General features: G+C 70.4%; 53 protein-coding genes and 1 pseudogene (2 of these 54 only partly in view). 22 read left to right on the plus strand and 32 right to left on the minus strand.

The genetic code is table 11. The features are described 5' to 3' along the window. From AB0K60_RS25725 to AB0K60_RS25740, 4 genes and pseudogenes are all read right to left on the minus strand, one after another. Nucleotides 1-561, minus strand: the 5' portion of a protein-coding gene (locus AB0K60_RS25725) for a hypothetical protein (protein ID WP_364060025.1). It extends 261 nt beyond the left edge of the window; 561 of the gene's 822 nt are visible here — the first part of the coding sequence; its start codon is at nt 559-561; the stop codon falls past the left edge of the window. A gap of 87 nt (nt 562-648) precedes the next feature. Continuing rightward, nucleotides 649-1206 (minus strand): GNAT family N-acetyltransferase, encoded by a 558-nt coding sequence (locus AB0K60_RS25730; RefSeq protein ID WP_364060028.1) that lies wholly within the window; start codon nt 1204-1206, stop codon nt 649-651. A gap of 17 nt (nt 1207-1223) precedes the next feature. Beyond that, nucleotides 1224-2336, minus strand: coding sequence for a hypothetical protein (locus tag AB0K60_RS25735; RefSeq protein WP_364060312.1), 1113 nt, complete (start codon nt 2334-2336; stop codon nt 1224-1226). Between the two features lie 135 nt (nt 2337-2471). Continuing rightward, nucleotides 2472-2555 (minus strand): annotated as a pseudogene (locus tag AB0K60_RS25740) (hypothetical protein); the annotation flags it as partial. Between AB0K60_RS25740 and AB0K60_RS25745 the strand changes: the two are divergent. Beyond that, the gene (locus AB0K60_RS25745; protein WP_364060031.1) at nt 2530-3114 is read left to right on the plus strand and encodes a hypothetical protein; all 585 of its coding nucleotides are present in this window, start codon (nt 2530-2532) and stop codon (nt 3112-3114) included. The pseudogene AB0K60_RS25740 and the gene AB0K60_RS25745 sit on opposite strands and share 26 nt — an antisense overlap. Further along, nucleotides 3111-3362 (plus strand): hypothetical protein, encoded by a 252-nt coding sequence (locus AB0K60_RS25750; protein ID WP_364060034.1) that lies wholly within the window; start codon nt 3111-3113, stop codon nt 3360-3362. Before AB0K60_RS25745 ends, AB0K60_RS25750 begins: the two co-directional genes overlap by 4 nt. A 114-nt stretch (nt 3363-3476) precedes the next feature. On the opposite strand, the gene AB0K60_RS25755 is transcribed toward AB0K60_RS25750, so the two are convergent. The 6 genes from AB0K60_RS25755 to AB0K60_RS25780 form a co-directional block, all read right to left on the minus strand. Further along, on the minus strand, nt 3477-4856 hold the full coding sequence (locus tag AB0K60_RS25755; protein ID WP_364060037.1) for a hypothetical protein: 1380 nt from the start codon (nt 4854-4856) through the stop codon (nt 3477-3479). A 43-nt stretch (nt 4857-4899) separates the two neighbouring features. After that, the gene (locus tag AB0K60_RS25760) at nt 4900-5067 is read right to left on the minus strand and encodes a hypothetical protein (protein ID WP_364060040.1); all 168 of its coding nucleotides are present in this window, start codon (nt 5065-5067) and stop codon (nt 4900-4902) included. A gap of 29 nt (nt 5068-5096) precedes the next feature. Continuing rightward, nucleotides 5097-5324, minus strand: coding sequence for a hypothetical protein (locus AB0K60_RS25765; RefSeq protein WP_364060043.1), 228 nt, complete (start codon nt 5322-5324; stop codon nt 5097-5099). 44 nt (nt 5325-5368) lie between these two features. Then, nucleotides 5369-6751, minus strand: coding sequence for a hypothetical protein (locus tag AB0K60_RS25770; protein WP_364060046.1), 1383 nt, complete (start codon nt 6749-6751; stop codon nt 5369-5371). A gap of 167 nt (nt 6752-6918) precedes the next feature. Then, nucleotides 6919-8712, minus strand: a complete 1794-nt coding sequence (locus AB0K60_RS25775) for a sugar ABC transporter ATP-binding protein (RefSeq protein ID WP_364060049.1) — start codon at nt 8710-8712, stop codon at nt 6919-6921. Nucleotides 8713-8824: 112 nt separating this feature from the next. Beyond that, nucleotides 8825-9634 carry a DeoR/GlpR family DNA-binding transcription regulator gene (locus AB0K60_RS25780; protein WP_364060306.1) on the minus strand — a complete coding sequence of 270 codons (810 nt, stop codon included), beginning with the start codon at nt 9632-9634 and terminating at the stop codon, nt 8825-8827. Between the two features lie 301 nt (nt 9635-9935). Here AB0K60_RS25780 and AB0K60_RS25785 point away from each other — a divergent pair, with 301 nt between their 5' ends. From AB0K60_RS25785 to AB0K60_RS25805, 5 genes are all read left to right on the plus strand, one after another. Next, on the plus strand, nt 9936-12521 hold the full coding sequence (locus tag AB0K60_RS25785; protein ID WP_364060052.1) for a PA14 domain-containing protein: 2586 nt from the start codon (nt 9936-9938) through the stop codon (nt 12519-12521). A 20-nt stretch (nt 12522-12541) separates the two neighbouring features. Then, complete coding sequence (locus tag AB0K60_RS25790) at nt 12542-13660, plus strand: ABC transporter substrate-binding protein (protein WP_364060055.1); 1119 nt, start codon at nt 12542-12544, stop codon at nt 13658-13660. A gap of 177 nt (nt 13661-13837) precedes the next feature. Then, complete coding sequence (locus AB0K60_RS25795) at nt 13838-15583, plus strand: sugar ABC transporter ATP-binding protein (protein WP_364060058.1); 1746 nt, start codon at nt 13838-13840, stop codon at nt 15581-15583. 117 nt (nt 15584-15700) lie between these two features. Beyond that, complete coding sequence (locus tag AB0K60_RS25800; RefSeq protein ID WP_364060061.1) at nt 15701-16666, plus strand: ABC transporter permease; 966 nt, start codon at nt 15701-15703, stop codon at nt 16664-16666. Continuing rightward, nucleotides 16663-17760, plus strand: a complete 1098-nt coding sequence (locus tag AB0K60_RS25805; protein ID WP_364060064.1) for an ABC transporter permease — start codon at nt 16663-16665, stop codon at nt 17758-17760. The genes AB0K60_RS25800 and AB0K60_RS25805 overlap by 4 nt, the downstream gene beginning before the upstream one ends. Before the next feature lie 32 nt (nt 17761-17792). Here AB0K60_RS25805 and AB0K60_RS25810 read toward each other — a convergent pair whose 3' ends face one another. The 3 genes from AB0K60_RS25810 to AB0K60_RS25820 form a co-directional block, all read right to left on the minus strand. Continuing rightward, nucleotides 17793-18284, minus strand: coding sequence for a hypothetical protein (locus AB0K60_RS25810; protein ID WP_364060067.1), 492 nt, complete (start codon nt 18282-18284; stop codon nt 17793-17795). A 118-nt stretch (nt 18285-18402) separates the two neighbouring features. Next, nucleotides 18403-19917, minus strand: coding sequence for a nitronate monooxygenase (locus AB0K60_RS25815; protein WP_364060070.1), 1515 nt, complete (start codon nt 19915-19917; stop codon nt 18403-18405). A gap of 840 nt (nt 19918-20757) precedes the next feature. Then, a complete protein-coding gene (locus tag AB0K60_RS25820; RefSeq protein WP_364060073.1) occupies nt 20758-21621 on the minus strand; it encodes a DUF2249 domain-containing protein in 864 nt (287 codons plus the stop codon). Between the two features lie 100 nt (nt 21622-21721). Here AB0K60_RS25820 and AB0K60_RS25825 point away from each other — a divergent pair, with 100 nt between their 5' ends. From AB0K60_RS25825 to AB0K60_RS25835, 3 genes are read left to right on the plus strand one after another with little or no spacing between them, the layout of a single operon-like run. After that, nucleotides 21722-22648, plus strand: a complete 927-nt coding sequence (locus AB0K60_RS25825; RefSeq protein ID WP_364060076.1) for a helix-turn-helix domain-containing protein — start codon at nt 21722-21724, stop codon at nt 22646-22648. Then, nucleotides 22645-23952, plus strand: coding sequence for a hypothetical protein (locus AB0K60_RS25830; RefSeq protein WP_364060079.1), 1308 nt, complete (start codon nt 22645-22647; stop codon nt 23950-23952). Before AB0K60_RS25825 ends, AB0K60_RS25830 begins: the two co-directional genes overlap by 4 nt. Next, nucleotides 23949-26537 carry a multicopper oxidase domain-containing protein gene (locus AB0K60_RS25835; protein WP_364060082.1) on the plus strand — a complete coding sequence of 863 codons (2589 nt, stop codon included), beginning with the start codon at nt 23949-23951 and terminating at the stop codon, nt 26535-26537. The genes AB0K60_RS25830 and AB0K60_RS25835 overlap by 4 nt, the downstream gene beginning before the upstream one ends. Here AB0K60_RS25835 and AB0K60_RS25840 read toward each other — a convergent pair. Then, a complete protein-coding gene (locus tag AB0K60_RS25840) occupies nt 26527-26910 on the minus strand; it encodes a MerR family transcriptional regulator (RefSeq protein ID WP_364060085.1) in 384 nt (127 codons plus the stop codon). The two genes, AB0K60_RS25835 and AB0K60_RS25840, sit on opposite strands and share 11 nt — an antisense overlap. Before the next feature lie 175 nt (nt 26911-27085). Here AB0K60_RS25840 and AB0K60_RS25845 point away from each other — a divergent pair, with 175 nt between their 5' ends. The 3 genes from AB0K60_RS25845 to AB0K60_RS25855 are packed head-to-tail and all read left to right on the plus strand — an operon-like array spanning nt 27086 to nt 30164. After that, nucleotides 27086-28240, plus strand: a complete 1155-nt coding sequence (locus tag AB0K60_RS25845; protein ID WP_364060088.1) for an NEW3 domain-containing protein — start codon at nt 27086-27088, stop codon at nt 28238-28240. Between the two features lie 18 nt (nt 28241-28258). After that, nucleotides 28259-29230: an ABC transporter ATP-binding protein gene (locus AB0K60_RS25850; RefSeq protein ID WP_364060091.1), complete on the plus strand. Its 972-nt coding sequence runs from the start codon at nt 28259-28261 to the stop codon at nt 29228-29230. Then, nucleotides 29214-30164 (plus strand): ABC transporter permease, encoded by a 951-nt coding sequence (locus AB0K60_RS25855; RefSeq protein WP_364060094.1) that lies wholly within the window; start codon nt 29214-29216, stop codon nt 30162-30164. Before AB0K60_RS25850 ends, AB0K60_RS25855 begins: the two co-directional genes overlap by 17 nt. Before the next feature lie 3 nt (nt 30165-30167). Here AB0K60_RS25855 and AB0K60_RS25860 read toward each other — a convergent pair whose 3' ends face one another. Then, on the minus strand, nt 30168-30827 hold the full coding sequence (locus AB0K60_RS25860; RefSeq protein WP_364060097.1) for a helix-turn-helix domain-containing protein: 660 nt from the start codon (nt 30825-30827) through the stop codon (nt 30168-30170). Nucleotides 30828-31196: 369 nt separating this feature from the next. On the opposite strand from AB0K60_RS25860, the gene AB0K60_RS25865 reads away from it, so the two are divergent. Genes AB0K60_RS25865 through AB0K60_RS25895 form a run of 7 tightly spaced genes read left to right on the plus strand, consistent with a single transcriptional unit; the run spans nt 31197 to nt 38813 of the window. Then, nucleotides 31197-32111 (plus strand): isocitrate lyase/PEP mutase family protein, encoded by a 915-nt coding sequence (locus AB0K60_RS25865; RefSeq protein ID WP_364060100.1) that lies wholly within the window; start codon nt 31197-31199, stop codon nt 32109-32111. After that, on the plus strand, nt 32104-33474 hold the full coding sequence (locus tag AB0K60_RS25870) for an FAD-dependent oxidoreductase (RefSeq protein ID WP_364060103.1): 1371 nt from the start codon (nt 32104-32106) through the stop codon (nt 33472-33474). Before AB0K60_RS25865 ends, AB0K60_RS25870 begins: the two co-directional genes overlap by 8 nt. Further along, nucleotides 33471-34250: an SDR family oxidoreductase gene (locus tag AB0K60_RS25875; protein ID WP_364060106.1), complete on the plus strand. Its 780-nt coding sequence runs from the start codon at nt 33471-33473 to the stop codon at nt 34248-34250. The genes AB0K60_RS25870 and AB0K60_RS25875 overlap by 4 nt, the downstream gene beginning before the upstream one ends. A gap of 59 nt (nt 34251-34309) precedes the next feature. Beyond that, nucleotides 34310-35737: an FAD-dependent oxidoreductase gene (locus tag AB0K60_RS25880; protein WP_364060109.1), complete on the plus strand. Its 1428-nt coding sequence runs from the start codon at nt 34310-34312 to the stop codon at nt 35735-35737. A gap of 46 nt (nt 35738-35783) precedes the next feature. Next, the gene (locus AB0K60_RS25885; protein WP_364060112.1) at nt 35784-36581 is read left to right on the plus strand and encodes an aspartate/glutamate racemase family protein; all 798 of its coding nucleotides are present in this window, start codon (nt 35784-35786) and stop codon (nt 36579-36581) included. After that, nucleotides 36578-37951 (plus strand): FAD-dependent oxidoreductase, encoded by a 1374-nt coding sequence (locus AB0K60_RS25890; RefSeq protein ID WP_364060115.1) that lies wholly within the window; start codon nt 36578-36580, stop codon nt 37949-37951. The genes AB0K60_RS25885 and AB0K60_RS25890 overlap by 4 nt, the downstream gene beginning before the upstream one ends. A gap of 43 nt (nt 37952-37994) precedes the next feature. Then, the gene (locus AB0K60_RS25895; protein ID WP_364060118.1) at nt 37995-38813 is read left to right on the plus strand and encodes an SDR family oxidoreductase; all 819 of its coding nucleotides are present in this window, start codon (nt 37995-37997) and stop codon (nt 38811-38813) included. A gap of 61 nt (nt 38814-38874) precedes the next feature. On the opposite strand, the gene AB0K60_RS25900 is transcribed toward AB0K60_RS25895, so the two are convergent. The 12 genes from AB0K60_RS25900 to AB0K60_RS25955 form a co-directional block, all read right to left on the minus strand. Next, on the minus strand, nt 38875-39720 hold the full coding sequence (locus AB0K60_RS25900) for an enoyl-CoA hydratase (protein WP_364060121.1): 846 nt from the start codon (nt 39718-39720) through the stop codon (nt 38875-38877). Beyond that, entirely contained in the window at nt 39713-41209 is a 1497-nt protein-coding gene (locus tag AB0K60_RS25905; protein ID WP_364060124.1) for an AMP-binding protein, read from the minus strand. The genes AB0K60_RS25900 and AB0K60_RS25905 overlap by 8 nt, the downstream gene beginning before the upstream one ends. A gap of 136 nt (nt 41210-41345) precedes the next feature. Then, nucleotides 41346-42014, minus strand: a complete 669-nt coding sequence (locus AB0K60_RS25910; protein ID WP_364060127.1) for a TetR/AcrR family transcriptional regulator — start codon at nt 42012-42014, stop codon at nt 41346-41348. Between the two features lie 22 nt (nt 42015-42036). Beyond that, entirely contained in the window at nt 42037-42921 is an 885-nt protein-coding gene (locus tag AB0K60_RS25915) for an SDR family NAD(P)-dependent oxidoreductase (RefSeq protein WP_364060130.1), read from the minus strand. A gap of 18 nt (nt 42922-42939) precedes the next feature. Then, nucleotides 42940-43758: an SDR family NAD(P)-dependent oxidoreductase gene (locus AB0K60_RS25920; RefSeq protein ID WP_364060133.1), complete on the minus strand. Its 819-nt coding sequence runs from the start codon at nt 43756-43758 to the stop codon at nt 42940-42942. 2 nt (nt 43759-43760) lie between these two features. Beyond that, entirely contained in the window at nt 43761-44948 is a 1188-nt protein-coding gene (locus AB0K60_RS25925) for a lipid-transfer protein (protein WP_364060136.1), read from the minus strand. Between the two features lie 224 nt (nt 44949-45172). Beyond that, entirely contained in the window at nt 45173-45991 is an 819-nt protein-coding gene (locus AB0K60_RS25930) for an enoyl-CoA hydratase-related protein (RefSeq protein ID WP_364060139.1), read from the minus strand. 16 nt (nt 45992-46007) lie between these two features. After that, entirely contained in the window at nt 46008-47045 is a 1038-nt protein-coding gene (locus AB0K60_RS25935) for a TIGR03617 family F420-dependent LLM class oxidoreductase (protein WP_364060142.1), read from the minus strand. Between the two features lie 251 nt (nt 47046-47296). Beyond that, entirely contained in the window at nt 47297-47476 is a 180-nt protein-coding gene (locus AB0K60_RS25940) for a hypothetical protein (protein WP_364060145.1), read from the minus strand. Nucleotides 47477-47642: 166 nt separating this feature from the next. Then, complete coding sequence (locus tag AB0K60_RS25945; protein WP_364060148.1) at nt 47643-48623, minus strand: ferritin family protein; 981 nt, start codon at nt 48621-48623, stop codon at nt 47643-47645. A gap of 251 nt (nt 48624-48874) precedes the next feature. Beyond that, entirely contained in the window at nt 48875-49408 is a 534-nt protein-coding gene (locus tag AB0K60_RS25950) for an isoprenylcysteine carboxylmethyltransferase family protein (RefSeq protein ID WP_364060151.1), read from the minus strand. Continuing rightward, nucleotides 49402-50484: a 3-oxoacyl-[acyl-carrier-protein] synthase III C-terminal domain-containing protein gene (locus tag AB0K60_RS25955; RefSeq protein WP_364060154.1), complete on the minus strand. Its 1083-nt coding sequence runs from the start codon at nt 50482-50484 to the stop codon at nt 49402-49404. Before AB0K60_RS25955 ends, AB0K60_RS25950 begins: the two co-directional genes overlap by 7 nt. Before the next feature lie 597 nt (nt 50485-51081). On the opposite strand from AB0K60_RS25955, the gene AB0K60_RS25960 reads away from it, so the two are divergent. Further along, on the plus strand, nt 51082-51438 hold the full coding sequence (locus AB0K60_RS25960) for a hypothetical protein (protein ID WP_364060157.1): 357 nt from the start codon (nt 51082-51084) through the stop codon (nt 51436-51438). 159 nt (nt 51439-51597) lie between these two features. Here AB0K60_RS25960 and dmpG read toward each other — a convergent pair whose 3' ends face one another. Genes dmpG through AB0K60_RS25975 form a run of 3 tightly spaced genes read right to left on the minus strand, consistent with a single transcriptional unit; the run spans nt 51598 to nt 54343 of the window. Next, nucleotides 51598-52632, minus strand: coding sequence for a 4-hydroxy-2-oxovalerate aldolase (dmpG, locus tag AB0K60_RS25965; protein ID WP_364060160.1), 1035 nt, complete (start codon nt 52630-52632; stop codon nt 51598-51600). After that, nucleotides 52629-53522, minus strand: coding sequence for an acetaldehyde dehydrogenase (acetylating) (locus AB0K60_RS25970; RefSeq protein WP_364060163.1), 894 nt, complete (start codon nt 53520-53522; stop codon nt 52629-52631). The genes dmpG and AB0K60_RS25970 overlap by 4 nt, the downstream gene beginning before the upstream one ends. Beyond that, nucleotides 53519-54343 carry a 2-keto-4-pentenoate hydratase gene (locus tag AB0K60_RS25975; RefSeq protein ID WP_364060166.1) on the minus strand — a complete coding sequence of 275 codons (825 nt, stop codon included), beginning with the start codon at nt 54341-54343 and terminating at the stop codon, nt 53519-53521. Before AB0K60_RS25975 ends, AB0K60_RS25970 begins: the two co-directional genes overlap by 4 nt. Nucleotides 54344-54446: 103 nt before the next feature. Between AB0K60_RS25975 and AB0K60_RS25980 the strand changes: the two genes are divergently transcribed. After that, nucleotides 54447-55211, plus strand: a complete 765-nt coding sequence (locus AB0K60_RS25980) for an IclR family transcriptional regulator (RefSeq protein ID WP_364060169.1) — start codon at nt 54447-54449, stop codon at nt 55209-55211. A gap of 6 nt (nt 55212-55217) precedes the next feature. Here AB0K60_RS25980 and AB0K60_RS25985 read toward each other — a convergent pair whose 3' ends face one another. Both AB0K60_RS25985 and AB0K60_RS25990 read right to left on the minus strand, forming a co-directional pair. Further along, entirely contained in the window at nt 55218-55811 is a 594-nt protein-coding gene (locus tag AB0K60_RS25985) for a cupin domain-containing protein (RefSeq protein WP_364060172.1), read from the minus strand. Between the two features lie 108 nt (nt 55812-55919). Beyond that, nucleotides 55920-56014, minus strand: the end of a protein-coding gene (locus tag AB0K60_RS25990) for an MBL fold metallo-hydrolase (protein WP_364060175.1). It continues 1093 nt past the right edge of the window; the window shows 95 of its 1188 coding nt (coding positions 1094-1188); the start codon falls outside the window, past its right edge; its stop codon occupies nt 55920-55922.

Consider the following 56014-nt stretch of genomic DNA (forward strand, 5'->3'; position numbering starts at 1 on the left):
CTCCCGCAATGCTTCGATGCCCTGGGAGTGAAGCCGCCGGAGATTCTCACCGCCGGGCTCGGTCTGCGGTGGCAGATAGCGGCCGTGCTCGCCGAGGCTCACGCCCGGCGTCAGCGTCAGCTTGCCCTCGCCTCTGAAGTGGCCCGCTTCAAGGGCCTCATCCCGCGCGATGAGCAGGTGAAAGCGGTCGGAGGTGGCCTTGTCCAAGCGAAACTCCCCTGCCTTCACCACGGTGATCAGATCCTTGGCGGCCTCAGCGAGGTTGAGCACTTGGCGTTCGTCGCTGATCTTGTGCCCCCCGACGGTGATGCCCTCCATAAGGGTCTGCACCTCTGGGTAGGTAAAAGGGTTGCCTTCGAGGACCGCGGCGTCCCACACGAACTCGGGCAGGGACCGCTGGTATCGCCAAACCGCACGAGCGACGTCGTGAACGGGAATGTCGTGACTGACAGATGAGCGATCCCACCTGAAGCCCAAGGCGTCGAAGAGGCGCGAGTCAGCGCCCATTGCCCCTCCCCTTTCCTTCAAGTGCCTCTGATCGAGGTAAGGCACTTCGCTCACCTCGATCAGGTTACTCGGCCGTCCCAACAGCAGTTCGCTGATCCACCGCCTAACCGGCGATTGGTGAGCCGGTCGGCTCGTGGGGGATCAAGGGTGGAGTGGCAGCGGCAGTATCAGTACGTCCATCAGGGGGGCGTGTTCTACTCCGGGGCGGAGTTCGGCGGCTTTGCGCCAGCCCCAGCGGCGGTAGGCACGGTAGGCACGGGTGTTTTCCGGGCGTACCAGCAGCGTCGCGCGGGTTTCCGGGCGGCCTTTGAGTAGTTCGTCGTGGAGGGCGTGGCCGACGCCCGCGCCGCTCCACCGCTTGCGGACCATGAGCTCGCTGAACGCGAAGGTTCTTGTGCCGTTCTCGTCGGTGAAGCCGGGTTCGACGTCGGTCAGCAGGCCGCGCCACCATGCGGTGTCGCGGTCGAGCGGCCAGCCCCACGCCTGACCGAGCGGTTCGTCACCCTGGAAGGCCACGACGAGGTCGTAGCCGGGGCGTCTGGTGTAGGCGTCGAAGCGGCGCATTGGCACGTCGCCGGTTTCGAACGGGTCGCCGCGTTCGATGGCGTCGGCGTAGGCCTCGCGTTGAATGAGCTCGACCGTGGCCCGGATGGTCTGTGCGCCTTCGCCGTCGTAATGCCGGAACTGAAGTTCGGGCACGGGCGGAATCCTTTCGGTCAGGCGGACAGGGAGCGTACGGCCGCGTCATAGCGCGCGCAGAATTCTTCGGCGGCGGGAATTCGTCCGACCGCGGTGCGCATTGAGAGCAACTCCCGGAGCGTTCGGCCCGATTTCACGTTGGAGTTTTCCGGGAGTACGGCGGTGGCCTCGCTGATCGCCTGTTCCGTGTCTCCCTGCTCCAGGAGTGCGATAGCCAGCGTGGCACGGTAGGCGACATGGTCACGTGCGGAACGGGCCGGGTCTTCGATAGCCGCGCGGTACAGGTCCGGCACGTGATCGATACGGTCACCCTGGATACGGGCGAGCGCGTGATAGCCGAGCCCTTCGTAGCCGGTGATCTCGGAATGGGTTACGAAATCGGTCCATGCCGGATCTGTTGGATGCGGACCGCGATCGAGTTCACGCCGAGCCGTGGCGATGGCGGATCGGAAGCTGGATTTATCACCGAGTGCGGCATGTGCGTAGGCCTGTCGTATCGCGGTTAGCGCGTGCATGCGCGGCGAGGGCTCGTGCCGGGCGAGGGCGGCGGCATGGTTCGCGAACCGCAACGCCTCTCTGACCAGACCTGGCCGACCTGTGCTTTCCGCCAGGTGCATGGACTGTTGGGACAGGTGCGCGTAGAGGTACACGCTGACGTCGATGTTTTCCGCGCTGCCTGCCAGCAACTCGGCCTCGCCGTACAGGCGCCTGGCGAGTTCCTGTCTGCCCCCGTCGTACGCCGCCCACCCGGCCACCGCCCCGAGTTCAGCGGTCGCCGCGAGCAGTTGCCTGCCGTTGGCGTCGCTGTAGTCGGAATCCTCCAGCAGCAGTCGCGCCCATGCGAAGTCCTTGACGGCGGCGGCCAGAACGGAGTTTCCGCCCGTCGACTTATAGCCGCTGGAGATCTGCTGCACGCGGGACCGCAGATAGTTGACATGAGCCATGTCGACGCGGTCCGGCACCTGGGGTATCGCCCCCAAAGCGGCCAATCCGACCGCCATCTCGTTGAAAGTCCGCCGATCCATTCCCCGCAACCACTCCTCCATATCGAACGCGGCACCGGTCAGGGTGTCATTGTCACGATCAAATACGAGAGGAGGGCGTTCCTTGCCGCGGCTCTCACCGTCCACCCGCGCCCCGGCAGCCCCACAATCAACCGCAGTCGAAACGACCGCGGCCAAGCCCTGGAGGGCCACCTCATAGTGGCGGATGATGGACGGGGTGACATCGCGTTCCCCTCGCTCTATGCGCGAGAGATGACCTCGGGATAATCCGGTTCTCTCAGCGATCCATCCCAGACTAACACCCGCTTTCTTCCGCGCAATGCGCAAATCGTTCCCCGTCGTCATGTCGCCTCCGCCGTCGCGGCAACACCCGGCGGTTGCGGCAATGGCCGATGCCGCAACAGAGACCGCCGACTTTGCCGTTCCTGAAGCCGATGCTGGTTTCGCCTTAACCAAGCGTAGCCCACGCAGAGTAATCAAGCCATCACAACATGAACGGACCGCGGGAAGCCCCGGCATCACCGGCTCCGGCCAGAGACAGGAGGACGCCAACGTGATCATCAGAATGCGCGAATGGTGGAACGATCCACCAGCGCGCGGACGGCACCGCCAGGGCCTGCCGCTCGTACCGAGTGAGGACTGCCGTCGCGAGTGGGACGCGGCGCAGCGCTCGGCCGCCGCGCGGCTGGACCGGATCGAACGAGCCTGGACGATTCTGTACGGCCTGGGCCGCCGCCGCTTCTACGCCATCGCCCACTGGCCGTCCGACGAGCCCCTGATCGTCGAGGCACCCACTCCCGAAAGCCTGCGCGAGCAGATGCGCGAGGCCGAGGTGCTCCCTTCGGCCGCCTCGGCGCCATCGTGGATCCCCCCGCGCCACGCGTACGCGGTGAGGGCGGCGTGAGCGTAGCCGACAACGAACTCCTGGCGCTGCACCAGCTCGGCGTCGACTACGGCCGCGATTGGCACATCTGGCGATCGGCCCCCACCCCCGCCGGCAACAGCGGCTGGTACGCCACCCGGCGACGCCACTCGGCCCGCGACACCGACCGCGGCCTCTGGCCGACGCTGGCCGCCGACACCGCCGACGACCTCCGCCGCGAGCTGGAGGCCCAGGCACGGGCGGCCGCGATCCCCGCCGACGCGCCCTGATCGGAGAAGCGGGCGAAGGCCGCCGGGACAGCCGTTGCCAAGAGCCTGCCCGGCGTTTCCTTCGCCCGCATCCGTCCGCCGGCTTCTGGCCGAGTTCGGCCGTGGGGTGAAGGGTCAGAGGCTCTTGAGATAGGCCAGGGACGGCATGAAGAAGAATTCGCCGCCCTTCATCGTCACGGTCTGGGGTGCCTGCTGCTGCGGCGGGCTGAGCTTGCCGCCGTCCCAGGTCTCGGGGTATTGCACCTTCATGGTGCGCTTGCCCTGACCGATCAGCGGATCCTGGCCGGTCTTGTCCTGCGGGAAGTCAGGGTTGTTGGCCCAATCCTGAATGGTGAGGAACTGCCCCAGGGCGCCGTTGAAGGCCATGAACAGCAGGCCCACCCCGCCGGTCGGCCGGGTCTCCGGCGGCGCGTCGTCCCACGGGTTGTCGGTGCGCGTGCCGTACGTCTGCCCGCGCCGGGGCATCATCACGCCTTGGAAGTGCTCGGAGCCGGTGTCCCTCGCCTGACGGGGGCTCATCTTGCGGATGTGGGCGAAGGCGGGGCACTTGTTGCCGGGGTCTTTGGCGTAGTTGAAGTCGTTTTGCGTCGGCCAGTCGTCCGAGCTGGGCTTGCCGTGCAGCCGTAGCGGCGTGCCGTTGCGGAACCGGCCGACGAGCATCGCCCCGGCGCGTGCCCGGTCCGCTCCGGTGAGCCCGAGGGCGTCGGCGAGCTCCTCCTCGGCCTGGCGGAACGCCCGCACGTTCTGCTCCAGCTTGCGGAAGACCAGGTAGGAGCCGAAGTGCCGGGTCGGGTTCGGCGCCAGCGGGTCGGCGGCCAGGACGTGATTGAGCGGGAAGAACGGGCTCCAGTTGACGCTGCGCTCCTCCGCCACCTGATCGGCGAGGAACAGCGGCTGGCTGCGCCCGTCCACGTACCCGAAGTGCTCGATGCCCTTGCCTTCGGGATTGCGCATCCCGAGACCGGTCTCCTCGCCGAGGAGCCTGACCGTCGAGCCCATCAGTTCGAGCACCTTGGCGCGGGTGGCCTCGACCGGCTCCGCGGTGGCGTCGCCGATCAGCACGACGGCGTGAATTTCCCCCTGATAGTGCTCCTCCCACTCGCTGGCCGGCGGGTCGTTGAGGAAGTCCCGGCTCCGTTTCATGCCTCCCGTGAATTGGGCGTCATCGAACTTCTTCGGGTCGAAGCCAAGCTCGCGATATCCGTCCTTGCTGATCCCGACGCCGACGTATACGGTGCCGGGGGCCTTCGACTCACGGTGCCCGCGCACCTCCTCCAGGTGCGTCCTTGCCGACTTCATCAGCGGGACCAGGCTCCGCAGGAAGCGTCTGCCGCCATCGGCGTCGCCGAATCGTACGAACAGGATCGACATATGGTCCCGTACGTGCGCCTGCAGGATGTTGGGCTGCAGATTATCGAGCATCGCCTTGGTGTCCTCATCCAGGTCAGGCGAATCCCAGGCAAGCGGCTCGGTGTTCTCCAAATCAACCGGCATGGCCGTCCTCTCTCGTCGGAGGTCTCCTCCCGTAAGTCGCCATTTATGCCGAAAAAGTTCGATCGCCACATGACCGAATTCGGCGGCCGTGCTCGCCGAGGCTCACGCCCGGCATCAGCGTCAGCTTGCCCTCGCCTCTGAAGTGGCCCGCTTCAAGGGCCTCATCCCGCGCGATGAGCAGGTGAAAGCGGTCGGAGGTGGCCTTGTCCAAGCGAAACTCCCCCGCCTTTACCACGGTAATCAGATGCGGCGGCGGCCGAGGTCGAGGCGCTCGAACGGGAAGAACGTCTCGCGAGCTACCACTATCTGCCTGCGGTCAAGGCTGACCTGCTGCGACGACTTTTCACGGTGCTGGACCAGATGGTGCGCGGCCCCGGGCTTCATCTGATGGACGAGCCCGAGGCCGCCTTGTTCACTGGCGGCGGTACCTTGCGGACCCTGCCCTCCATTTGCGGTGGTCTTCTTCACCCTGGCCCATCAGCGCCTGGCCGAGTTCGGGTGTGGAGCAAACCTTAGAGGCTCTTGAGGTAGGCCAGGGACGGCATGAAGAAGTACTCGCCGCCCTTCATCGTCACCGTCTGGGGAATTTGCTTCTGCGGTGGGCTGAGCTTTGTGCTGCCCCAGGATTCGGGGAACCGTACCTCCACGGTTCGCTTGCCTTGACCGATTATGGGGTCCTGGCCGGTGCCGGGCTCCGGAAAGTCGGGGTCATTCGCCCATGCCTGCTGCATGAACTCGAACTGGTCCTGCAGGCTGGAGTTGAAGGCCATGAACAGCAGGCCCACCCCACCGGTCGGCCGCGTCTCCGGCGGCGCGTCGTCCCAGGGGTTGTCGGTGCGCGTGCCGTAGGTCTGGCCGCGCCGGGCCATCATGACGCCGCCGCGTTCGAGCCCGCCGTCCCTCGTCTCCCGAGGGGTGGTCTTGCGGATGTGGGCGCTGACGGGGCATTTGCCGCCGGGGTCGTCGCGGTAGCTGAAGTCGTTCTGGGTCGGCCAGCCGTCCGAACTGGGCTTGCCGTGCAGCCGCAGCGGGGTGCCGTTGCGGAACCTGCCGACGAGCATGGCGCCGGCGCGTTCCCTGTCCTCCCCGGTGAGGCCGAGGCTGTCGGCGAGGTCCTTTTCGGCCTGGCGGAACGCCCGTACGTTCTGTTCCAGTTTCCGGAAGACCAGGTAGGTGCCGAAGTGCTGGTCCGGCTTGGGTGCCAGCGGGTCCGCGGCCAGGATGTGGCTGAGCGGGAAGAACGGATTCCAGTTGACGCCCTTCTCCTCGGCGACCTGGTCCGCGAGGAACAGCGGCTGGCTGCGTCCGTCGACGTACCCGAAGTGCTCGATGCCCTTGCCCTCGGGATTGCGCTGCGCGAGACCGGTCTCCTCGCCGAGGATTCCGGCCGTCGCGGGCAGCAGTTCGACGACCTTGGCGCGTGCCGCGGTGACCGGGGCCTTGGTGGCGTCGCCGATCAGGATGACGGCGTGGATCTCCTTCTGGTAGGGGATCTCCCAGTCCCCGACGGGTGGATCGCTGAGGGTGTCCTTGCGCCGCTTCATGCCTGATTTGAACGCGTTGTCGGTGAACTTGTTCGTGGCGTGACCGAGCGCGAGGTAGCCGGCCTTGCTGATGCCGACCCCGACGTACACGGTGCCGGGCGTCGCCGATTCACGGAACGCGCGCACCTCCTCCAAGTGCTTTCTGGCCGACTTCATGAGCGGAACCAGGCTGCGCAGGAAGCGCCTGCCGTCGGCGCCGTCGCCGAAGTGCACGAACAGCACCGACAGGTGCTCCCTGGTGTGCGGCTGCAGAATGTTGGGCTGCAGGTTGTCGAGCATCGCCCTGGTGTCCGCGTCCAGGTCCGCCGAGTCCCAGGCAAGTGGCTTGGTATTCCCCAGATCAACCGGCATGTCGGTCCTTACCCATCTGTTGAGTACGCTTGCTGCCTCCTTCCATAAGTCGATATTTCCGGTGAAAAGGTTCGGCGGATAGAGATTTCAGCTGCGGCCCTCGAAGCCGATGATGGTGATCGTGCCGGTGGAGACGCGCAGGCCGAAGCGAAATGCCGTGCGGCCTCTCACCCGGTCCCCGCCGCGCCGGCGGGAGCGGCCTCGGCGATGGTCTGGACGATGCCCTGCTCGGTGATGTCGAGCCCGGTGAGCTCGCCGACCACGGCGCCGTCGCGCAGCACCACGACACGGTCGCAGTTGTCGGCCAGTTCGCTCGGGTCGGACGAGATCAGCAGTACGGCGAGGCCGTCCACGGCGAGGTCGTCGATGAGGGAGCGCATCTCGGCCTTCGCGGCGACATCGACGCCGCGCGTGGGCTCGTCCAGCAGCAGGATCCGGGGGTGCATCGCCAGCCAGCGGGCGAGCAGCACCTTCTGCTGGTTCCCGCCGGACAATTCGGCCACCCGCTGCCGGGGCGAGGTCGCCTTGATGTGCAGTCGCGCCATCAGGTCGGAGACGACCTTGTCCACCCGGGCCTCGGACACGATCCCGGCCCGCGACAGCCGGGTCAGCGCGGCCAGCGCGATGTTGTCCCGCACCGAGAGCGTCGGCACGATGCCCTCGGTCCTGCGGTTCTCCGGCACCAGGCTGATCCCGGCGCGGATCGCGGCCCGGATCGACCACTTGCGCGGCGGCGTCCCGTCGACCGTGACCTGCCCGGCGTCCACCGGGAGCGCCCCGGCGATGGCGCGCGCCGTCTCGCTGCGGCCCGCGCCGAGCAGACCGCCGAGGCCGACGACCTCCCCGGGGCGCAGCACGATCGACACGCCCGACAACACGCGCCGACGCGTGAGCCCGGTCGCCCGCAGCACCGGCAGGTCGGCGAAATCGCCGCTGTCGGCGGATTCTCCGGAGGCCGCGAACGCGGACTCGTCACGACCGGAATCGACCGTGCCGACCGGGCCGACCGTGCCGACCGGGTCCAGGGTCGAGCCGGATCCGACGGCGGCAGGCTCGCTCGCGGCACGGGGGCCGTGCGCGGGCTCGCCGTAACCGGGAGCGCCGGATTCGATCAGGCCGTTCTTGAGCCCCGGCTCCCCTCCGCCGGACTCGGTCACGCCGAACTCCGCGAGGTCCAGCTCGTCGAAGTCCAGCTCGGCCAGCGCGGACCGGACCGGCGGGACGCGACCGGGCCGGTACGGCCGGCCCAGCATCAGCGAGACGAGCCTGACCTGGTCGATCTCGGCCAGCGGGCCGGTGCGCACCACCCGGCCGTCGCGCAGCACGGTCACCCTGTCCGCGGCCCGGTACAGCTCCTCCAGCCGGTGGCTGACGTAGACGATCGCCCGCCCCTCGTCCCGCAGCCGGTCGACGACCTGGAACAACGTCTCCATCTCGGCGGGCTCCAGCCCCGCGCCGGGCTCGTCCAGCAGGATCACCCGCGCCCCGCCCGCGGCGGCCCGCGCGATCGCGACCATCTGCCGCGCGCCGGGGCCGAGCGACCCGAGCGGGCGCCGCACGTCCACGCGCAGGCCGTAGGGGGCGAGGACCTGCGCGGCGGCATCGTTCATGCGCGAGAAGTCGATCAGCCCGAACCGCCGGGGCTCGCGGCCGAGGAAGAGGTTGCGCGCGATGCTCATCATCGGCACCAGGTTGATCTCCTGGTGTACGGCGCTGATGCCGGCCTTGCGCGCGTCGAGCGGGTTGGCGAGCCGGATCGGGCGGCCGTCGATGCGTAACTCGCCCCGGTCCGCGCGGTGGACGCCGGCCAGCACCTTCACCAGGGTCGATTTGCCGGCTCCGTTGCCGCCGACGAGGGCGTGCACCTCTCCCGCCCGCACCGCGAGGGAGACGTGGTCGAGCGCACGGACCTCCCCGAACGACTTCAGGATGCCCACGGCTTCGAGCAGGGTGGCGGCCACAGGCTCCCTCCTCACCCGAGGAGACGTTTCACTGTGATCGATCGTGTGCCTGACTGGAAACAATAACGTAACGAAATGACCCTGTTAAGGTAACAGATAAGGTCAGATTCGATCAGAGTCTGGCCACATGCAGTCGCACGCCGCGTCCGGCGAGCTCGTCGAGCACGTCGCCGGGCGCGGTCTCGTCGGTGACCAGGTGGTCGATGCGCTCGGTGGGGATCGTCTGCACCATCGTGTCCAGCCCGATCTTGGTGTGGTCGGCGAGCACGACGACCTCCTCGGCCGCCGCCGCCAGCGCCCGGTCCACGCTCGCGACCTGCATGTTCGGCGTGGACAGGCCGCGCTCGGCGGTGAGCCCGTTGCCGGAGAGGAACGCGCGCCGCACCCGCAGCCCGGCCAGGGACGCCTCGGCGGCGCTGCCGACCAGCGCGAGGATCGAGCCGCGCAGCGTGCCGCCGGTGAGCACCACCTCGATGCGCGGGAAGGCGGCCAGCGCCTGCGCGACCGGCAGCGAGTTGGTGACCACGGCGAGCTCGTTGTGCCGCCCGAGCCGGGTGGCGAACGCCTGGGTGGTGGTGCCGGGGCCGACCACGATCGCGTCGCCGTCCTCGACCAGGGAGGCGGCGAGGTCGGCGATCGCGAGCTTCTCGGCCCCCGCGACCTGCGCCTTCTGCGAGTGGGTCGGCTCGCGGGTCAGCTCGCCCGGCAGCGTCGCGCCGCCGTGGTGGCGGTTGAGCAGGCCCTCGGCGGCCAGGGCCTTGAGGTCGCGGCGTACGGTGACCTCCGAGGAGCGCACCGCCTGCGCCAGCTCACGCAGCGAGACGGCGCCGTTGGCGCGCAGCAGTTCCAGGATCCGCTGTCGCCGCTCCGCCGCGAAGACGGGACGGCGGCCGTCGCCCGGACCCTGCGCGTCGCTCACCATGTCCATCCCCGGTCCATCCGCGGTCACGCCGCGGTCCGTCTCCGGTCTGTCCGGTCTTTCGCCGGTTCATCACGTACGCCGTCGTCTCGCCACCTGCGGCGAAAGACCTGACCAGCACCGATCATAGTCAGTCGGCGGCGCGCCGTAGCGCCTCCGCTCCTCTGATCGTATCTGAACGAATGCGATCGAAACTGTTGACTGTTTCGATCAGGCGGTGCTTTCTTTAGGTCCACGGGCTCCTGAGAGAGGACGTCGTGGGATGAGAAGCAGTCGCGGGACGACTATCGGCAGACACCCCCTCGTGTTACTGTTCGCGGCTCTCGCCGCGCTCGTGGCGCAGGTCGCCATGGTGGCGCCGGCGTCCGCACAGTCGCCGGACCCTGACGCCTCGGCGGCGGCCACGGCCGCCCGGCCGGGGCTGAAGGGCGAGTACTACACGAGCACGGGACCGGGCAAGTTCGACTTCGGCACGCTCAAGGCGACGATCATCGACCCGAACATCGAGTTCGCCGACCTTGAGCCGACCTTCACCGCGCTCACCGGCCAGAACGACAACGTGACCGTGCGCTGGACCGGGCGGATCACACCTCAGCACTCCGAGACGTACACGTTCTCGATGATCGGCGACAACGGCTACCGGCTGTGGGTCGACAACCAGATCATCATCGACCACTGGGTGGACGACTGGGACATCGAGCAGGTCGGCACCCCGATCGCGCTCGAAGCCGGTCGCGCGTACGACTTCAAGATCGAGTACTTCGAGAACTGGGGCGGCTCCAACCTGCGGCTGCGCTGGGAGAGCCCGAGCACGCCCAAGGCGATCGTGCCCGCGAGCGCGTTCACCCTTCCCGAGGGCTACGAGCCGCCGGGGCCGAGCACGGCCCGGCTCACCGAGGCGGGCGACACCGCGGTGCTCACCTTCGACAAGCCGCTCGCCCGGCTCCCCCGTGACGCCGCGAACCACTTCGGCCTCACCGTCGCCGGTACGGCCTGGCCGGTGAAGTCGGTCGCCCTCGACCGGCGCAACCCCAAGGTGCTGCGCCTCGGCCTGGAGTACCCCGTCCCCCGGCAGGCCGGCAACAGCCTGCGCGCCTCCTACGACGGCCAGGGCGGCGTCGCCTACGCCGACGGCAGCGCCTTCGCGGCGTACGTGTACATCCTCGTGGAGAACGGATCGAAGTACACGATCAGCACCCAGTGGGCCAAGAAGGTGGACCCGAACCGGCCGCTGCAGGAGTACCCGCGCCCGCAGCTCACCCGGAACGAGTGGCTCAACCTCAACGGCCGCTGGGAGTTCGCCGCCGCGGCCGAGGGCGAGGCCCCGCCGTTCGGCCGCACGCTGCGCGAGCGCGTCACCGTTCCGTTCCCGATCGAATCCACCCTGTCGGGCCTGCAGCGGCACGAGGACCGCATGTGGTACCGCCGCACCTTCACCGTGCCGAACCGCTGGAAGGGCCGGGTGCTGCTGCACCTGGACGCCGTGGACTACGAGTCCAAGGTGTACGTGAACGGCACCGAGGTCGGCTCGCACAAGGGCGGCTACGACCGGCACACCGTGGACGTCACCGACGCGCTGCGCCCGTACGGCAAGCAGGAGCTGATCGTCTGGGTGTCCGACCCGAGCGACCGCGACCGCCAGGCCCTCGGCAAGCAGCACCTCACCCCGAACAGCATCTGGTACACCACCGTCTCCGGCATCTGGCAGACGGTCTGGCTGGAGCCCGTGCCCGACGCCCACGTCACCGGCCTGCGCACCACCCCCGACGTGCCGGGTAAGGCGCTGAAGGCCACCGTGAACGCCGAGGGCGACGGCGCCGCCAAGGTCACCCTCACCGCCCGCGCCGGCCACAAGGTCGTCGGCACCGTCACCGGAGCCCCCGGGACCGAGCTGACGCTGCCGGTGCGCGACCCGATCCTGTGGACCCCCGACCGGCCGTTCCTGTACGACCTGGACGTCACGCTCAAGGACGCCCGCGGCCGTACCCTCGACCGGGTCGGCAGCTACTTCGGGATGCGCTCGATCGCGGTCGCGCAGGTGGACGGGACCAACCGCATCCTGCTCAACGGCGAGCCGGTGTTCAACTTCGGCCCGCTCGACCAGGGCTTCTGGCCCGACGGCATCTACACCGCGCCCACCGACGAGGCGCTGCGCTACGACCTGGAGCAGACCAAGCGCTGGGGCTTCAACGCGGTACGCAAGCACGTGAAGGTCGAGCCCGACCGCTGGTATTACCACGCCGACCGCCTCGGCCTGCTGGTCTGGCAGGACATGCCCGCCCGGTTCGCCGCCGGGTCGGCCGAGGACAACGCCCAGTTCGAGGCCGAGCTGAAGCGCATCATGGACCAGCACCACAACAGCCCGTCGGTGATCATGTGGGTGCCGTTCAACGAGGGCTGGGGCCAGTACGACCAGGCCCGCATCGCCGACCAGGTCAAGGCGTGGGACCCGTCCCGCCTGGTCAACAACATGAGCGGCATCAACTGCTGCGGCGCCCGGGACGGCGGCAACGGCGACGTCGCCGACTACCACATCTACGTCGGCCCTGGCGACCCGCCGGCGCCGACCGGCAGCCGCGCCACGGTGCTCGGCGAGTACGGCGGGCTCGGCCTGCTCCTCGTCGGCCACACCTGGTCGGGCGGCGGCTGGGGTTACGTCGGCGAGCCCGACCGCAACGCGCTCACCGACCACTATGTGCGGCTCGACGAGGACCTGAAGCGGCTGCGCTCCTGCAAGGGCCTGTCCGCGGCGATCTACACCCAGACCACGGATGTGGAGATCGAGGTCAACGGAATCATGACGTACGACCGGGCGGTCACCAAGCCCGACGTCGCCAGGATCAGCGCCGCCAACCAGGCAGTGATCAAGGACGCGCCGGTCGCGTGCTGACCATTCGGAAAGGAAACACCATGATCACCCCCCTGCGCTCCACATCGACCTCCGGCTCGGGCAGACGGACGGGCGCCCGGCGTACCGGGGCGGCGCTCGCGCTGTGCACGGTGCTCGCGCTCGCCGGCTGCGCCCGGGGCGAGGAGAGCACCGCGCAGCCCGCCGCCTCCGGCACCCAGGGGCAGCAGCAGGTCGTGCAGTCCAGCCCGGCGGGGACGTCGGCGACCTGCACGCTCAGCCAGTTCGGCGGGGAGAAGTTCGACCTGAAGAGCGCGCCGGTGGGCTTCTCGCAGTCGGAGAAGGAGGCCAACCCGTTCCGGATCGCCGAAACCCAGTCGATCAAGGACGAGGCGGCCAAGCTGGGCATCACCGACCTCAAGGTGACCAACGCCCAGTCGCAGTTCTCCAAGCAGATCACCGACGTACAGCAGCTCATCGCCCAGGGCGTCAAGCTGCTGGTCATCGCCCCGCTCAACTCCGACGGCTGGGAGCCGGTGCTCCAGCAGGCCGCGGCGAAGAAGATCCCGATCATCACGGTGGACCGGAAGATCAACGCCACGGCGTGCAAGGACTACCTGACGTTCATCGGGTCGGACTTCTACGAGCAGGGCAAGCGCGCCGCCGACCGCATGATCGAGGCGCTCGGTGGCAAGGGCGAGGTGGCGATCCTGCTCGGCGCGCCCGGCAACAACGTCACCAACGAGCGCACCGCCGGGTTCAAGGACCGGATCAAGGAGAAGGCGCCGGAGATCACGATCTCCTTCGAGCAGACGGGCGAGTTCGCCCGCGAGAAGGGGCAGCAGGTCACCGAGCAGCTCATCCAGTCCAAGCCCGACATCAAGGGCATCTACGCGGAGAACGACGAGATGGCGCTGGGGGCGGTGACCGCGCTCAAGGGCGCGGGCAAGGAGCCCGGCGACATCAAGATCGTTTCGATCGACGGGACGCGCAGTGCCGTCCAGGGGATCGTGGACGGGTGGTTGCACTCGGTCATCGAGTCCAACCCCCGATTCGGGCCGCTCGCCTTCGAGACCGCGCAGAAGTTCCTCGACGGGCAGCCGATACCGGACAAGGTGATCATTTCCGACCGGGAGTATGACAAGTCCACCGCCGAGGGCGCGCTGGGCGACGCGTACTGATCGGCGCCTGATCGGCGCTTGATCGGCGCCTCATCGGCACACGGCCCGCCCGCCCGGACCGATCACGAGCCCGGGGTCCGGGCGGGCACGCCGCCCCGCGCCGCCGCGATCCGCGCGGGCGGGGCGGCGTCCCGCAACCGCATACGCCAGACGAGATCGTTACGGGGGAGGAAACCGTTGCCCGTATCCACCGAGACGGAACCGGTGCTTGAGGCCCACAAGGTCTCCAAGCGCTTCCCCGGGGTGCTCGCCCTGGATCAGGTGTCCTGCGCTCTTCTCCCCGGCGAGGTGCACGCGCTCGTCGGGGAGAACGGCGCCGGCAAGTCAACCCTCATCAAGGTGCTCACCGGCGTGTACCGGCCCGACGGCGGTGAGCTGCGCTACCGGGGCGAGCCGGTGTCCTTCGCCACGCCGCTGGAGGCGCAGCGCTCCGGCATCTCGACCATCTACCAGGAGGTCAACCTGGTGCCGATGATGAGCGTGGCCCGCAACCTGCTGCTCGGGCGCGAGCCGCGCACCCGGCTCGGCGTCATCGACGCCGCGCGGATGAACGCCGAGGCCGAGCGGGTGCTCGCCGGCTACGGCGTGCACACCGACGTACGGCGGCCGCTGCGCACGCTCGGCGTCGGGGCGCAGCAGATGGTCGCGCTGGCCAGGGCGGTCTCCGTGGACGCCCGGGTGATCATCATGGACGAGCCCACGTCGTCGCTCGAACCACGCGAGGTGGAGACGCTGTTCGGCGTGGTGCGGGAGCTGCGGCGGCGGGGGCTGGCGGTCGTGTACGTCAGCCACCGGCTGGAGGAGCTCTATCGCATCTGCGACCGGGTGACCGTGCTGCGGGACGGGCGGCTGGTGCACAGCGGGCCGCTCGCGGAGCTGGAGCGGTTGCGGCTCATCTCCCTCATGCTCGGCCGCGACCTCGCCGACGTTCCGGCGCCGCGGTCCCAGGGGGCGCGTTTCGCCGCCACCCTGCCCGCGCAGCGTGAGGCGGATGATGGGTTGGGCGACGTCAAGGCCGATTCGGGTACGGGCGCGCTCGCGCTGACCGCCGCCGAGGTGGACGACGCCCTGGTACGGCGCAACGGCGTACGCGCCGACGTTCCGGTGGTGGAGGCGCGCGGGCTGACCCGCCGTCATCAGTTGCACGAGGTGTCGGTGGCCGTGTGGCCGGGCGAGGTCGTCGGGCTGGGCGGGCTGCTCGGGGCGGGGCGCAGCGAGACCGCGAAGGCCATCGTGGGCGCGCTGCCCCTGGACGGCGGCGAGGTGCTCGTGGCGGGACGGCCGCTGCGGCATCGGACCACGGGGTCGGCCATCCGGGCCGGGGTGAGCCTGCTGCCGGAGGATCGCAAGGCCGAGGGCATCGTGCCCACCCTGTCGGTGCGGGAGAACATCGCGCTCGCCGCGCTTCCCCGGCTCTCCCGTGCCGGGATCGTCTCCGATGAGCGCATCGACCGGATCGTGGCGGCGTTCATGCGGCGGCTGCGCATCAAGGCGGCCTCGCCGAATCAGCGGGTGTCGGAGCTGTCGGGCGGCAACCAGCAGAAGGTGCTGCTCGCGCGGTGGCTCGCCGTACAACCGCGGGCGCTGCTGCTCGACGAGCCCACCCGGGGGATCGACATCGGCGCGAAGGCCGAGGTGCGGGCGCTCATCGACGAGCTCGCCGAGGAGGGGCTGGGGGTGCTGCTGATCTCCTCCGATCTGCAGGAGCTGGTGGACGGCTCCGACCGCGTGGTCGTGCTGCGCGAGGGGGCGGTCGTCGGCGAGCTGCGCGGCGAAGAGATCACCGAGCAGGCGATCATGGCGTCGATCGCCGCCCATTCGGCTGAGCCCCCCAATGAGCCCCCCAATGAGCCCCCGGATGAGCCTTCTGGCGAGTACCCGGACGGGCCCTCGGATGCGCCGGGAGAGGACGATTCGCAGTGAACGAGATGCCGGTAGGACAAGCCTTCGGGGTAAATGAGTGGATATCGCCGTCGGCGACGCGCGCCGGATGGCCGGCCGGGGCGCGGGCCGTACCGGGGAAGCGAGAGGCGGGGCTTGATGGCTGCTGAGACCGCTGCCGCGCCGGACCGGCTCGATCGCGAGCGGGTGCTGGCCTGGCTGCAGGAGTACGGCGTGTACGCGGCGGTGCTCGCGCTGCTCGCGTTCAACATCCTGTTCACGCCGAACTTCCTCGATGTGGGGAACTTCCGCACCCAGCTCGTCCAGGTCACCCCGATCGTGATCGTGTCGCTCGGGATGGCGTTGGTCATCGGCACCGAGGGCATCGATTTGTCGGTCGGCTCGGTGATGGCGCTCGCCGCCGCCGTGGTCGTGCTCTATCTCGGGTACGGCGCGCTGCCCGCGATCGCGATGGCGCTGCTCGCCGGGGCCGTGGCGGGCGCGGCCGGCGGGTCGCTCGTGGCGTACGTGGGGGTGCAGCCGATCGTGGCCACCCTCGCCCTGCTCGTCGGCATCCGCGGCCTCGCCAACGTGCTCGTGCCGCAGCTCGTCGAGTTCCGCAACCCCGACCTGATCGCCCTGGGCAGCAGCTCGATCGCGGGCGTCCCGGTGATCGTGATCGTCGCGGCCGTGCTGACGCTCGCCGTGGCGTTCCTGGTGCGGCGTACCACGTTCGGGCGGCACGTCGTCGCCATCGGCGGCAATCGGGCGGCGAGCGAGCTGTCCGGTCTGCCGGTTAAGCGGGTGCTGCTCATCGTGTACGTGATCTCGGGCGTGCTCGCCGCCGTCGCCGGGGTGCTCGCGACCGCCCGGCTGCAGGCCAGCGACCCGACCTCGCTCGGCCTCTACATGGAGCTGTCGGCGATCACCGCGGTGGTGGTGGGTGGTACGCCGCTCACCGGGGGGCGCATCCGCGTCCTCGGCACCGTGATGGGGGCGCTGCTGATGCAGTTACTCGCCGCCACCCTGATCAAGCACAACCTGCCCCAGTCGTGGACCCAGATGGTCCAGGCGGCCATCATCCTCGCCGCCGTCTACGCCACCCGGGAGCGAGGCAAGCGATGACCGAGTCCCCGTCGCCCATGTCGTCCCCGTCGCCCATGTCGTCCACAGGATCGTCCGCGTCGGTTTCCACATCGACGGCGTCCAAGGCGGTCGTTCCCTCCCCGGCGACCGGCCCGGACGCGGCGGTCGAGCAGGAGGGCGTGCTGCGCGAGCGGGTGAGCCGCCTGCTGCAGCAGCACGGCGCGCTCATGGTGCTGGCCGTGCTCGTCGCGTTCGGCTCGGTGGCCTTCGAGTCCTTCGCCACCACCGGCAACGCGGCCAGCGTGATCGTGTCGTCGGCCTTCCCCGCGATCATCGCGATCGGCATGACCTTCGTCATCATCAGCGGCGGCATCGACCTGTCGGTCGGCTCGCTGTTCGTCCTCGGCGGCGTGCTCGCCGCCTACGCCTCCCCGGCGGGGCCGCTCGCCGCCCTGGCCCTCCCCCTCGCCGTCTGCGGCCTGGTCGGCCTCGTCCAGGGCCTCATCATCGCCCGCACCGGCATGGCCCCCTTCATCGTGACCCTCGCCGGGATGCTCGGCGTACGCGGCCTCATGCTCGCCATCTCCAACGAGGGCGCCACGACGTACCTGGTGCGGGACCCCATCTTCGCCGCCCTCGGCCAGGACGGCTTCTTCGGCCTGACCTACCCGGTCTACATCACCGTGCTGCTGGCCCTGCTCGGCATGCTCCTGCTGCAACGCACCGGCTTCGGCCAGAACGTGTACGCCATCGGCGGCAACGAGGACGCCGCCGCACTCATGGGCGTCCCCGTCGCCCGCACCAAGGTCCTCGTCTACCTCATGTCCGGCCTGCTCGCCGGCCTCGCCGGCGTCCTCAACGCCGCCCGCCTCTCCTCCGGCGTCACCATCCTCGGCATCGGCCTGGAACTCGACGTCATCGCCGCCGTCGTCATCGGCGGCACGCTCCTCACCGGCGGCGTCGGGGGCATCACGGGCACCATGGCCGGCGTCCTGCTGATGGGCGTCATCCAAAGCCTCATCAACCAGGTCGGCAACCTCACCTCCTCCGTCCAGCAGGTCGTCAGTGGCGTCTTCCTCGCCCTCGTCGTCATCGCCCAGCGCCTCCTCAGCAAGGCCCAGGGCATCTCTTAGGGCCTCTTAGGGCCTCTCACTTAGGGCCGTGGTCAGCCGGAGGTCGCGAGGACGGCCGCGGTCATGACGAGGGCGGCGCCGATGGCCATGAAGGCGAGGCCGAGGGCGATGACGAGGGTGGTGAGGTGCCAGGCCTGGTACGCGCTCATCAAACCGGCGCGGAGGGTTTGGCCCATGAAGGCGGTCTGGCGTAGGGCGGTGAGTTTCTCGTCGTCGCGGCGGGTGGCGAGCTCGGCGCTGATCTCGGCGTAGGTGCGGCCGCCGGTGGCCTGGAGGACGTTTCCGGCGATCATGTCGGCGAAGGCCTTGGCCTGGGGGCCGGTGGAGACCGTGGAACCCGCGTGGCGGGTCAGGTCGGGCGGGAGTTTGTCGGCTTCCGGGAAGGTGATCTTTTGGTCGGCCAGTTCCTGGCGGATCTCGGCTTTGCCGCCTCGGCCGCGGGCCACCATCACGGGACCGGCCGTGAGCATGGCCGCGCCGACGGCCGTCAGCAGGATCACGGCCGGCCCCCGAAGATCGGTCATCGTGCACTCCCCTGGTGAAGTCGGTCGTCGCCCTTGCGGGTTCGGTGAACGAGTGTGGAGGGTCCGGATGGGCGCCATGCAGTGCCGATGGCCCTTCCGAATTGGGGCGAAGGTCCCGTCATGTCGGCGAGAGCGCGCTCGACGGCCGCTGTTCGGCGTCGTCCGGTGCGGCGGAGGCGTCGGCCGTGCCGCCGCTCAGGAGGTACTCGACGACGTCGGCGGCGCCGTAGTCGGCGGAGGGCAGGTGCGGCAGGAAGCCGAGGTCCTGGCCGAGGGTGAGCAGGGGCGGCTCGACGTACCCGTCCGCGCGGGTCTGGCCGAGGCCGATCGTGGCGGTGAGGGCGTTGCACAGGCACTGGCGGCCGGTCGCCTCCTCAACCGTGCCGCCTTTGCGGAGGAACGTGTCAACGGGCTCGGCGGGGCAGCGGTAGCCGATCTCGCCGTCGGGTTTGCGGTACGGCGTACGCAGGTAGCCGAGGTCGCACAGGCGGGGGCGGCGCTCGTAGACGTCCTGCTCGGAGAGGGTGCCGGGCTGGCGGGCCACCTTGAACGGGAAGCCGGTGGGCGAGGCGCTCGGGTCGTTGCGCACCTGGAGGGTGCCGTCGGCGGCGTCCTTGAGCAGGCGGGCCCGAGCCCGGGGGTCCAGGCCGGAGTCGCGGGAGAGGGCGAAGGCGGTGCCGACCTGGATGCCGGACGCGCCGGCGGCGAGGGCCTCGGCGAGCGCCTTGGGGGTGGAGTGGCCGCCCGCCAGCCAGAACGGCAGACCGAGGGCGGCGACCTTGTCAAGGTCGATGCGGTCGCGGGGGCCGTAGACGGGTTCGCCGGTGTCGTCGAGGCGCATGCGTCCCCGGGGTGGGGCGCTGTGGCCGCCCGCGACGGGGGACTCCAGGACGAAGCCGTCGGGGCGGGTGGCCGGGGATCGGCTCAGGTGGACGGCGAGGATCGCGGCGGAGACGATCGCGAGGAAGCGGGGGCGGCGCGGCGGGGGCGTGCCCGGCGGGGTGGCGAGGGTCGCCGGGTCGAAGGTGATGACGTGCGGGGTGTCGGCTCCGGCGACGGTGATCGACAGGTTCGCCGGGCGGCCGGCGGCGAGGGCGTCGAGCAGGGCCGGGATCTCGCTGGGGATGCCCGCGCCCATCAGCACGTAGTCCACGCCGGCGAGCATCGCGCCGTACGCGGAGGCCGGGGTGGCGAGCTGGATCTTCTCCAGGTAGTTGACGCCGATCGGGCCGTCGTGGCCTTGGCGGGCGAGCCAGACCTCCACGAAGTTGCCCGCCGCCAGCAGCTCGTCACGCCAGGGGTTGGGGCGTACGCCCAGGCGGGGGATGGGGCGAAAAGGGCGCCCCTTGGGGATGCCGCCGGGCACGAAGTAGCGGTCGAGGATGCGTTCGGCGGCCTTGCGGCGCGGGTAGGCGGCGAGGGCTCGCCGTACGTCGCCGTCGGGGTCGCCGAGTTGGAGGCGACGGGCGAGCAGCAGGTCCAGCGCGACCCCGGAGACGACCCCGAGCTGACCGGTCCTGGCGACGGCGCGAGCCAGCTTCCAGCCCGAGACGCCGACTCCCATGCCGCCTTGGATGATCAGAGGGTGGGCGGCGTGACGCATGGCAGAAACGGTCTCCTGGACTTCGGTCATGGATAGCCCCTCCGGTGAACCCATGGCCGCTTAGGCCCGGATGGCCCGACAATCATGTGTCTCCGCCTCCCGTGATGGTTCACGGGCGACGGAGACACATGTCCTTCGCGGCGCGATCAAGGTCGTGGCCGAAGCCGTCCCTCCGGCGGCACAACCGGGGCTCCGACCCCCTCTGCGGGACTCATGGCGGAGGCATCCGAAACCATATGGGTTGACCTGAATCGCACCATGCTTTGATCATCCCGCTCCGTAAGGCGCCGGGGATGGGGACTTTGGTCCCAAATCGGTGGACCGATTGTCCTGATCACATTCGGTTCGTCGTATACCGCCTTATCGGGCAGGGGGTGACGCCCGGGTCGGCCTCGGCCGTGATCTGCGGGGATGACCTCGGATGGCGCGGGGTCTCCGGAGCAGGCGAGGGTCGCTTCCCTCCGCAAGTGGACCAAGAGCACGACGATATGGGTCCTTCGGCCCTTTTCGTGTCGGGGCCGATGGCGGTTCGGTCGGACATGTCATTCGTCGCCGGTGACGACCATTGCTTCGGCGTTCCGGGAAGGCGGTCAGCCGATGACGGGGAAGGCACGGTTCTCTCCGAGGCGGAGGGGCGTGAATCGCTCCACCGCCGTACGGGTGAATCGCGCTCGTCGTCTTGGCCGGTCTCGATGGCCTCGGCGTGGTCGCCTTGCGAAGCAGCCCGGCGGCGAAGGCGTCCCTCCGGAAAACGGCCCGGCCGTGCCGCGCCGACGACCCGATGCGACCGGCGCGAGGCGCACGGGCTCGGGATCGTCGGCGCGGGCCTGCCGTACGGGGAATCGGCCCGTCCGCCGGTACGCGGGGCGGTCAGAGACGGGCGATGCGCACCCGCCACTCCTCGGGGCCGGTCTCCAGGTACTCCCACGAGAACTCGCCGGTGTGCTCGGCGGCGAACTGGTAGTAGAGCGGCTTGGGGTCGTGGTCGTTGACGAGCACGAACGCCTCTCCCGGGGCGAGGGCGTCGTAGGTGCCGAAGATCCGCTCGTGCCGATCGCGGTGCGGCAGCAGCCGGACGTCGAACTCGCCGTCCACCAATTCGACGTGCGCGTTCGGGTCGCCGGAGGTGTCGTGGCCGCCGCAGGCACACTGGTGGGCGGCGGGCTGGGCGTGCCCGTGACCGTGACCGTGACCGTGCCCATGACCGTGGCCGCCGCAGCCGCATTGGTGGGCGGGCGCGTCCTGGCCGTGGTCGCCGAGGATCACGTGCATGCCGTCGAGCAGCGTGGCGAGGTCAACGTCCGCGTCCACGAGGGCGGGGAGCAGGATGTCGTTCTCCTTGCGCAGATGGACCTGGAACAGGACGTCGAGGGCGGTGGCGGCTCCGGCGATCTCGGCGTTCGTGCTCGCCTGCTCCAGTTCGGAGAGGAGTTCGCGCAGCACGGCGTGCTCGTCCGTCATGGCGCGCACCAGCAGGCGGGTCTCGGGCAGGTCGGCGCCCGCGGCGTAGAGCGTCGCCTCCTCGGCGAGCGCGTGCGGGAGCACCTCGGCGGAGCAGAACGCGACCAACTGGGCCCGGCGCGGGTACGGCGAGGCGAGGCGGTCGATGTCGCGGCGGAGGGTGAGGGCGTGCTGGGCCATCGTCTGGCCGAGCCGCTGGTGGTGGTCGCGGATCGCCTGAAGTGTGACGTTCTGCGCGGATGGCTGGTTGGTGTCCGTGGTTTGAGCGGTCATGACGGGCTCCTCTGCGGGTTCCGGCGGTCGACCGGATCGATCAAGGATAGTTTTTACGATGCACGTTGTATTTACAACGCAGACCGTGCAAAATCAATGTGTGACCGAGCACAGCAGCGAACACGTCGCGCAGATCGACCCGCACGCCCACCGGGTGCTGGCGGACGTGAGCCGAGTGGCCGTCCTGGAGACCCTTCGCCGGGCCGGTCGCCCGCTGGCCATCCCCGAGATCGCCGCCGAGGTCGGGTTGCACCCCAACACCGTGCGGGCCCACCTCGCCCTGCTCGTGGAGCACGGGTACGCGACCGGCCGCACCGAGGACCGCGAGCGTCCCGGACGGCCCCGCCTGCTCTACACGGCCACGGCCAAGCTCGGCCGTGAGGAGGAGGGCGAGGACAAGCGGCGCAACTATCGCCTGCTGGCCGAGGTCCTGATCACCTACCTGACCGGGAACGATCCGTCCGCCCACTCCGGCGCCGCCGCCGTCGCCGCGGGGCGGGCGTACGGACGGCGGATCGCGCACGAGGGCGTGCATACCCTCGGCCACCGCTCCGACGCCGAGCACGGCGGCGAACCCGGGCCGGACGACACGCGCGACGCGTCCGGGCCCACGTCCCCGAGCGGGTCCGGGTCCGCGTCCGCGCTCGGGTTGGAAATCGGGGACGAGACGAGGACCGGTCTTGCCGCCCTGTCCGACGCGGGCTCCGGCTCGGGGAGCGGGGGCGCGTCCGGCGCGCTTCGTGGCGTCGACGCCGCCATCGCGACCGAGCGGATCGTCGCCCTGCTTACGGATGCCGGTTTCGAGCCGCGCCTGGCCCCCGACGGCTCCCACATCGACCTGCACCGATGCCCGTTTCGCGAACTCGCCGAGGCGAACCCCGAGGTCGTCTGCGGAGTTCACCTGGGACTGATGCAGGGCGCGCTGGCCGACCTGGGAGCCCCGATCACCGCGGCCTCCCTGCGGCGCTTCGTCCGCCCCGGCGTCTGCGTCGTCACATTTGAGCCGCAGGACGAAGAGTTCCGATGAACGACTCGCGCACCCCCACGCCCCGGCTCGGCACCGCCGATTCGGTCACGCCGGTCGCCACCGATGCGCGGCGTACCGGCCTTGCTTCGACCGCGCAGGCCCGGCCCGGGGCCGGCGGTGCCGGGCGGGAGCAGCGGGTTGCCGTGGGGCGCTTGCCGCTGCTGGCCGGGGGCGCTTTGGCGCTCGTGGCCGGGTTGTGGGGCGGGCTGGGGCTGCTGGAGGTGGGGCCCGCGGTGCCGCGGGCGGGGTTCGCGGCGCAGCACGGGCCGTTGATGGCGCTGGGATTTCTGGGTACCTTGATCGCGCTGGAGCGGGCGGTCGCGGTCCGGCGGGTGTGGGCGTACGCGGCGCCCGCGCTGGCCGGGGCCGGGGCGATCGCGCTGGCGGTGGGATTCGCGCCGGTGGGCCGGTGGGCGTTGACCGCCGCCGCGGGATGGCTCATCGCCGTCTATGTCGTCGTCGTGCTGGAGCGGCGGCCCGGCCGCGAGGTCATCGTGCAGATGGCCGGGGCCGTCGCCTGGTACGCCGGCGGCCTGCTGTGGATCCGCGGACATCAGGTCGCCGACCTGGTGCCCTGGATGATGGCCTTCCTCGTCCTCACGATCGCCGGGGAGCGGCTGGAGTTGGCGCGTGTGGCCTTTCTCCGGCGGCGGGCGAGTGACGGGCTCATGGCCACGGCGGGCCTTTTGACCGCGGGCGTGCTCATCTCGGTTCCGCAGCCTGGCGCGGGATGGCGGATCACCGGGATGGGCATGCTCGCGTTGGCGGTGTGGCTGGGCGTGTACGACGTGGCCCGCCGCACCGTACGCGGCAGTGGTTTGCCCAGGTATGCGGCTGTCTGCCTGCTCAGTGGGTACGGCTGGCTGGCCGTGGGCGGGATGCTGTGGATGATCGCGGGCCGACCCGACGGCGAGTTCTACGACGCGGCGCTGCACGCGGTGTTCCTCGGGTTCGTGATGTCGATGGTGTTCGGCCACGCACCGGTGATCCTTCCGGCCGTGCTCCGGGTGCGGCTGCCGTACCGGCCGGTGCTGTACGCCCCGCTCGCCCTGCTGCACGTCGCGCTGCTGGTCCGGGTGGCCGGCGACCTGGCCGGCATCGCCGCGGGCCGCGCGCTCGGCGGGGTGCTCGGCGAGCTCGCGCTGGCCGGGTTCGTGGCCTGCGCGGCGGGCGCTGCGTTGCTCTCCCGTTCCCAGGGCTCTGGTTCTCGGGGCTCTGCTTCCCAGGACTCACTTTCCCAGGGCTCACCTTCTCGGAGCCCCCGTTCTCGGGACTCTGGTTCTCGCTCGATGGAGTCGTCATGACCTCGGTGGACGTGCGCATCGAACCAGCCGGATCCCGGCCCGGCCCGCCCCAGCCGCGGCACGGCCGGGCCCGCTGGCACGCGATCGCGAACGCGGTGGTGCTGGGCTGGCTCGCGCTGACCGCGGTCGCCGCCGTCGCGCACGGCGGGCTGCCCGCGCCACGGTGGCTGGCGCTGCACGTGTTCCTGCTCGGCGCGGTCACCAACGCCATCGTGACCTGGACCGAGCACTTCGCGGTCGCGCTGCTGCGCCTCGCCGAGCCGCCCGCCCGGTGGCGGGCCGCACGGCTGATCGCGTTGAACGCCGGGGTGGCGGCGGTGCTCACCGGCGCGTCGACCGGCCCCGAGGCCGTCGGCATCGCCGGTGCGGCGATCGTCGTCGCGGTCATCGGCGCGCACGTCGGCTGCCTGATCGTCTGGTCGCGGGGCGCGCTCGCGGGACGGTTCTCGCACGTGGTGACCTGGTACGCCTGGGCCGGGGCCGCCCTCGTCACCGGCGGCACGCTGGGCGCGCTGATGCTGTCCGGGCACGTGACCGGCGCGGGCGAGGAGCGGCTGATCGCCGCGCACGTGCACGCCAACCTGCTCGGCTGGGTGGGCCTGGCCGTGCTCGGCACGCTGTTCACGCTGTGGCCGACGGTGCTGCGGACGCAGGTGGCCGACGGGGTCGGACGGATCGCCCGGCTGTCGGTGCGCATGGCCGTACCCGGGCTCGCGGTGACCGTCGGCGGGCTGCTCGCCGGGGCGCGCTGGATCGCCGCCCTGGGGCTCCTGCTCTACGCGACCGCCGCCGCGCTCACGCTCGTGCCGTTCCTCCGCACGGCCCGGCGGCGCCCCCCGCACACCGCCGCCTCGTACCTGCTGGCGGCGGGCACCGCCTGGTTCGTCGTGGCCCTCGCCGCCGATCTCGCCGTGGTCGCGACCCGGCCGCCCGAGCGGGTGATCGAGGCGATCGAGGAGGTGCTGCCCGCGGTGCTGGCCGGATTCGTCGGCCAGACGCTCGTGGGCGCGCTCACCTTCCTTCTGCCGGTCGTGCTCGGCGGCGGCCCCGCCGTCCTCAAGCGCAACGGCGCTTTGCTGGAACGGGCCTGGGTCGTACGGCTCGCGGCCGTCAACGTCGGCCTGGTGATCGCCGCCCTCCCCGCGCCCGGCCCGGTCCGGACCGCCGCCTGGTGCGTGGTCGTCGCCGCGCTGGCCGTGTTCGTGCTGCTCGCGGTCGTGGCCGTGGCGCGGTCGCGGAACCTGCGGATCCCTCCGGCGGCGGGCGGCGTCGCGGTCGGCGTGCTGGCGACGCTGCTCGCCGTGGCTGTGTCGGCGACCGGCGGCACGCAGCCGCAGACCCGCACCGTGACCGCCGGCGGCACCCAGACGGTGGACGTCACGCTGGTCGGCATGAGCATCGTCCCCTCGACGATCGAGGCCCCGGCGGGCACCCGCCTGGTCCTGCGGGTCACGAACAAGGACGCGCAACGGCACGACCTGCGCCTCGCCACCGGGCAGCAGACGCCGACGCTGCGCACCGGGCAGTCGGCGACGCTGACGATTCCCGAGCTGACCGGGCCGGTGGACGGCTGGTGCACGATCGCCGGGCACCGGGCCGCCGGGATGACCATGCGCATCAACGTCACCGGCGCCTCCGCCGCACCGCAGGCGGCGCAGGACCCGGCCGCCGGGCACGATCCGGCTATGCACTCGTCGGCGGCGTCCAACGACGGCCCGCTCGACCTGGCGGCTCCGATGAGCGCGGGGTGGAAGCCGTACGACGCGACGCTGCGACCGGCCCCGGGCGGCACCGAGCACAAGGTGGAGATCCACGCCGTCGAGACGGACGTCGAGGTCGCGCCCGGCGTACGGCAGCGCATGTGGACCTTCGGCGGCACGGTCCCCGGGCCGGTGCTGCGCGGCAAGGTCGGCGACGTGTTCACCGTCACGTTCGTGAACGACGGCACGATGGGGCACGGCATCGACTTCCACGCCGGATCGCTCGCGCCGGACCGGCCGATGCGCACGATCGAGCCCGGCGAGCGGCTCACCTACCGGTTCAAGGCCGAGCACGCGGGGGCGTGGCTCTACCACTGCTCAACGATGCCGATGCTGCAGCACATCGCGAACGGCATGTACGGGGCGGTCATCATCGACCCACCCGATCTGCCGCACGTTGACCGCGAGTACGTGCTGGTCCAGGGCGAGCTGTACGTCGGCAAGCCGGGCGAGACCACCCAGGTGGCCAAGATGCGTGACGGCCGCCCCGACGGATGGATGTTCAACGGCGTTGCCGCACAGTACGACCACGCGCCGCTCGCCGCCCGGACGGGCGAGCGGGTACGCGTCTGGGTCGTCGCCGCCGGGCCGGCCTCCGGGACCGCGTTCCACATCGTCGGCGCGCAGTTCGACACCGTCTACAAGGAGGGCTCCTACCTGCTGCGCCGTGGCGACGACGGCGGCTCCCAGGTGCTCGACCTGGCCGCCGCGCAGGGCGGCTTCGTCGAGACGGTCTTCCCCGAGCCGGGCCACTACCCGTTCGTCGACCACGACATGCGCCACGCCGAAGCGGGCGCGCACGGCTTCTTCCAGGTCACGGACTGACGTCCGCGCCATCGGCGTTCTCCAGCCCCGAGTTCTCCAGCCCCGAGTTCTCCAGCCCCGAATCCTCCAGTTCCGACAGCCGCGCCTGGGCCTGTTCGAGCTGCCGCTTCAGGTCGGCGAGCTCGCGTTCGAGCTGGAGAATGCGGCGGATGGCGATGAGGGTCATGCCCTCGTCGGCCATGCGGGTGACGTGCTGGACGACCATGATGTCGTGGCGCGAGTAGCGGCGCTGCCCGCCGGAGGACCGCCGCGGGCTGACCACCTCGTGCTGGTCGAGCCGCCGCAGGAACGCCTGCTGCACCTGGAGCATGTCGGCGACCTGGCCCAGCGAATACAGCGGCGCGTGCTCGTCGTCGAACGGAAGCTTGGACATCATGACCTCCTCGTCCGGGCGCGGCCCCGACCCTGCACCCCACGCCAGGTCACACGATGATGACCGTCAGATAACCACATCGAACGACTTTCTTGCAAAAATTTTATACCTGGAGTTATAAGTTCGTTCGAACTCGACGACAAGTATCTCCGACTTTCCGAATGGACGGCTGGTGATGATGTCGCTGCTTCGCTTCTTCGCGTGCGCCCTGGCGGCCGTCCTCGGCCTGACCGCCGCCTCCGCCCCCGCGTACGCTCAGGCCACCGACGCACAGGCCATGCTCACCCTCTCCACGCCCTACCCCTCCGTCGTCGTCGAGCCGGGCGGGCAGGTGTCGTTCGAGATCAAAGTCAACTCCTCCCCCGCCGGCCGGGTCGGGCTCGACGTCGACGCCCCCAAGGGCTGGAAGAGCACGCTGCGCGGCGGCGGATTCGTCGTATCCAGCGTGTACGGGGGCCGTACCGACGTCACCCTGGACGTGACCGTGCCCGGCGACGCCAAGGGCACCGGCAAGGTCACGGTCACCGCGACGGGCCCCGGCGGGCTGCGGGCCCGGCTCCCGCTGTCGCTGAAGGTGCGCGGCGGCGGCTCCGGCTCGGTGAAGCTGGAGGCCGAGTTCGCCAAGCTCACCGGCAAGCCGACCGACACCTTCGAATACAACGTCACGCTGCGCAACGAGACCGCGCGCAAGACCACGTACGCGCTGACGGTGCAGGGCCCGTCGGGCTGGAACGTCTCGGCGAACCCCACCGCGCAGCAGCGCGCCACCACGGTCACCGTGGACGGCGGCGCGAGCGAGACGATCAGCGTCTCCGCCGACCCGCCGGACAACCTCACCGCCGGGACGTACCCGATCCGCCTGGGCGTCAGCGGCGGCGGGCGCGAGGCCGTCGCCGAGCTCGCGGCCGAGATCACCGGCACGGTCGAGGTGGAGCTCAGCACCCCCGACGACCGGCTCAACGCCTCGGGCACCTCGGGCGACCGCACCCGCGTCCCGGTCGTGGTCACCAACAAGGGCTCGGCCCCGCTCAACGGCGTCACCCTCACCGGCTCGCCGCCGAGCGGCTGGGAGGTCACCTTCGAGCCCTCGACCGTGAACATCGAGCCGCAGCGGTCGGCCCGGGTCAACGCGGTCATCACCCCGTCGGGCGACGCCGTCACCGGCGACTACATGGTCACCCTGCGGGCGGAGAAGGACGGGCAGAGCTCCTCGGTCGACATCCGCTACACCGTGGAGACCTCCCAGTGGTGGGGGCTCGTCGGCATCCTGGTGATCCTGCTCGTGGCCGGCGGCCTCTGGTACGTCTTCCGCGTCTACGGACGCCGCTGACGGCGGGGCGAGGCGGGCATGGACGACAGCGCCCCTACCCACACCGACGTCGCCACCCACACCGACGACGTCATCACCATCAACCGGCTGACCAAGCGATACGGCGACGTCACCGCGGTCGACCGGCTCGACCTGCGGGTACGGCGGGGCGAGGTGTTCGGGCTGCTCGGGCCGAACGGCGCGGGCAAGACGACCACGATCCTCACCCTGCTCGGCCTGATCGAGCCGACCTCGGGCAGCGTGCGGGTGCTCGGCATGAACCCGGCCACTCAGGCGCTCAAGGTCAAACAGCAGGTCGGGTACGTCCCGGACGCCGTCGGCTTCTACCCGTCGATGACCGGCCGGGAGAACCTGCGCTACACCGCCCGGCTCAACGGCCTGCGCCGCGCCGAGGACCGCATCTCCGAGGCGCTGGAGCAGGTCGGCCTGAGTCACGCGGGCGACGCCCGCGCGGGCACCTACTCGCGCGGCATGCTGCAGCGGCTCGGCATCGCCGACGCCCTGGTCAAGAACCCCTCGGTGATGATCCTCGACGAGCCGACGATCGCCATCGACCCCGAGGGCGTGCAGCTCGTGCTGTCGCTGATCCGGCGGCTGCGCGACGAGCGCGGCATGACCGTGCTGCTCTCCTCCCACCTGCTCTACCAGGTGCAGGAGGTGTGCGACCGGGTCGGCATCTTCGTGCGCGGGCGGCTCGTCGCGGCCGGGTCGGTGCGTGAGCTGTCCGAGCGGCTCGCCGAGGGCCGCACCATCACCGAGATCGAGGTCGCGGGCGACGTCGACCGGGCGGCGCAGCGCGTCGCCGAACTGGAGTCGGTCCAGCGGGTGGACCGCGAAGGCGATCTGCTCGTCGCCGTGTGCTCCGCCGACGTACGCGGGCGGATCGCCGAGACCCTGGTCGGCTCCGGCCACACACTGCTGCACCTGCGGCAGCGCAGCAGCCATCTGGACGAGATCTACCACCGGTACTTCCATGACCAGATCAACTGACACCGCGCTCGCGCCGGGGTGGCTCACGGTGGCGCGCAAGGAGATCGCCGACCATCTGCGCTCGGCCCGCATGCTCGTCGTGGCCGGGCTGCTCGCCGTCACGGGCATCGCCTCCGTCTACGCGGCCGGCGGCCGGATCCGCGACGTGGCCTCGGCCGCCACCGACGACCCCGCGCTGTTTCTGAAGCTGTTCACCGTAGCCATCGAGAACACGCCGTTCGCGTTCGTGAACTTCGTGGCGCTGATCGGGCCGCTGCTCGGCATCGCGTTCGGCTTCGACGCGGTCAGCTCCGAACGCTCCCAGCGCACGCTCCCCCGCCTGCTGGCCCAGCCCATCCACCGCGACGACGTCGTCAACGGCAAGTTCGTCGCCGGCCTAGCCGTGATCGGCATGCTGCTCACGGCGCTGATGGCGCTGGTCGCCGCGGTCGGCGTCATCCGGCTCGGCATCGTGCCCAAGCCCGACCAGATCGCCCGGCTGCTCGTCTACCTGGTGGTGTCGTGCGTGTACATCGGGGTGTGGCTGGCCTTCGCCCTGATGCTGTCGATCCTGCTGCACCGCGCCGCCACCGCAGCGCTGACCGGCATCGGGGCCTGGCTGGTGCTGTCGCTGCTCGCCGGGCTGATCGTGCAGATGGTGGCGGGCGCGTTCACCACGCCGGACACGGTGGACAACGCCGAGCTGCAACAGGCCCTCGGGCGCGTCTCTCCCGCCTTCCTGTACGAGGAGGTCACGGCCGCCCTGCTCACCCCGGAGCTGCGCACGCTCGGCGTGATCCTGCCCGAGCAGGCGTTTCGTGCGGTTCCCAGCCGGCTTCCGCTCGGGCAGAGCCTGCTGCTGGTCTGGCCGCAGCTCGCCGCGCTCGTGGCGCTGACGGCAGTGATCTTCGGGATCGCGTACGTCGCGTTCCTCCGTCAGGAGGTGCGTCTCTAGCCGTTACGCCTCGGCGAGTTCCTCCGCCACCTCCTGGATGATACGTTCCGCCACGGCGTCGAGTGCGAGCGCGAGGAGGTCGTGGAGTTCCATCAGGTCGAGGGACTCGCCGTGCCCCGAGGACATCGCGTAGAGCCCATCCGAGGCCGCCATGTTGAGCTGGGCCAGGCGCAGGGCGATGCCGGGGCGGCGCTCCTGGACCTCCGGGGGAAGGACGGCGGCCCACCATTCGCTCATCTCCTTGAGCGTTTCCTCGCGGATGCGCACGAAGCGGGCACGGGCGGCGGGTTCGACGACGCGGCGTTCCAGCATGAGCATGAGGCCCAGGCGCATGAAGGTGGGGTGGGCGGCGAAGCTCTGGCCCGCGCGACGCAGCACTTGGCGTAAGTGCTGGAGGCGGTCGATGCCGGGGGCGGGGGGCTGCCACGGGGGGACGTCGGGCAGCCATTCGCGGTGGCTGTGTTCGATGACCGCGGCGAGGAGTTCGTCCTTGCTGCCGAAGTGCCAGTAGACCGAGCTGGCGGGCAGGCCGGAGCGTTTGGTCACCAGGGCGAGGCTGGTTCCGTCGTAACCGCGTTCGGCGGAGATCTCGGCGGCGGCCTGGAGGATCCTGCGGCGGGATTCCTCACTGTTTTGCGCTCGTCGTTCCGTTTTGGGGGCCACGCCCTCTTGCTATCACACGCTGCCCGGACTAAGTTCGGGACAACCAACTCCCTGTAACGATCACTACAGGTTAGAGCGTACGCTACAGGCGGGCACTGACCCCTTTACCGGGGCCGCTACGGCGGCCGTCGGGAGCAGGTCGCGCTCTGACATCGACCGTCCGTCGTCCACCCGGAAAGTAGACACACTCCCCAACCCTCCTGTAACCGAACAATTGCCTCCCTGTAGTGTCCGCTACAGGAGATGACAATCGCGCGGCCACGCGCCTTGGCTGCACCGACGCACCGGAGGTACCGCTATGCCCCCCGCCGAGCCACGACCGGCCGTGGCCTCCCCCACGATCGTCCGTACGGCCCTGAAGGTGCACCCGTGACCCGCGCCGTGCTGCCCGGCGCGAGCGCCGGGGAACGCCGTGCCCGCCTGCGCGCCCTGCTCGCCTCCGGGCGGACCGTCATCGCGCCCGGGGTCACCGACGCCGCCGGGCTGCGGCTGGTGGAGGAGGCCGGGTTCGAGGTCGCCTACGTCACCGGGGCGGGGCTGGCCAACGCCCAGTTCGGGCTGCCGGACATCGGGCTGATCTCGCAGCGGGAGGTCGTCGAGCACGTGTGGCGGCTCGCGTCGGCCACCGACCTGCCGCTGATCGTGGACGCCGACACCGGATACGGCGGCCCGCTGGCGGTGATGCGCACGGTGCGCATGCTCACCGACGCGGGGGCGGCCGCCGTACAGCTGGAGGACCAGGTCCTCGACAAGCGGTGCGGCCACTTCGACGGGCACAAGCTGATCACCGCCGACGAGATGCGCGCGAAGATCGAGGCGGCGGTGGCGGCCCGCGGGGAGGACGGGCCGCTGATCGTCGCCCGCACCGACGCCCGCGGCGTGTACGGGCTGGACGACGCGATCGCCCGCGCGACGACGTACGCCGAGGCGGGCGCCGACGTGCTCTTCGTCGAGGCGCCGCGCACCGTCGAGGAGATGCGGACGATCGGCGCGGAGCTCGCCGGGACGCCGCTCGTGGCGAACATCGTCGAGGGCGGCAAGACGCCGGAGCTGAGCGTCGCCGAGCTGGCCGAGCTGGGCTTCACCGTCGCGCTTTTCGCCAACTACCTGATGCGCAGCATGCTGCGGGCCGGGCGGGAGGCGCTCGCCCACCTCGCAGCCACGGGCGAGACCCGCGGCCGCGCCGACCGCCTGCTGCCGTGGGCCGAGCGGCAGACCCTGTTCGGGCTGCCCGCGTACGCCGAATTGGAGCAGAGGCTGGAGCAGAGGTACGCCGATGACTGAGCGCTTCGACGTGGCGGTGGTCGGCGGCGGCCTCGCCGGGGCGAGCGCGGCGGCCACCGCGGCCGAGCGCGGCGCGTCGGTGCTGCTGCTGGAGAAGAACCCCACGCCCGGCGGAAGCACCGTGCTCAGCTCGGGGCTGAACGCCTACGCGGGCACCGACGAGCAGGCCGCCGCCGGGGTGACCGACGACGTCGAGCTGCTGCGCCGAGACCTGCTGGAGGTCGGCGGCCACCGCAACGACACCGCGCTCGTGGACGCCTACTGCCGCGAGCAGCTCGCCACCTACCGCTGGCTGCGCGGGCACGGCGTCGTCTTCGGCGCGCCGCTCGCCGCGTCCGGCCAGTCGGTGCCGCGCTCCCACCCGGTGGACACCGCCGCGATGGTCGAGGCCCTGCTGCGGGTCGCCACCTCGCGCGGGGCCGAGGTCCGCTACCGGTGGGCGGCCCGGCGCCTGGAGGTCACCGGCGACCGGGTGAGCGGCCTGCGGGCCATCGACCGGGACGGCGCGGAGCACCTGGTGCGGGCGGGCGCGGTGGTGCTCGCCACCGGCGGCTTCTCCCGCAGCCCGGCGCTGCTCAACCGGTTCGCCCCCCGCATGGCGAAGGCGGTCAAGGCGGGCGGCACCGGCAACACCGGCGACGGCCTGCTGATGGCCTGCAAGCTCGGCGCGGGCCTCGCCGACCTGCCGTACATCAAGGCGACCTTCGGCGTGTTCCCGTGGCCGTCCCCCGCCGAGGAGGGCCACGGACTGCTCGCGGTCTACAAGGGCGCGATCGCGGTGAACGGCCACGGCGAACGGTTCACCGACGAGTCGCTGCCGTACAAACAGATCGGGGACGCCTGCCTGGCGCAGCCGGAGGGCATCGCCTTCCAGATCTTCGACGCGCCGGTGCTCGCCACGTCCACCCCCGACGTGCCGATCTACAACTTCGAGCCGCGGCTGCGCGGCGGGCTGATCCAGCGGGCCGACACCCTGGAGGAGCTCGCCGACCTGCTCGGCATCCCCGGCGACCGGCTGCGGGCCACCGTCGGCGACTACAACGCGCGGATCGCCGCGGGCGAGCCGGACCGGTTCGGCCGGCGGACCCTGTCGGGCGGGGTGGGCGAACGCAGGCCGATCGTCACGCCGCCGTTCTACGGCTACCCGTGCACGGCGGTGATGCTCGCCACCTACGCGGGCGTCACCGTCGACGCGGAGACGCGGGTGCTCGACGTGTTCGGCGACCCGATCCCCGGCCTGTACGCGGCGGGCGAGGTGACCGGCGGCTTCCACGGGGCCGGCTACGTCACCGGCACCTCCCTCGGCAAATCGGCCATTTTCGGCCGCATCGCCGGGATCACCGCGTACCAGGAGGCCGCATGAGGGACGTCTTCGACCTGACCGGACGACGCGCCCTGGTCACCGGCGCGGCCAAGGGCGGGCTCGGCGCGCAGGCGGCGCTCGCCCTGGCCCGGCGCGGCGCCGAGGTGGTCGTCGCCGACCTGCCGTCGCGCGGCCCCGACCTCGACGCGACGCTCGGCATGCTGCTGGCGACCGGCGTGCGGGCCCGCGCGCTGCGCTTCGACGTGACCGGCGAGGAGCAGGTCGAGGCGGTGGTGGCGCACGCCGCCGACCCCGACGGGCGGCTGGACATCCTGGTGAACACCGCCGGAATGATGCTCCGCCGCGAGGTGCAGGACACGTCCCTGGACGAGTGGCGTCGCGTCCTCGACGTCAACCTGACCGGCACCTGGCTCCTCAACCGGGCGGCGGGCCGCGTCATGACCCGGCGGGGTCGGGGCACGATCGTCAACTTCTCCACCGTGTACGCCGAGCGCGTCGGCCCGATCCCCGAGTCGGCCTACTACGCGTCCAAGGCCGGGATCGCCAACCTGACCCGCTCGATGGCGGCCGAGTTCGGCCCGCACGGCGTCACCGTGAACTGCCTGGCCCCGGCCGTGTTCTACCCGACGCGGATGACGGCCCCGCTCGGCGAGGACCCCGAGCGGCTGCGCTGGTTCGCCGAGCGCACCATGCTCGGCCGGCTCGGCGACCCGGAGACCGACTTGGAGGGGCCGCTGCTGCTGCTCGCCTCCGACGCGGGCCGCTACATGACCGGCCAGATCGTGTACGTCGACGGCGGCTGGTCCGCCTGGTGAACGGGCCGCACGTCGTCCGGGTTCCTCGCCGACCTCCGAGCAAGCACATAGGAGCGGACATGTCCGAATCCAACGAGTTCGACGTTGTCGTGGTGGGTTCCGGGGTCGCCGGGCTCACGGCGGCGCTCTCCGCGGCCGAGTCCGGCGCCCGCGTCGCCGTCGCCGAGCGCGCGTCCCGGGCCGAGAGCGGCGGCAACACCCGCTACACCGAGGCGTTCCTGCGCATGAAGTCGATCGACGAGGTCTCCGACGACTTCGAGGAGACGCTGCTCGGCGACTTCATGGGTCACCCCGACCCGTCCCTGATGGTGGAGTCGCTGCGCGACCGCGCGTCCTGGTCGCCGCCGACGCGCACGCTGAGTGTCATCGACCCGGACGTCGTCGCCACCCTCGCCGAGAACGCGGGGCCGACGCTCCGCTGGATCGCCGGCCACGGGGTGCGGTTCGAGGCGCTCGCCACGCCGTTCCTCACCACCTCCACGACCCGGCTCATGCCGGTCGGCGGCGGCCTCGCCCTGGTCGAGGCCCTCACCGCGGCGGGCGAGCAGGCCGGGGTGACGTTCCGGTACGAGACGTCCGCGCGGGCGCTCATCGTCGAGGACAGCCAGGTGACCGGCGTACGCACCGCACGCGGCGACCTGCGCGGCCGGGTGGTCCTGGCGTGCGGCGGCTACGAGGGCAACCCCGAACTGATGGCCCGCTACCACGGGCGCGGCGGGCGGCACACCCGGCCGGTGGCGCGCGGCGGCCACTACAACAAGGGCGAGGGCTTGCTGATGGGCCTGGCCGCCGGGGCGGCGACGGCGGGCGACTTCGCGCTGTTCCACGCCGAGCCGGTGGACCCGCGCTCCGGGCAGCCCGAGGCGGCGATCTTCGCGTTCCCGTACGGGATCCTGGTCAACCGCGAGGGCCGGCGCTTCACCGACGAGGCCCCCGGCCCGGTGGACGCCTGGTACGAGCGCGTCGCCCGGCGCATCCACGCCCAGACCGACGGCATCGCGTACGCGATCTTCGATGCCGGCTGGGCCGACGTGCCGAACTTCTCGGCCGCGATCCGCACCGACCAGCCGCCGATCGAGGCCGACGACCTGGCGTCCCTCGCCGCCAAACTGGAGGTCCCGGCGGACGCGCTCGCCGAGACCGTCGCCGCCTACAACGAGGCGTGTGTGGGCGGCGAGTACCGGCCGCTTGAGGTTGACGGCCTCGCCACCAGGGGCCTGACGCCGCCGAAGTCCAACTGGGCCCGGCCGATCGTCAACGCGCCCTTCCGGGCGTACCCGATCATCGCGTCGAACGTCTTCACCTTCGGGGGCCTGAAGACGGACGACGGCGCGCGGGTGCTGGACGTGGACGGCGACCCGATCCCCGGCCTGTACGCGGCGGGCGAGCTGACCGGCATGTACTACACCAACTACACCGGCTCCACCTCGGTGCTGCGCGGCGCGGTCTTCGGCCGCATCGCCGGGCGGCGAGCGGCGCAGGGCTGACATCTCCGCCATCACGAACGCCATCACCAAACGGCAGGAAAGTGACATGCGTATTTGGCACCAGAGCTTCACCGTGCTCGACGACGTGCCGCACTATCGGGACGCGCTGAAGCGGCACCTCAACGCGGTGGCGCGGCCCGGCACCGAGGTGGAGCTGCACGGCATGGCCCCGGGCACGTACCCGGGCGCCTATCCCGGCACCCACATTGGCTACCTGTACCTGACGAACCTGCATCGTGAGCAGTTCGTGCGGGCGGCGCTCGCCGCCGAGGAGCAGGGCTACGACGCGTTCTTCATCGCCACCCTCCCCGACACCGGCTTCGAGGACATCCGCACGCTCGTGGACATCCCGGTCGTGGCGTTCGGCAACGCGTCGGTGGCGTTCGCCGCGACGCTCGGCCCCCGGGTCGGCATCGTCAACTTCATCGCCGCCCTCGAACCGCAGCTCCGCCGCACCATGGCCGCGTACGGCTTCGGCTCGATCGTCGGCCCCATCGTGCAGGTCGCGGCCGAGTTCACCGACGTGATGGCCGCCTACGACAACCCCGGCCCGCTCATCGACGCCTTCCGCGACGCCGCCCGCCGCGCCATCGCCGCCGGAGCCGACGTGATCGTCCCCGGCGAGGGCCCGCTGAACGTGTTCCTCGCCGACCAGGGCGTCTCCCGCGTCGACGACGTGCCGGTGATCGACTCCCTCGGCGCGACCCTCGCCCTCGCCGAGACCCGCGCCGAGTTCCGCCGCCGCAACGGCCTGCACCCGGCGCGTAAGGGCCTCTACTTCGCCAAGCCCGACCCCGACCTGGTCAGGGCCGCCCGCGCCTTCTATTACGGAGACAAGGCATGAGCGCCGACTACGAGGTGGACGTGGCCGTGGTCGGCGGCGGGGCGTGCGGCCTCATGACCGCCCTGCGCGCGGCCCGCGACCCCGAGCTGGTCGTCGCCGTCTACGAGAAGAGCACCCGTGAGGGCTGCAACACCCAGTTCTCCAGCGGCAGCCTCGCCGCCGGGGGCACCCGCTTCCAGCGCGAGGCCGGCATCGACGACTCGCCGGAGCGGCACGCCGCCGACATCCTCGCGGTGAGCAAGGACCCCGAGTCCGAGCCGATCCTGCTCGAACTGTGCCGGGCCGCCCCCCGGTACGTCGAGTGGCTCGGCGACGAGCTGGGCCACCCGATGGAGATCGGGCTCGACATGGCCCGCTCGGGCCAGAGCGTCCCGCGCCTGCACACCGACAAGGGGCGGGCGGGCGGCGGCCGTCTCGTCGCCACGCTGCGCCAGGCGGTGGCGGCGGCCGACAACATCGCGTTCGTCGACAACACCCCCGGCGTCGGCCTCATCTGCGAGAACGGCAAGGTCACCGGCGTCGAGGTGGTGGAGAACGGCGAGCGCCGCCGCGTCGGCGCGAAGGCCGTCGTCCTCGCCGCCGACGGCTTCGGCAACAACCCGACGATGCTCGCCGAGTACTGCCCGCAGGCCGTCGGCGCCTTCTACGGCGGCGTGAGCACCAGCACCGGCGACGCGATCACCTGGGGCATCGAACTCGGCGCCGCCGTCCGCAACATGGCCGCCTACCTCGGCCACGGCCTCGTCGTCCCCGGCCACGGCACCCGCCTCAACCCGGTCCTGCCGTTCCTCGGCGCGATGATCGTCGGCGTCGACGGCCGGCGGTTCGTCGATGAGAAGGGCCAGGGCTACTCCAAGCTGGGCCGGATCATCGCGCGGCAGCCGTCCCGCCGCGCCGTACTCATCTGGGACGAGCGCATGCACGAGGCCGCGATGAACTCGGAGCTGATGCGCGAGTCCGCCGCCGCGGGCGCGTTCGGCCGATACGCGTCGACGTCCGAACTCGCCGCGGCGTTCTCCCTGCCCGAGGACGCGCTCGCCGAAGAGCTCGCGAACTTCCGCGTGGTCTCGGTGGCGGAGGACCCGTCCGGCGTCGATCACGGTCGGCTGGAGTTCCCCCTGCGGGCGGGCTGGGTCACCCACGGCATCCTCACCACCCAGGGCGGCCTGGTCGTCGACACCACCGGCCGCGTCCAGCACCGCGACGGCGGCTGGATCGAGGGCCTGTACGCCGGAGGCGGCTCGGCCTGCGGCATCTCCGGCCCGTCCGCCGAGGGCTACATGTCCGGCAACGGCCTGCTCGCCGCCCTCGGCTTCGGCTGGATCATCGGCAACCACCTCGCGGGCGCGGGCCGCCGCCCTCTATGCTAGTTAGCATAGGCTCGAACGAACTGTTACGAGAGAGGACAGTCGTGTGAGGGAGTGGAAGGGCTCGGTCGCCTTCATCACCGGCGGTGGCCAGGGCATCGGGCTGGGCATCGCGCGTGCGCTGGCCAAGCGGGGCGTGCGCCTCGCGCTGGCCGACATCGACGAGGCCGCGTTGCGCGCCGCCCGCGACGAGCTCGCGCAGGTGACCGACGTGGAGATCTTCCGGCTCGACGTGCGCGACCGCGAGTCCTTCGCCTCGGTCGCCGACACGGCCGAGGCGAAGCTGGGCACCGTCGATCTGCTGTTCAACAACGCCGGCATCGCGCCGTACTCGTCGTTGTCGAAGATGCGATACGAGATGTGGGACCTGGCGCTCGGCGTGAACGTCATGGGCGTCGTCAACGGCGTGCAGACCTTCGTGCCCCGCATGATCGAGCGCCGCCGGGGCGGGTACGTCGTGAACACGGCGTCCGGCGCCGGACTCGTCGGCGGCTCGAACGTCCTGTACACGACCTCGAAGTTCGCGGTCGTCGGGCTCTCGGAGTCGCTCAAGATGGCCGCGGCCAAGTACGGCATCGACGTGAGCGTGCTGTGCCCCGGCCCCGTCGCCACCGACATCCTGAGCAACACCGAGAAGATCGGCGAGGGCCTGTCCGTCGTACAGAAGCACGGGGCCCACAAGGACACCGAGGACTTCCTCCGCTCGGGCGAGAGCATCGACGCCGTCGGCGAGATGGTCATCGCCGGCATGGAGGCCAAGGCGACGTGGATCCACACCGGCGCCTACATAAAGGAGTACGTGCGGATGCGGATGGAATCCCTGCTGGAGTCGATCCCCGGCCCGATCGCCGACCAGGTCTCCTGACCTACCGCGAAACGGCCTCCGGCGACGATACGCCGGAGGCCGTTTCATGGGTCCCGTACGGCTAGCGCTTGGACAACTGCCGGATCACCTCGATGCCCGACGGATCGACGGGGATGCCGTCGAAGACCGCACGCGCGTTGGCGTGCCCGGTCTGGTGCAGGGCGAACGCGTGGCGGATCGCGTTGAACTGGCCCTGGGCCTCCAGCGCGCCGTTCACCGACATCTTGGCCAGCTTCAAGCCGAACGACGGACGCTCGGCGATCTCGGCGGCCAGATCGAGGGTGAACCTCTCCAGGTCGTCGCGTTCGACGACGTGGTTGATCATGCCGAGTTTCTCGCACTCGCGGGCGGTGAGCGCGTGGCCGCGGAACAGCATCTCCTTGGCCTTGCGCGCGCCGAGCTCCCACGTGTGGGTGTGGTACTCGTGCCCGTTGACCGCGAAGGCGACCGTCGGGTCGGCGAAGGTGGCGTCCTCGCTGGCGACGATGAGGTCGCACGGCCACACCAGCATCAGGCCGCCGGCGATGACCTTGCCCTGCACCTGCGCGATCGTCGGCTTGGGGATGTTGCGCCAGCGCCAGCACATGCCGAGGTAGAACTCCTCCTCGTTGGCCATGCCCCCCTCCTGAGCCGGCCGGAGGTAGCCACCGGTCATGCAGTGCGGCTCGAAGTCGGCGCCGGTGGCGGTGTTCGTCAGGTCGTGCCCGGAGGAGAAGTGCGGACCGTCGGCCGCCAGGACGATGACCCGGATGTCGTCGTCGAGGGTGGCCTGCTGGAACGCGATGTCGAGCTCGTGGAGCATTGTGTAGTCCTGCGCGTTGCGCGTCTCCGGCCGCGCCAGCGTGATGCGCGCGACCCGCTCGACGGGAACGTCGTAGCGAATCCGCTTGAAGGCGGTATCAGGCATTGCTCTTCATCCTCTCGATTGCGGCGTCGCGCATCTGGCTGCGGCGCACCTTGCCGGAGTCGTCGCGAAGCGGCTGGTCGATGAACTCGATGGAACGCGGGATCTTGTAACGGACGATCTTGTCCGCGAGGAAGTCGAGGATCTCCTGGGCGGTGGTGCCGGGCTCGGCCTGCACGAGGGCGTGCACCCGCTGGACGAGATCGTCGTCGGGGAGGCCGACCACGACCGAGGAGATCACCTTGGGGTGCTGGTCGATCGCGCTCTCGACCTCGGCCGGGTAGACGTTCGCGCCACCGCTGACGATCATGTCGATGCGCCGGTCGCTGACGTAGAGGTAGCCGTCCTCGTCCTTCCAGCCCAGGTCGCCGAGGGTCTCCCAGCCGTTGAGCCTGCGCGCCTCGGCGCCGACGTACTGGTAGCCGGCGACGCCGTCCAGGCCCTTCATGTAGATCTCGCCGACCTCGCCGGGAGGAAGCTCCTCGCCGTCCGGGCCGAAAATCTTCATGTCGCCGACGAACGGCCGACCGACCGAGCCGCGGTGCTCGAGCCACTCCGCCCCATTGATCATGGTGATGGCGATCGACTCGGTGCCCCCGTAGATCTCCAGGATCTTCTCCGGGCCCAGCAGCTCGATCCACTTCTCCTTCAGCCATTCGGGGCACTTGGACGCCGTGTGCAGCAGCAGCCTGATCGACGACAGGTCGTACTTGCCGCCGGCCTCGATCACCCGGTACATGCGGTGCATCATCGTGGGCACGAGCATCAACCAAGTGATCTTGTGCTTCTCGATGAGCCGCAGCGTCCGCTCGGCGTCGAACTTGTTCATCACCACGAGGCGCTGCCCCATGAGCAGGCCGCCGACGGACATCGCCAGCGCCGAGTTGTGGTACAGCGGGGCGACCACGGCCTGGGTGTCCTCGGGCGTGAAGCCGAACACGATCTGGTTGACCGCCGGTGACCCCTCGGCGCGGTCGCCGGACCGGATGATCTTGGGGCGTCCGGTGCTGCCGCCGGAGGTGGGCGCCTTCCACGCCGGGGAGACGACCTCGGGCAGGGGCTCGTCGCTCACCGAGGGGTCCGGCTCGAAGCCGAGCGGCAGCGCGGCGTACCCGGGGTGGTCCTGTTCGCGTACGCCGACGAGAAGCGCGGCCTTGGCGAGGTCGATGATCGCCTGGCGTTCCGCGATCGGCAGGCGGTACGACAGCGGCAGCGGCACCGCGCCGACCTTGAGCGTGGCCCAGAACGCGACGTAGAAGCCGATGCCGTTCGGCAGCGCGATGGCGACGTAGTCGCCGTACTTCACGCCCTTCTCGGCATAGACGCGGGCGAGCCGGTTGGACCGCCGCTCAAGCCCGCGGCGGGTGATGGTGTCGTCGTCATGGATGATCGCGACGAAGTCCGGGTCCTCGTTCGCGAGTCGGGCCATGGTCCGCACGTACGGCTCCGAGGGGCTGGCGGCGAGAAGCCGCCGGATCTCCGCAGCGTCCATGTCACACCTCTCTCGGCATAGGGTCAAGCAGACCAACTCTATGTCAGACAACACAGAGTGGCGCAAGTAGCAGAATTAATAGGGACAAAGGACCTGCCGACCGGCGGACGCCTGGCCGGCGGAACCCGCCGCCGCGTCAGCCGGCGGACTCGCCGTCGCTACGGTTGTCGCAGGATGCGCGCTCGACAGGGGACTCGACGCCCCACAGGTCGGGGAGGTACTTGTCGAACTGCGCCGCGACCAGCCGCAGGGTCTCGTCGATGTCGATGCCGTCCGGGTCGATGAGCGCCTGCAGGTGAATTCCGTACAGCATGCCGACGATCGCCGCCGCGAAGGCGCGCTCCCGCTTCGACGCGATCGCGGGATCGACGCCTTCGGGGCGTTGCGCGCGCAGCCAGAGCCCGACGCCGCGGCGTCGCTCGGCGAGGAACTCCTGGTACTGGCGGTGGACGGCGCCCGTGCTGCTCATGGCCTCGGTCAGGATCATGAACAGCAGTGCCGAGTTGCCCTCGCGCAACCACTTGGCGTAGTCCTCGAGCAGCTCGGCGAACGTCGGCAGGGTCGTGTACTGATCCACCTGCATGGCACGCTCGATCGCGCGCTCGACGACCGCCATCACCAGGCCGTGCTTGTTCTTGAAGTGCCACGGGATCGACCCGCGGCTGATTCCCGACCGCTCGGAGATGTCGACGAAGGACGTACGGTCGAACCCGCGCTCGGCGAACAGCGCCTCGGCTGCGTCAAGGATGCGGCGGCGGCTCTCGTCGCCGATCTCGTCGATCCGGCGTCGCCCTCGGGAATTCACAGCGTCATCTTAATGTCAGGATTCAGGTCGCAAGCCTGGCCGTATCGGCGCCGAAGCCCGCTAAGAAGCCCTCGGCGTGCCGCATGGCGCCGATCAGCTCGTCGGTGCGTCGCTGGAGGGCCTCTCGCAGCTCGTCGCGGGTGGCGATGTAGGGCGCGTTCGTCTCGACCGCGTCGAGAACCAGTTCGCCGACCCCGTCGGGCGGGGCGCCCTGCTCGGTGAGCAGCCGGTGAGCGTAGTCGAGGATCTCGGTGACCCGCTTGGTGTGCGGCGGCGCCGTCTCCGGCCGCATGCGGCGCGTGTTCTCGACGATCTCGGTCGCGACCGGTCCGGGGAACAGGACCGAGACTCCGACGCCGAAGTGCGCCAACTCCCGCCGCAGGGACTCGCTCAAGCCGACCACCGCGTACTTGCTCGCGTGGTAGAGAAACCCGGAGCCCACCTCAAGGAGGCCGGCCTCGGAGGCGGTGTTCACGATGTGGCAGCGGCGGGGCGAGGTGAGCATCGCAGGAACGAACGTCTGGATCCCGTTGTAGACCCCTTCGAGGTTGATCCCCATGACGTGGTCCCACATCTCGTACGACAGGCTGCTCGGGCTGACCGAGTCGATGATCCCGGCGTTGTTGAACAGCAGCGACACCTCGCCCAGGTCGCGCCGGACCTCGGCCGCCACCTCGGCGTACCGCTGCCGGTCGGTGACGTCCAACCGGAGGCGGCGCAGCCGGTCCGGCGACGCGCCGAGCACATCGCCCGCCCGATCGAGCGCGTCCTCGCTGATGTCGGCGATGGCGACCTTCGCGCCGAGGCGCAGCAGGGCCCGGGCGATGCCGAGCCCGATGCCGCGAGCGCCGCCGGTGACGAAGGCGACGCGCCCCTCGAAGTCGGTGATGCCGTCGTTGGTGCTCATCTGATCTCCGATCCGGCGTCAGTACTCGTAACCGCCGGCGGCCGTGACGACCTGGCCGGAGATGTAGTCGGATTCGGGATACGTGAGGATGACCACCGCGCCGGCGGCCTCCCCGGGCGTGCCCGGACGGCCCAGCGGGATCAGCATCTTCATCGCCTCGACCGCCTCCGGCCGTACGCCCACCTTGATGTCCCGGCCCTCGACCGTGATCGACCCGCCGAGGGGGGCGGTCAGCCGCGTCTCGATGAAGCCGAACGCGACGCAGTTGACGTTGACGTTGTAGCGGCCCCACTCGTGGGCGAGCGTCTTGGTGAGCCCGACGATGCCCGCCTTGGCGGATGAGTAGTTGGCCTGACCGGCGTTGCCGCGCAGACCGGCCACCGACGAGATGTTGACCACCTTGCGGTGCACGACGACGCCCTGCTCCCGCTCCTTTTTCACCGCGGCGCTGATCACCGGCTGGGCGGCGCGCAGGATGTCGAAAGGCGCCTTGAGGTGCAGATCGACGATCGTGTACCACTGCTCGTCGGTCATCTTCTGGATGACGTTGTCCCAGGTGTAGCCGGCGTTGTTGATGATGATGTCCACGCCGCCGAACTCCTCGACGGCCGTGCCGACGAACCGGTCGGCGAACCCCTCGCCGGTGACGCTGCCGGGAACCGCGACGGCACGGCCGCCCGCGGCCTTGATCTTCTCGGTCACCTCGGCGGCCGGGTCGGCGTCGAGGTCGTTCACCACGACGGACGCCCCCTCCGCGGCGAGCTTCAGCGCGATCTCCCGGCCGATGCCGCGCCCCGCGCCGGTGACGAGCGCCGCCTTGCCGTCAAGCCTGCCCATCGTCAGACCCCCGCCTTCTCGTACATCGTGACGACGACCGCGCCGCCGAGACCGGCGTTGTGCTGCAGGGCGTGGGTGAGGCCCTCGACCTGGCGGTCCCCCGCCTCGCCGCGCAACTGCCAGACGAGTTCGGCGCACTGCGCGAGCCCGGTGGCGCCGATCGGATGGCCCCTGGCGATCAGGCCGCCCGACGGGTTCACGACGACCTTGCCGCCGTAGGTGTTGTCGCCGTCGAGCACGAACTTCTCGGCCGTGCCCTCGGCGGTGAGGCCGAGCGCCTCGTAGATGAGGAACTCGTGGGTGGTGAAGCAGTCGTGCAGCTCGATGACGCGGACGTCCTCGGGGCCGACGCCGCTTTCCTCGTAGACCTGCTTCCCGGCGGCGGCCGTCATGTCGTAGCTGATCAGGCGCTTCAGATCGCCCTCGAAGGTGCTCGGGAAGTCGGTGGCCATCGCCTGGGCGGCGATCACGACGTCGTCGCGCAGGCCGTGCTTGCGCGCGTACTCCCGCGACACCAGGACCGCGGCGGCGGCGCCCGACGAGCGCGGGCAGCACTGGAACATCGTCAACGGGCCGTAGATGGGCCGCGACGCGAGGACCTGCTCGACGGTGACCGGGTCGCGGAACACGGCGTAGGGGTTGTTCGCGGCGTGGCGGCGGTTCTTGACGGTGATGTGGGCGAAGACCTTCGGGTCGATGCCGTGCTCCTCGACGTACTGGTCGCCCGCGGCGCCGTAGAAGAGGGCGGCGCCGGGGAGGGTCTCCGGCATGCCCCTCTTGGCGATCACCAGCTTGGCGAAGTCCTCCAGCGGGTGCGGCCGCTCGGGCCACCGGCCCTCCACGTCGGCCTCCATCTGCTCGAACCCGACCGCGAGCGCGACGTCGATCGCGCCGCTCTCGATGGCCTGACGGGCGAGGAACAGCGCCGAGGACCCCGAGGAGCAGTTGTTGTGCACGTTGATGATCGGGATGCCGGTCATGCCGACGTGGTAAAGCGTCTTCTCCCCGCCGGTCGAGTCGCCGTAGATGTAGCTGGTGAAGGCCTGCTGGACGGCGCCGTACTCGATGCCGGCGTCGGCCAGGGCCCGACGAGCGGCCTCCGCGCCCATGATGTCGTACGGGTCGCTTTGACCGGCTTTGGTGAACGGGATCATTCCGACACCGGCGACGACTGCCTTGTTCTCGGACACGCCATCTCCTCTTCTCGGCAGCGCTCGGCGAGACCGTCTCGCGGCGAGCGCCATCAGTATGCGCACGACTTGATTGGTTAATCAAGTCTATGTTGGCTGTTATAGCGATAGGTGAAAAGCGAGAATCGCGGGCATGACGAAGCCCGCAGCGCCGAATGCTCCCCGGCCTGCGGATCGTCGGGTGGACGCGGTCGAGCCCTACCGCCGCGCGATCAAAACTCGCCTCAGCGTCCAGTGAACTCCGGCGCGGTCTTCGTGACGAACGCCCTCATGGCGATCGGTGCGTCCCGCGTGCGCGAGGCGAGGACCTGGTTGCGGTTCTCCAGCGCGATCGCCGCCTCGATCGAGCCCGCGTCCACATTGACCTGAAGGCATTCCTTGGTCAGCTTCAGCGCGTACGGGCTGTTGGCCGCCATCTCCCTGCCGAGTTCCAGGGCCGCATGCATGAGGTCGCCCGCCGCCACGACACGATTCACCAGCCCGATGCGGTACGCCTCCGCAGCGTCGATCAGGCGCCCGGTGAGCATCAACTCCGAGGCGTGACCGAGCCCGACGACGCGCGGAAGCAGCCAGGAGACGCCGACATCGCAGCCGCTGAGCCCCAGCCGGACAAAGGCCACATTGAACCGCGCCTCCGGCGCCGCGATCCGGACATCCGCGGCGAGCGCCAAGGCCAGCCCGCCGCCCGCGGCCGGCCCGTTGACGGCGGCGATCACCGGGACCGGCAGCCGCTTCACCCGGGCGATGACGTTCGCGCCGTGCTCCTGCACCCGCATGAAGTCCGTGACGCCGTCGTCCGGCAGCGCGGTGATCACGGCCAGGTCCGCACCCGCGCAGAAGCCGCGCCCCGCGCCGGTGAGGACGACCACGCGGACCGCCGGATCGCGCTCGACGACGGCGCACATCGCGTCGAGTTCATCCCAGAGCTCGGCGTGGAGGGCGTTGAGCTTCTCCGGCCGGTTGAGGGTGACCACGTGAACGCCGCCCTCCTCCTCCCGGACGAGCAGGTGGTCGAAGTCCGCCGTGGCGAGGGTCGTTGTCATGGCCGACCTTTCGTCGTCAGTGCCGGGAGAGCGCGAGGACCTCGATGGCCGCCGCCCGCGCCGCGCGCTCCTGAAAGGGCAGGGTGAGAATGACCTGGTCAACGGGCCGATACCGCGCCCGCACGCCCGCCGCGACCTGCGCCGGATCGCCGACGACGGCAAAGGTGTGAAGCACCTCGTCGTCGACGAGCTCGCCAAGGGTGAGGTAGTCGCCGCGCCGCATGCCCTCATGCGCCGCGTGGTGAAGCTCCTCCCACCCGTGATGGGCGAGCACGGGCAGGTACGCCGGCGTCGAGGCGTAAAACGCGATCTGACGTTTGGTCACGGCGACCGAGGCGGCGATCTCCTCGTCGGTGCGCCCCGTGGCGACCATCGCCATCGCCGCGAGCGTGAACGGACCCGCCCGCCCGGCCGCCGCACGAGCGGCCGCGACCGACGGCAGCATGACCCGATCGCGGTAGTCCGCCGAGGTCATCGGGTGAAGAAAGAGACCGTCGGCCACCTGGGCGGCGACCTCGACCATCTTCGGCCCCACCCCGGCGATCCAGATCTCCGGCACGGGCCCGTCCAGCGGACCGGGCGAGAACGCCTGCGGCATCAGTGTGTGGGTATAGAAGTCGCCTTCGAAGCCAAGCTTGGTGCCATGCTGCCAGCAGTCCCAAATGGCATGCAGCGCCGCGACGTACTCCCTCATCCGGGCCGCCGGACGTGACCACGGCATACCGAAGCGCTTGACCACGTGCGGCGCGATCTGCGTGCCCAGCCCGAGCACAAGACGGCCACCGCTGAGCCGCTGCAGGTCATGCGCGGTATAGGCCAACGACATGGGGGTACGCGCGAACGCGATCGCGACGGCCGTCCCGAGGGTCACCTGGCGGGTGTGCTCGGCGGCGGCGCCAAGCATCACGAACGCGTCGTGATCCGCCTCCGAGACGAAGAATCCGCCGCCACCCACCTCCTCCACCTCGGCGGCGGTGGCGCGCAGCGTGTCCAAGGAGCCGTGAAAACCGAGACCCACAACCGGGCCGAGCGCGGGCGGGCCGCTCCCGTTCATGATCCCCCTCTACGCCGACCGATGCGCCTTGTGAATATCCATACGCTATGCGAATGACACATTAAGGCTATAATCGCTCGTCCACAAGCGGTAAAGGGGTCTCAAGTGAACTTCGATTCAGGGTCCGACACGACTTCCGCCGCCGGTCTGATGCAGGATCACCGCGCTACCGGGCGCGCGAGTTGAACTGTCGGCTCTCTTGCCGCCGCTCTGGTAGTCGAAGCCGTGCGGTCGGATGGCCGGCGGCGCGGCTAGCCGTTCTTCCTGCCCTTCCGCTTCGCCTTCTCCTTGGCCTCCGCCGGGTCTTTGCCCCGTTCCACGTCGCGCAGGGCCGAGCGCAGTTGCTCCGCGGTCATCTTTGAGTTGCCCTCAATGCCCGCTTCGTGAGCCTTACGGCGCAGGTCGTGTAGGTCGTCCCTGTTCTCGGGCATCTGTTGCTCCTTCCAACCGACCGCCCTCCTCACGGACCCCACGCCCTACCCCTCAGCCGCTCAGGGCAATCACCCATATCGTCATGAATGGGACAAATGACGATCGGGGTGTGGCGTCGGCTCCGATGGAACCTCTCGCCACACCCCGATCACGAGGTCGGTCGCGTCAGCGTTTGCCGGGGCAGCGTCCCCCGATCTTGGACAGCGCCGCGACGAAGGCGTGCGCGTAGCGTTCCTGGGCGCGCTTGGCCTTCAACAGCAGACGCGCCGCCCGCCGGTCGCCGACCTCGGCGGCCTGCTGGGCGAAGTTCCCGTACAGCCGGTGCGCCTCGTAGGTCTGGTCGAAGATCGTGTGGCACACGTTGGTCCTGGTGTCGCGGACCAGACCGGCCAGGGTCGCCGCCTCCGCGAAGTGCTCGGTCAACTCGACCCGGGCGGTGCGGTGGAACAGCGTGGCCAGGGCCTTGACGTCGGTGGCCTCGGCGTGCTCGGCGTAGAGGGTGTACTTCGCGTACGCGAGCGCCTCACGGCGCATCGTCGTGTGCAGGTTGCGCAGCGTCCGCGCCGACCGCACCCGGGGGCCGCCGACCGGGATGGTCGTCGCCTCGGCGGATACGTCGGTCAGGATGTGCGCGCCGGACGAGGGGTCCTTGATCGCCGCGAGGGCCTCGTCGAACCGGTCGCGGTGGTCCGCCTCCTCCTGGCCGATCTCGGTGAAGAGCCGGAAGGCGACGATCTCGCCGTCCGCCTTGGCCTCGGCGGCGAACCTCCGGTACAGGCTCGACGCCTCGTACGCCTCCGTCCGGATGGCGTCGCGGAGGTTGTCGGCGTTGTTGCCGAGCAGCCCGGCCAGCTTCGCCTGCTCGGTGAAGTGCCGCCGGAACTCCTCGGCGGCGGTCCGGTCGTACAGGTCGCGAACCCTAGGCAGGCGCTCCTTGTCCGCCTGGATGGCGTAGGCCTGGTAGGCGGCGTGCGCGAGACCCTCCGCCTCCATGGCCTTCATCACGTTCGCCCGGGTCGAGGGGTGGACGCGCTCGGTCCGCTCGGCGGGCGATGCCAGGGCGCCTCCGACCGGCACCACGAGCAGCGCGATCGTGCTGAGAAGGGCGGCGCCGGCGCGTAACCGGCCTACGGTTCGGAATCCCATGTGTCCCCCGATGAGCATGTGTCCCCCGATGAGTGTGTACGGACAGGGTTGGCGGAGAGATTGCGCAAACAACGAACGGGGTGGCTTGACGCACGCCGCTCTCACTGTCCGCCCGTGATCATTGTTCTCATGTATCTCATGAGTCACGCCCTGCCGTACGGTTTGGACCATCTGGGAAAAGTAAGATCCCTTTGATACGGGGACAAAGAAACGCCACCCGGGGCCGCGAATCGGGCCTTTCCCCCACCGGTTCAGGGGCGGGCGGCGTGGCGGTGGTCCGCGTGGGCGAGCGCCGCGTTCTCGACGCGGACCCGCGTCCGGAGCAGTACGGCATTGGCCATGGTGAAGGCGATCGCGGTGAGCCAGGCGGAGTGCACCAGGGGCAGCGCGATGCCCTCGGCGACCACGGCCACATAGTTGGGGTGGCGCAGCCACCGGTAGGGGCCGTGCCGCACCAGGGGGAGGCCGGGGACCACGACCACGCGGGTGTTCCACTGCCGGCCCAGCGCGGCGACGCACCACCAGCGCAGCGCCTGGGCGGCGAGCACCACGGCGAGCATCGGCCGGCCGAGCGCGGGGAGGAACGGGCGGTGCAGCAGCCACACCTCCAGCGGGGCCGCGACCAGCAGGCCGACGTGGGCGAGGACGAGCCACGGGTAGTGCGCCCTGCCGTACTCCACGCCGCCGCGGGCGCGCGCCCAGGCCAGGTGGGAACGCGCGACGAGCAGTTCGGCGACCCGTTCGACGGCGACGAGGGCGATCAGCAGCGTGTAGGCGGTCACCACCGGAGCAGGACCAGTTCGGCGGCGAAGCCCGGGCCGAGTGCCATCAGCACGGCCGGTTCACCGGGCCCGGGGCGACGGTGGGCGATGGTCTCCTGAAGGACGTTCAGCACGGAGACCGATGACAGGTTGCCGAGGCGCCGCAGCGAGTTCCAGGTTACGTCGAGCGCGTGCTCGGGCAGGTGAAGCACCCGGCCAATCGCGTCGATGACCTTGGGGCCGCCGGGATGGCACACCCACGAGTTCACCTCGGCGATGCTCAGCCCGTGCTCGGCGAGAAAGCCCTCGACGTCGTCCGCGAGCCGTGCCTCGACCAGATCCACCAGTTCGGGCGCGAGCACGATCCGCAGGCCGAACTCGCCGACCTCCCAGCCCATGAGCCGGCGCGTGCCCGGATAGAGCCGGCTCTTCGTGGCGACCACCCGCGGCCCGATCCGGCCCCGTGAGCCTGTGACGCCCCCTGGCTCCACCAGGCCGTCGGGCCGTTCGTCGCTCACGGCGACCAGGGCGGCGGCGCCGTCCCCGAAAAGACCACTGGCGATCAGGTTCGCCACCGAACCGTCGTCGCGCTGCATGGTCAGCGAGCACAGCTCGACGCACACCAGCAGCCCCACCTGGCCGGACCGGCCGTACAGGATGTCGTGCAGCCGCGCGATTCCGGCAGCGCCTCCCGCGCAGCCCAGGCCGAACATCGGCACCCGCCGGACGTCCGGCCGCAACCCGGCCTGCTGCGCCACCCGCGAGTCCAGCGACGGCGTCGCCACCCCCGTCGAGGAGCAGAACACCAGGTGATCCACATCGCCGGGGGCGAGCCCCGCCCCCTTCAGCGCGTCGGTGACGGCCCGCGTCCCGAGGTTCAGCGCCACGCCGATGTACGCGTCGTTCGCGGCGCCGAACCCGTCGAGCCCGCCGTACCGCTCCAGGGGCAGCGCGAGGTTGCGCGCCTCCACCCGTGTGGCGGCGTGGAACCGGCGAAGTGTCCCGGGCTCCCCCGGCAGCAGCTCTTCGACCGCCTCGGTGATCTTCCCCTGCTCGTACCGGTTCTCCGGAAGCACGGTCCGGACTGCCTCAATCCACATGACGAGCAGTCCATGCCCCCTACGCGGGGAAACTCACCGACCGGTCCCCGGAGCCGCCGCCCGCCGCTCCGGGGAGAACGGCGAATAAAACCGATTCCTACGGTCGGCAAAACCAGGCCGGACCCCATACCTTTCGGATCGCGATATCCAAGGACCCGGAGCACGACCAAGGAATGAATATTTCAGGCAGCCCACTCAACCGCTCCACAGTCCCCCACAAGCATTTTCGCCCTGATCGCCGGACACGCCACGCCGACGCCGTCGCATGGCAGACATCCCGGCTTGACGGCCCTTCTGGACGGGTGCCAGACTCCTGGCGCCCGAGGGGAATTGGCGCTGGCGGGGGCTGCCATTACCAACCGATCGTCACGACACGCACCGCCTGAATACTTCATGAAAGGCATCGTCACGATCCCCGCTTGAAATCCCCGCATGCGGCTTCACCATCGCGCATGAGAGCAACCGCCCCGAATGGTCCGTGGACTGACGCGTAGCCGTCAGGCCGCCTCGGGCGGTCCCTTTAAGAAGACGTAACCGATTACTGGAGACACGATGAAATTTTCCGCCCGCGCCCTTGTCGCCGCTTGCGGAGCGGCCGTGGCCCTCACGGCCTTCGCCGCCGGCCCCGCCCAGGCCGACACCGTCCGAGTGCCCTGCCCTGACTCGATCCTTCAGGGGCGGATCCCCGACGGCATCGACCTCGCCATCATCGACAAGGACAAGAAGACCCTGTGCTTCAGGGGGCAGAGCGACCGGGCCATGCAGGTGAACATCTACGGCGTCACCCAGATCTACAAGCACGACAACGTGAGGTCGGTCACGCTCATTGTCGAGCGGACGGCGGGGGACGTCGGAACCGCGTGGGAGCGGATCTACCTCGACGCCAATAAGCCCTTCCACTGGTTCCTGGGGGCCCCGGCGCACAGGATCGACTCGATCTACATCCAGAAGTAACCCCGCCGCGGCGCGGTCGGCGTTCTCAACACCCCCGCTGGATCGATTGGGCAGCGACGCCCACGGCATGTGGGTGCCGTGGGCGTCGCGGGTGAGCGGAGGTTGTGCCGCCGAGCGGTTCGCGGGTGCACGGGCCGCTGATCGCCGGTGGTCGGCGGGTCAGGTATTGGCTTGCGCGCGGTCGCGTTCGGCGGCGAGTTGGAGGGCCACGTCGATGATCATGTCTTCCTGGCCGCCGACGTAGCCGGCTTCGCCGACGCGCTGGAGGATCTCGTGGGCCGGGACGTTGTAGCGTTCGGCGGCGCGTTCGGCGTGGAGGAGGAAGCTGGAGTAGACGCCGGCGTAGCCCTGGGTGATGGCACCGCGGTCGGCGAACGGGAGGCGGTTGAGGAAGGGCTTGACGACCTCCTCGGCGGCGGCCAGGGTGCCCTGGACGTCGACGCCGGTGGGGATGCCGAGACGTTCGAAGGTGGCGGCGAGGACCTCGGTGGGCGAGTTGCCCGCGCCCGCGCCGAGGGCGCACAGGGCGCCGTCGATCTGGAGCGCGCCGTTCTGTACGGCGAGCACCGAGTTGGCGATGCCGAGGGAGAGGTTCTGGTGGCCGTGGAAGCCGACCTGGGCCTCGTGGCCGATCTCCTTGACGAGGGCGGCGATGCGGTCCTGGGCCTCGCCGAGCACGAGGGCGCCGGCGGAGTCCACGACGTACACGCACTGGGCTCCGCCGTCCACCATGATGCGGGCCTGGGCGGCGAGCTCGTCGGGGCCGACGCGGTGCGACAGCATGAGGAAGCCGACGGTCTCCATGCCGAGTTCGCGAGCCGCGGCGAAGTGCTGCAGCGAGATGTCGGCCTCGGTGCAGTGGGTGGCGATGCGGGCCACGGACGCCCCGGCGTCGTGGGCCTTCTTCAGGTCCTCGATGGTGCCGACGCCGGGCAGCAGCAGTACGGCGATCTTGGCGGTGTTCGCCTCGTCCACGGCGGCGGCGACGAGCTTGATGTCGTCTTCGAGGGAGAAGCCGTAATTGAAGGAGGAGCCGCCGAGACCGTCCCCGTGAGTGACCTCGATGACCTCCACCCCCGCCTTGTCGAGGGCGTGGACCACGCCGCGCACCTGCTCCTCGGTGAAGCGGTGCGCCATGGCGTGGCTGCCGTCGCGCAGCGTCGAGTCGGTGATCCTGATCTTCTGGGCGGTCATGCCGTCACCTTCCCCAAGGCGAGTTGCTCGCCGACCCGCGCCGCGGCGGCGGTCATGATGTCGAGGTTGCCCGCCCACGGCGGCAGGTAGTCGCCGTTGCCTTTGACCTCAAGGAACACCGCCACCCGGGCGTGGCCCTGCCAGATGTCGCGGGGCTCGTCGAACTGCGGGTCGGCGCGCAGGGTGTAGCCGGGGACGTACTCGGCCACCTTCTTCACCATCGTGTGGATGGACTCGGCGATCGCGTCGGTGTCGGCGTCCGGCGGGATCGCGCAGAACACCGTGTCCCTCATGATCATCGGCGGCTTCACCGGGTTGAGGATGATGATCGCCTTGCCGCGCCGCGCGCCGCCGACCGACTCGATGGCGCGGGCGGTGGTCTGGGTGAACTCGTCGATGTTGGCCCGGGTGCCGGGTCCGGCCGAGCGCGACGCGATCGAGGCCACGATTTCCGCGTACGGCACCGGCACCACGCTGGACACGGCGTACACGATCGGGATCGTGGCCTGGCCGCCACAGGTGATCATGTTGAGGTTGGGCGCGTCGGACAGGTCGTCGAGGTTGACCGGCGGGCACACGAACGGGCCGGTCGCGGCCGGGGTGAGGTCGATCGCCTTGATGCCGGCCGCCTCGTAGCGGGGGGCGTTCGCCAGGTGCGCCTTGGCGGAGGTGGCCTCGAAGACCAGGTCGGGCAGGTCGTCCTGGGCGAGCAGCCAGTCCACGCCTTCGGCGGAGGCGGGTACGCCGAAGTCGCGGGCGCGTGCCAGGCCGTCGGAGGCCGGATCGACGCCGATCATCGAGTGGACCTTGATGAGGTCGCTGCGCAGCAGCTTGACCAGCAGGTCGGTGCCGATGTTGCCGGGGCCGACGATGGCGGCGGTGAGGGTCATGAGTTCGCCTCCGCAGCGAAGCCGATGGAGACCGAGCCGATGCCGGCGAACGTGGCGGTGATGTGGTCGCCGGGGTTCACCGGGATGGCGGCGGTGATGGAGCCGGGCAGCACGACGTGGCCGGCCTCCAGGGTCACGTCGCGCTCGCCGAGCACGTTGGCGAGCCAGACCAGGGCGTTGAGCGGCGAGCCGAGCACGGCGCCGCCCGCGCCGGTCTGCTCCAGGCCGCCGTTGCGGTAGAGCAGGCAGCCGCCGAGGGCGAGATCGACGGCGTCGAGCCGGACCGGGCGGGTGCCGAGCACGACGCCGCCGCTGGAGGCGTTGTCGGCGATCGTGTCCGCGAGGGTGATCTTCCAGTCGGCGATGCGCGAGTCGATGATCTCAAGGGCGGGGAGCACGAAGTCGACCGCGGCGGCGGCGTCGGCCGCGGTGACCCCCGGGCCGGACAGCGGCCGGCCGAGCACGAACGCGACCTCCGGCTCGATGCGCGGCTGCAGGAAACGGCCGGCGTTCACGCGGCCGGAGTCCGTGAAGAACATCGCGTCGGTGAGGTGCCCGAAGTCGGGCTGGTCCACGCCGAGCTGGCGCTGCATCGCGGCGGAGGTGAGGCCGACCTTGTGGCCCTTGATCACCGCTCCCCGGGCGCGCCAGGCGTCCACCTGGGCGAGCTGGATCGCGTACGCGTCGTCGATCGACAGGTCCGGAGAGCCCTCGGTGAGCGGCCTGACCGGCTTTCCGGTGGCGTAGGCGTCGAGCAGCAGCGCCGCCGCCTTGTCCACGAAGGCCGGGTCCTGCACACCCTGGCCCTTCCCCTGGTCCATGGTTCTCCTTTCGTCGTCCCGCCGGATGAACCTTCGTTCGTCGGACCGCCCGCGGGCAACGAACGCGTCCCGCGTGGCGGGACGCACCTCGTAAAGTGTGGGCGTGACCTCCTCCGACGGCTCCTACCTGCACCGGGTGGCGGCGGTGCTCGACGCCTTCCGGGCCGAGGACGACGAGGTGAGCGCGGCCGAGCTGGCGCGCCGTACCGGGCTGCCGAAGTCGACCGTGCACCGCATCGTGCTCGCGCTGATCGAGGAGGGGCTGCTGGAGCGGCGCGGCCAGGAGGTACGGCTCGGCCTGAAGCTGTTTGAGATCGGCCAGCGGGTGCCGCGGCAGCGGGTGCTGCGGGATGCCGCTTTGCCGTACATGTCGGATCTGCGGGAAGCGACGCGGCAGACGATCCACCTGGCCGTGCTGGAGGGCTCCGAGGTCGTCTACGTCGAGATCCTGCGCTCCTCCGGCGGCCCGGACATGCCCTCCCGCGTGGGCGGACGGCTGCCCGCCCACGCCACGGGGGTGGGTAAAGCGATCATGGCGTTCTCGCCGCCGGAGGTGGTGCACCGGATTCTGGACGGCGGGCTCGCCCGGGTGAGCGAGCGCACCATCACCGCTCCGGGCCTGTTCGTCAAGGAGCTGGACCGGATCCGCCGCGACGGCGTCGCCTACGACCGGGAGGAGTCCGGTCACGGGATCGTCTGCGCGGCGGGCCCGGTGCTCGGGCGGGACGGCGAGGTGCTCGGGGCGCTGTCGGCGTCCGGCTGGTCCGCTCGCATGCGCCTGGACCGCGTCGCGCCCGCCGTGCACACCGCCGCGCTCGCCCTGTCCCGTACGCTCGGCGAGCCGGGCCGGGCCCGGATGCGCGGCTGACCGGGGTCAGGAGGGGCGGGTGCCCCGGACGTGCGGGGTGAGCTGCTGGATGTCGTGCTTGAGCCCCAGCTCGATGATCGCGTCGTGGTCGGGCGGTCCCGGACGGGACAGCAGTTCGGTGAGCTCGGCGAGATAGTGCTCATGGCCGACCGGGGTGACCATGAAAATCATCTTTGTCGGGGTCGTGGTGGGGTTGGCGAAGGAGTGCGGGCAGCCGGCCGGGACGTGCAGGACGCAGCCCGGGCCGCCGCGCAGGACGCGCTGCCCGTCGGCCGACTCCCACGCGCGCCAGTCGCCCACCGGCCCGTCCTTCGGGTGGAAGGCGAGGAGGTCGAGCTCGCCGTCGATGATGTAGAACAGCTCCTCGGCCGTGTAGTGGTAGTGCGCGCCGACGTCGAAGCCCGGCGGGACCGTGGCCTCGAACATCGACCAGGTGGGCGAGAGGTCCGCGCCCACGCGCAGGGTGAGGCCGGAGCCGCCGATGCGCCGACCGGTCTCTTTCGGGAGGATCCGTCCGTTTGTCATGTCGCCTGCCTTCCAGGGGCCGTACGCCCCGTGCGCCGGGGCGCGGCGGTCGCCGCGCCCCGGCTCCCCGTCCACAGCAGTTACCTTATATAAGGAAACTTACATCGTGAATCGGCGAAGTGATCGGCCATACCGGCAATTTGTGTCCATCCGGCCTCTTGGCCAGGGGCGTCACGGCGAGTCCTACGAGCGGATGGAGTCGCTGCCCGCGGCAGGCTTGCAGGACCTGACCCGGGGGTGATATGCCGCGACGGCTCCTCCGGCGGTCACGGCGCGGC

This window comes from Thermopolyspora sp. NPDC052614 (assembly GCF_040678635.1).
Lineage (GTDB): Bacteria > Actinomycetota > Actinomycetes > Streptosporangiales > Streptosporangiaceae > Thermopolyspora.

What these genes read in the sequence shown, in the direction of transcription:
- AB0K60_RS25745 (WP_364060031.1), top strand. Translation starts at nt 2,530, where the DNA reads ATGCGCAAATCGTTCCCCGTCGTCATGTCGCCTCCGCCGTCGCGGCAA.
- AB0K60_RS25755 (WP_364060037.1), bottom strand. Translation starts at nt 4,856, where the DNA reads ATGCCGGTTGATTTGGAGAACACCGAGCCGCTTGCCTGGGATTCGCCT.
- AB0K60_RS25770 (WP_364060046.1), bottom strand. Translation starts at nt 6,751, where the DNA reads ATGCCGGTTGATCTGGGGAATACCAAGCCACTTGCCTGGGACTCGGCG.
- AB0K60_RS25780 (WP_364060306.1), bottom strand. Translation starts at nt 9,634, where the DNA reads ATGGTGAGCGACGCGCAGGGTCCGGGCGACGGCCGCCGTCCCGTCTTC.
- AB0K60_RS25790 (WP_364060055.1), top strand. Translation starts at nt 12,542, where the DNA reads ATGATCACCCCCCTGCGCTCCACATCGACCTCCGGCTCGGGCAGACGG.
- AB0K60_RS25800 (WP_364060061.1), top strand. Translation starts at nt 15,701, where the DNA reads ATGGCTGCTGAGACCGCTGCCGCGCCGGACCGGCTCGATCGCGAGCGG.
- AB0K60_RS25805 (WP_364060064.1), top strand. Translation starts at nt 16,663, where the DNA reads ATGACCGAGTCCCCGTCGCCCATGTCGTCCCCGTCGCCCATGTCGTCC.
- AB0K60_RS25810 (WP_364060067.1), bottom strand. Translation starts at nt 18,284, where the DNA reads ATGACCGATCTTCGGGGGCCGGCCGTGATCCTGCTGACGGCCGTCGGC.
- AB0K60_RS25815 (WP_364060070.1), bottom strand. Translation starts at nt 19,917, where the DNA reads ATGACCGAAGTCCAGGAGACCGTTTCTGCCATGCGTCACGCCGCCCAC.
- AB0K60_RS25820 (WP_364060073.1), bottom strand. Translation starts at nt 21,621, where the DNA reads ATGACCGCTCAAACCACGGACACCAACCAGCCATCCGCGCAGAACGTC.
- AB0K60_RS25830 (WP_364060079.1), top strand. Translation starts at nt 22,645, where the DNA reads ATGAACGACTCGCGCACCCCCACGCCCCGGCTCGGCACCGCCGATTCG.
- AB0K60_RS25835 (WP_364060082.1), top strand. Translation starts at nt 23,949, where the DNA reads ATGACCTCGGTGGACGTGCGCATCGAACCAGCCGGATCCCGGCCCGGC.
- AB0K60_RS25840 (WP_364060085.1), bottom strand. Translation starts at nt 26,910, where the DNA reads ATGTCCAAGCTTCCGTTCGACGACGAGCACGCGCCGCTGTATTCGCTG.
- AB0K60_RS25845 (WP_364060088.1), top strand. Translation starts at nt 27,086, where the DNA reads ATGATGTCGCTGCTTCGCTTCTTCGCGTGCGCCCTGGCGGCCGTCCTC.
- AB0K60_RS25850 (WP_364060091.1), top strand. Translation starts at nt 28,259, where the DNA reads ATGGACGACAGCGCCCCTACCCACACCGACGTCGCCACCCACACCGAC.
- AB0K60_RS25855 (WP_364060094.1), top strand. Translation starts at nt 29,214, where the DNA reads ATGACCAGATCAACTGACACCGCGCTCGCGCCGGGGTGGCTCACGGTG.
- AB0K60_RS25870 (WP_364060103.1), top strand. Translation starts at nt 32,104, where the DNA reads ATGACTGAGCGCTTCGACGTGGCGGTGGTCGGCGGCGGCCTCGCCGGG.
- AB0K60_RS25875 (WP_364060106.1), top strand. Translation starts at nt 33,471, where the DNA reads ATGAGGGACGTCTTCGACCTGACCGGACGACGCGCCCTGGTCACCGGC.
- AB0K60_RS25880 (WP_364060109.1), top strand. Translation starts at nt 34,310, where the DNA reads ATGTCCGAATCCAACGAGTTCGACGTTGTCGTGGTGGGTTCCGGGGTC.
- AB0K60_RS25885 (WP_364060112.1), top strand. Translation starts at nt 35,784, where the DNA reads ATGCGTATTTGGCACCAGAGCTTCACCGTGCTCGACGACGTGCCGCAC.
- AB0K60_RS25890 (WP_364060115.1), top strand. Translation starts at nt 36,578, where the DNA reads ATGAGCGCCGACTACGAGGTGGACGTGGCCGTGGTCGGCGGCGGGGCG.
- AB0K60_RS25900 (WP_364060121.1), bottom strand. Translation starts at nt 39,720, where the DNA reads ATGCCTGATACCGCCTTCAAGCGGATTCGCTACGACGTTCCCGTCGAG.
- AB0K60_RS25905 (WP_364060124.1), bottom strand. Translation starts at nt 41,209, where the DNA reads ATGGACGCTGCGGAGATCCGGCGGCTTCTCGCCGCCAGCCCCTCGGAG.
- AB0K60_RS25915 (WP_364060130.1), bottom strand. Translation starts at nt 42,921, where the DNA reads ATGAGCACCAACGACGGCATCACCGACTTCGAGGGGCGCGTCGCCTTC.
- AB0K60_RS25920 (WP_364060133.1), bottom strand. Translation starts at nt 43,758, where the DNA reads ATGGGCAGGCTTGACGGCAAGGCGGCGCTCGTCACCGGCGCGGGGCGC.
- AB0K60_RS25930 (WP_364060139.1), bottom strand. Translation starts at nt 45,991, where the DNA reads ATGACAACGACCCTCGCCACGGCGGACTTCGACCACCTGCTCGTCCGG.
- AB0K60_RS25935 (WP_364060142.1), bottom strand. Translation starts at nt 47,045, where the DNA reads ATGAACGGGAGCGGCCCGCCCGCGCTCGGCCCGGTTGTGGGTCTCGGT.
- AB0K60_RS25940 (WP_364060145.1), bottom strand. Translation starts at nt 47,476, where the DNA reads ATGCCCGAGAACAGGGACGACCTACACGACCTGCGCCGTAAGGCTCAC.
- AB0K60_RS25945 (WP_364060148.1), bottom strand. Translation starts at nt 48,623, where the DNA reads ATGGGATTCCGAACCGTAGGCCGGTTACGCGCCGGCGCCGCCCTTCTC.
- AB0K60_RS25955 (WP_364060154.1), bottom strand. Translation starts at nt 50,484, where the DNA reads ATGTGGATTGAGGCAGTCCGGACCGTGCTTCCGGAGAACCGGTACGAG.
- dmpG (WP_364060160.1), bottom strand. Translation starts at nt 52,632, where the DNA reads ATGACCGCCCAGAAGATCAGGATCACCGACTCGACGCTGCGCGACGGC.
- AB0K60_RS25970 (WP_364060163.1), bottom strand. Translation starts at nt 53,522, where the DNA reads ATGACCCTCACCGCCGCCATCGTCGGCCCCGGCAACATCGGCACCGAC.
- AB0K60_RS25975 (WP_364060166.1), bottom strand. Translation starts at nt 54,343, where the DNA reads ATGGACCAGGGGAAGGGCCAGGGTGTGCAGGACCCGGCCTTCGTGGAC.